We start from the raw sequence: 56,451 nt of genomic DNA, 5'->3' as shown, positions 1-56,451 counted from the left end.
ACACCCGTCATCGAAGGGGCCGAGTTCCTGCGGCCCATCGTCGTACCGCCCAACGGCAGCACCAGGATCCGTGTCGCCGCCACCGTCACCGGCCGCGACACCGTCGACGTCGCCGTGCACGCCGAGGACACCGGCTTCGTGGCCGAGCACTTCCGGGCACGGCTCGTCTTCGGCGGCGCCCAGGCCCCGGACGGACCGCCCGAGCAGGTGCCCGAGGGCACCGCTCCGGTCCCGCTCGACCCGGCCGCCGACCTGTACGGCGGGCTGCTGTTCCAGGGCGAGCGTTTCCAGCGGCTGCGCCGCTTCCACCGGGCCGCGGCCCGGCACGTCGATGCCGACGTCGACGTGCGGCGGCACCCCGAGGGCTGGTTCGCCGGGTTCCTGCCCGGGCAGTTGCTGCTGGCCGACCCGGGCATGCGCGACGCGCTCATGCACGGGAACCAGGTCTGCGTGCCCGACGCCACCCTGCTGCCCTCCAGCGTCGAGCGGATCCACCCGCTCGGCTCCGGCGACCACGTGCCGGAGCGGCTCAGGTACACGGCCGTCGAACGCAGCCGGGACGGCAACATCTACGTCTACGACATCGCCGTACGCGACGAGGACGGCACCGTCGTCGAGCGCTGGGAGGGACTGACCCTGCACGCCGTGCGCCGGACCGACGGGGCCGGCCCCTGGGTCGCACCCCTGCTCGGCCCGTACCTGGAGCGCACGCTCGAAGAGGTCCTGGACGCCCGGATCGCGGTCGCCGTCGAGCCGCACAGCGGACAGCCCGCCGGCTCGGTGACCCAGCGCCGGGGCTTCACCGCAGACGCGGCGGCCCGCGCCCTGGGCGCCCCGGTGACGGTCAGCCACCGGCCCGACGGGCGACCGGAACTCGAATCGGACCGGCACCTGTCGATGTCCGCGGCACACGGGCTCGGGGTGACTCTCAGCGCCGTCTCCGGCTCGGAGGTGGCCTGCGACATCGAAGCGGTCAGCATGCGCTCGGCGACCGAATGGCAAGGGCTGCTCGGCGAGCACGCCCCGGTGGCGCAACTGGTCGCCAAGGAGACGGGCGAGGCGCCCGACACCGCCGCAACACGCGTGTGGAGCGCCGTCGAGTGCCTCCAGAAGGCCGGGATCATGGCGGGAGCGCCGCTGACCGTGCTGCCCCGGCGCAGGGAGGCATGGGTGGAGTTCGCCGCCGGTGGCATCCGCATCGCCACCTTCGTCACCGCGCTGCGCGACGCCCTGGAACCCGCGGTCTTCGCCTTCCTCGTACACGACACGGACCGAATTGAAGGGCAGCCCTAGACCATGGTGGAAGACTACTTCGAGTACCGGCACACCGTCGGCTTCGAGGAGACCAACCTCGTCGGCAACGTCTACTACGTCAACTACCTGCGCTGGCAGGGGCGTTGCCGGGAGATGTTCCTCCGGGACAAGGCGCCAGAGGTCCTGGCGGACCTGCAGGACGACCTCAAGCTGTTCACGCTGAAGGTGGACTGCGAGTTCTTCGCCGAGATCACCGCCTTCGACGAGCTGTCCGTCCGGATGCGCCTGTCCGAACTGGGCCAGACGCAGCTGGAGTTCACCTTCGACTACGTCAAGGTCACCGAAGGCGCCGAGATCCTGGTGGCCCGTGGCCGCCAGCGCATCGCCTGCATGCGCGGTCCCAACACCAACACGGTGCCCTCGCTCATCCCGGAGCCCCTGGCCCGCGCGCTGCGGCCGTACGCGGCGCGGCCCACCTCCCTGACGGGGCGGACCGCATGAGCGCCCTGACCGCCGCACCGCCGTGGACCGCCGCCGGCGACGCCACGCGGCTGCGGCGGGCCTTCGGGGCGTTCGCCACGGGGGTGACCGTGGTGACGGCCGGCGGCACCTCCCCACGGGGCATGACCGCCAATTCGTTCACCTCCGTCTCCCTCGATCCGCCGCTCGTCCTGCTGTGCGTCGGCAGGGACGCCGGCATGTACCGCAGCCTCGCCGAGGCCGACACGTTCGCCGTGTCGGTCCTGGCCTCCGACCAGGAGGGCGTGGCCCGGTACTTCGCCAGCCGCTCGCGGCCCGCCGGTGCGCAGCAGTTCGACGCCGTCGGCTCGCTGCCGGGCCGCGAGAGCGCCGCCCCCCTGATCGCGGGGGCGGCGGCCCATTTCGAATGCGCGAAATGGCGAACGTACGACGGCGGCGACCACGCGATCTTCCTGGGACGGGTGCTCGCCCTGGACGAGACGCCGGAGCGCGAGCCGCTGGTGTTCCACGGCGGCCGCTTCCGGCAGCTCTCCGACCGCACACCGGAGGTGTGACATGGGCGTGCACCCCCCGAGCCCGCCGGTGTGGGCCCTGCCCGGGCTGCTGCGCAAGCTCGCCGTCGACCGGCTCGGCATGATGGGGGACGCCGCCCAGCTGTCCGACGCCGTGCGGGTCGCCATGGGACCGAAGAAGATGTACATCTTCAACCGGCCCGACTACGCCAAACACGTCCTGGCCGACAACGCCGCCAACTACCACAAGGGCATCGGCCTGGTGGAGTCCCGCAAGATCCTCGGGGAGGGGCTACTCACCAGCGAGGGCGAACTGTGGCGCGCCCAGCGCGCCAACGTCCAGCCCGCGTTCCGGCCCCGACGCATCACCGAGCAGGCGGGAGCGGTCGCCGAGGAGGCGGTCGCGCTGGTCGCCCTGCTGCGCACCCGGGCCCGGCAGGGGCCCGTCGACGTGCTCAAGGAAGTCACCGGGCTGACGCTCGGCGTGCTGGGCCGCACCCTCATGGACACGTCCCTGGACGGTCACGGCGGTATCGCCCACGCCTTCGAGGCGGTCCAGGACCAGGCGATGTTCGACATGGTGACGCAGGGATTGGTGCCGACCTGGGTGCCGCTGGGCACCCAGCGGCGGTTCCGCAGGGCCCGCAGGGACCTGGCCCGGACCGTCGACGAACTGGTCGCCGACCGCAGCGCCCGGCTGGACGAGAACGATCCCGGTGACGACGCGTTCGCCCGGATGATCCTGGCCGCGCGCCGCCACGACGACCCGGCCGTGGGGCGCCGGCGCCTGCGCGAGGAACTCGTCACCCTGCTCCTGGCCGGGCACGAGACGACGGCGAGCACCCTGGGGTGGACCCTGTTCCTGCTGGCGCGCCACCCGCACGTGCGCGACCTGCTGCGTGACGAGGCCCGCGCCGTCCTGGCCGACGCCCGCCCGCCGGACGCCGACGACCTACACAAACTGACGTACACCACCCAGGTCGTCCAGGAGGCCATGCGGCTGTACCCGCCGGTGTGGATCCTGCCGCGCATCGCGCAGCGGGCCGACGAGGTGGGCGGCTTCACGGTTCCGGCGGGGGCGGACGTCCTGGTCTGCCCCTACACCCTGCACCGCCACCCGGACCTGTGGGACGACCCCGAGCGGTTCGACCCGGGCCGCTTCGACGCGGCGCGGGCCGCCAACCGCCCCCGCTACGCCTATATCCCCTTTGGGGCGGGACCCCGGTTCTGTGTGGGCAGCGGCCTCGGGGTGATGGAGGCCGTCTTCGTCACCGCGCTGGTCACCCGGGACCTGGACCTGGACGTCGTACCGGGGCACCGGGGCGTGCCGGAACCGATGATGTCCCTGCGGATGCGCGGCGGACTGCCGATGACCGTCCGGGAGGCCGACTGACGCGTTCGGAATGGGCGCACCGGAAGGGGGGAGGGCCACGGTCGGTACCGTGGCCCTCCCCCCTTCCGGTGCGCTGCCGCCGGTCAGCCGACGGCCTGCTCGAGCGCGTTGTTGCGCAGGTCGAGCAGCGCCATCAGCACGGGCGGGTCCAGCGCCCCGACAGGGCGCAGCGCGATCTCGGCGGGCAGCAGCGCGGTCTCCGCGTGCGCGGTGACCGGCCCGTAGCGGCCGACGGAGACGGTGCCCTCGTCCCCCGTACCCGAGGGAAGGTGCTCGCTGCCGTACGGGACGGAGTGGACGAGCAGGTACCAGGTGCCCGCGGGAACGTCGCGCAGCTCGAAGGCGCCGGGGCCGTCCAGGACGGTGCAGCGCACCGGCTGTCCCTGGGGGACCGGTGTGGGGAAGAGGCCGACGAAACAGTGCCCGGGGGAGCGGCCCTCGGCCAGGGACACCTGCCCGCGCAGGGTGGTGCGCGGCCCGTCGCCCCCGTCGCCCTCGGGGTCGATGGCGGAGGTGAATCCGCCGAGCTCCCTGAACACGCTTGGAGAAACACCCACGCAGGCCTTGAACCGGGAGCTGAAGGTGCCCACGCTGCTGTATCCGACCTGACTGCTGATGTCGGCCACGCTGAATGTGGTGTCGAGCAGGAGGCGTTTCGCCTCCTGCAGCCGGAGTGCGGAGAGGAAACGTCCAGGGGAAGTGCCCGTCACATCCCGGAATACCCGGGTGAAGTGGAACTTGCTGAACATCGCGGTGCGCGCCATGTCGTCGATGGTGAGGTCTTGGCCGAGATTGGCCTGCATATCGTCTATCACCCTGTGGACTGCACGCTCGGTCGTGGTGGAGGTCACCGTTTCTCCCTGTGGTCGAGAATGGCGATGCCGCGCCTTTCAGTTCCGGGTCGTCGGCGTGGTCCGAACGGTGTCGGCGGGCCCCATGTCGGTCAGGCGGCGGCTGGCCAGGTCCTCGGCGAACCTGCGCCAGGTGTGGGAGCACTGCAGAGCCAGTTCGGCCACGATGGCCGTACAGTGCGGGGGTACGGCGCCCGCCTGCTGCCGCCATGCCTCGTCCACCACGAAGTGGGTGTGCAGCCAGCGCAGGAAGTGGCGTCCGGACTCGGACTGGCGCAGCGACGGGTCGGCGGCGAGATTGCGGAGCGTCTCCAGCGGGGTGCGGCTGCGTCCGCCGACGGCGGGCGGCCGCCCGCCCGCCGGCCGCCCGCCCGCCGGCCGCCCGGGTGCGGTTCCCGCCGGTTCCCGGTTCGCGAGGGTGGCCGGGGCGGAGCCGGCGTCCGGTGCCCGGCGCTCCGGCTCCTTGCCGCGCCGCCGGCTCGGCACCGGGGTCTCGCCGCGCTGGAGGCGCCTGCGTACGTCGTGGGCGGTGCCCAGGGACAGGCCGGACCACTCGGCGACGGCCCGCAGCGGCAGGTCCGGCTGGCTGGTCATGAGTTCCGCGGCACGCAGGCGCTCCAGGGTGCGGTCCAGCGGGTGGTCCTTGCCGTCGCTGCCCACCCGCGTGTTCGACTGCGGAGTCCCCACGGTTGAACTGCGCCGCACGGCCGCGACCGTCTTGGGGTCCAGCCCGGTGCAGGTGGCCACGGCCCGGTCGGAGAGGTCCGCGTGGGAGCGCAGGATGCGTTCGGCGGCGGCCTTGCGCTCCGCCGTCGACAGCGGCAGCCCGTGGGCTATGTTCGCGGACACCGAGCGCAGGAACGTGTCCTTCTCGGGCCCGTCGAAGTAGTGCACCTCGACGGCGTCCTGGCCCATCAGGGCGGCGGCGGCCACCCGGTGCGAACCGTCGATGATCCGCATCGTCGGCCGGTGGACCAGTATCGGCGGCAGTGAGGCGAGGATGTCGGCGAGGCGCTGCACATGCGCGTGGTCGACCCCGTTCAGCCGGGGGGAGTCGGCCGGAAGCAACGCGACGATACGGACCCGCTGGGTGTAGTTCGTCGGCAGCTCCAGAGCCTTGTCGCTTTCCAACCTGACACCCCCCTGAACCGGTACGAATTGTTCCGGCGTGCCTCTTCATTGCGCGGCACAGGCCCTGTTTCTGGCAGAAGAGGAATACGTGGCAGGAACGTTAGGCGATCGAACGGTCTTTTGGGTGGGGTGGCGGGGGCGATGCGTCGACTCCGCCTAGTTCATTCATGCAACTCGCTGTTCGGTGAACGCGCAGGGAGGTCAGTTGTTTGAAAAGACTCGGCAGTTCTACGTTCTCCCCACACCCCAGGTGAATCCACCAACGAGACCGGGAGGACGCGTTGCAGGCATCGGCAAGAATTCCCGAGCGCAGGGTCGAAATCGGAGACGAGGCGACCCTCACCCTCGAGGCCTATGCGGACACCATCGTTCCCGGCGAGAAGCGCCGGTCCGGCGACCGGGCGATAGCCGGCGCCGGCACGGGAGGAGGAGCGGTCGCCGCTGGCGCCCTGGACCTCCTGCGCTGGGACGCCACCGGCATCTCCGACGGGCTGGAGGACCTGGCCGGCCTCGTCAACGGCCACGCCAGGGCCTACGCGGCCGAGGCCGGACTGGAGCCGGACGACACGGTGCCGCCCTTCGTGGCCCTCGACTACGAGGACCGGGTGCGGCTGATCCAGCGGCTGACCACCCCGGGCCATCCGGAGAAGGACTTCTGGGTCCTGCTCTCCCTGTTCTGCAACATGGCCTTCGACTCCGCCGCCCACCTGCACACCGCGCAGGCCATCGAGGACGGCCATCCCGGTCTCGCGGCGATGGGCATCACCGCCCCCGACGCCGACGGCCTGTGGCGGTTCGCGGACTTCGGCTACGGCCGCAAACTGGCCGACCTCCACCCCGACACCACCCCGACCGGGAGCCCGGCATGAGCAACGCGATCGAGAAGACCGATGTCCTGGTCATCGGCAGCGGCTTCGGCGGGGCTATCACCGCCTACCACCTCGCCGCCGGCGGTGCGAAGGTCACCGTGCTGGAGCGCGGGCCCTGGCTGCGCAGCACCGACTTCGAGCACGACTACAAGCTGGGGTCCTCCTACACGCGGGCCTTCGACTTCGTCGTCGGCGACGGGATGAGCGTGCTGGGCGGCAACTGCGTCGGCGGCGGCAGCGTCGTCTACTTCGCGGCCATGCCGCGCGCCCCGCGCTTCGTCTTCGACCGCAAGGGCAGCATCGGCCGCCGTATGTGGCCCTCCGCCCTCAGCCGCGACACCCTCGACCCGTGGTACGACCGGATCGAGGAGTCCCTCTCGGTGAGCAAGCAGGAGTGGAGCGACGTCAGTTACGCCGGAGGCCTGTGGGCGGCGGCCTGCCACCACGCCGGCCGCACCGCCAACCCGCTCGCCGTCGCCATCGACAACTCCAAGTGCGCCAACTGCAACTTCATGATGGCCGGCTGCCGGTTCGAGGCGAAGCAGTCGCTCACCGTCAACTACCTGCCAGCCGCGATCGCCCACGGAGCCGAGATCCGGCCCCTGCACGAGGTGCAGCACCTGACCAGGACCGCGGAGGGGGACTACCGGGTCCACTACAACGTCGTCGATGACCAGGACTACCGGCTGCACAACGGCTCCGGCGTGATCCAGGCCAAGATCGTCGTCATGGCGGCCGGCGCCGCGGCCACACCGGTCATCCTCCAGCGCAGCGAGTCCCACCTCGGCGCGATGCCGCACGCGGTCGGCCGCTACTTCTCCGGCAACGGGGAGCGGCTCAACACCGCCGTCCTCGACGAGGACAAGGTCGCCGAACTCCTCGGCCTGTCCCGCGGCGAGGGAGCCCTGCCCTACGGTGCCAACGCGATCGGCAGGGGGCCGACCGTGGCCAGCTGGGACAAGCTGGACGGCTCGCTGCCCGAGTACTCCCGCTACTCGCTGGAGCAGCTGTACTTCCCGCCGGGCCTGGGAACCATCCTCGCCCAGGTGCCCGACGCCACCGGACCGACCTGGTTCGGCAGGGAGAAGAAGGAGATCCTCCGGAACTGGAAGTCCTGGCTGACGATCTTCTCGATGACCGAGGACGACAACGAGGGCGTCTTCGGCCCGCCGCCGACGACCGGCAACGCCCTGCGCATCTCCCAGCAGATGCTCGGCCGCGGCACCCTCTCCTACCGGCCGACGAAGAACACCTGGCACGGCTGGAACCAGGCCGACGCCGAGGTGAAGGAGATCCTGGAGAAGGACGGCCTCGCCAAGGTGATGCCGTGGACCAACGACCTGGTCGGCGCCTACACCGTGCACCCCCTCGCCTCCTGCCGGATGGGCGACGACCCCCGCACCTCGGCCCTGGACGACACCAACGAACTGCGCGGTCACTCCGGCGTCTTCGTCACCGACGCGTCCGCGATTCCCGGAGCGCTCACCGTCAACCCGGCGATGACCATCGCGGCCGTCGCCGAACGCGCGGTGCCGCACATCGTGGCGGCGGCCCGGCGCAGGGGAGTGGCGGTGAACTACGGGGCCCCGGCACCCACCGGACACAAGAGCGGCCGTGACGTGGTCCTGCCGTTGCTGCGCAGGGGGGCCAGGCAGCCGGCCGGAGTGTGACCGGTACCGACGGGCGCGCTTGCCGCCGGCCGGTCGGTTGCTTCACAGGACTTTCTCTTCCCCGGTGAGTTGCTTCACGCAACCGGCCCGCGATCCCAGGAGGCAGCGGTGCGACCGCTCGTGAGAACCATGGTGAAAGGCTCCCTCAAGCAGATCCGGCACGTCACCGCCGTCCCGCCGCACGAGGCGAAGGGCCTGGTGGCCGACGTCTACCGCCGGGCCCGCCGGGAGTTCGGGATCCTCGCGCCGCCGCTGGCGCTGCACTCCCCGGCGCCCGAGGCGCTCGCCGCCTGCTGGATCCTGCTGCGCGAGACCCTCCTCGTCGAGGGCCGGGCCGGCCGGGCCGCCAAGGAGGCCGTCGCCACCGGCGTGTCCCAGGCGAACGAGTGCGCGTACTGCGTCGACGTTCACCGCGCCAAGCTGCAGACCCTCTCCGGGCCGGACACCACGACTCTCGCGGCCGTCACCGACTGGGCCCGCGGCCTCACCACCGCCGACGGCCCGCCCGAGGCCGTGCCCTTCGCCGCCGGTCACCTGCCCGAGCTGCTGGCCACCGCCGTCACGTTCCACTACCTCAACCGCATGGTCCTGCTGTTCCTGCCCGACTCGCCCGTGCCCGGTGCGGCCCCCAGGGCCGGGCACGGACCGGCGCTGCGGATCGTCGCGCGGGCCATGCGCCCGGACACCGGCACCACGGTCACCGCCGGAGCCGCCCTCGGCCTGCTGCCCGCCGCGCCGCTGCCGGCCGCGCTCGCCTGGGCCCGGCCCGAACCGGTCGTCGCCGCGGCCCTGTCCCGCGCCGTCGCGGGCGTGGACGCGGCCGCCGAACGCCGGGTCCCCGAACCCGTGCGGGAGCTGCTGCACGCCGAACTCGCCGTGAGCGACGGCCCGGCGCCCGGCCCGAGCCGTGCCTGGCTCGAGCCCCTCGTCGCCCCGCTCGTCCCCGACCAGCGGCCCATCGCGCGGCTGGCCCTGCTCATCGCGCTCGCCCCGTACCAGATCACCGATGCGGACGTGACGGCGTTCCGGGCCGTGTGGCCCGGCGACCGCGAGCTCGTCGAGCTCGCCGCCTGGGCGTCCCTCACCGCCGCCGTCCGGGCCGCGAGCCGTTTCGCACAGCCCGTCCCCGACGTCCCCCGCACCGCACCCTCAGGCGGCCGCTCGTAGGCAGCCGCCGGACCGGCCACGACACGAGAAACCGACCTCGCACGACAGACCCCGAAGGAGCTTCTGTCATGAACAGCATCAACGACGTTCTGAAGGACCTGGCGACCGACATCGAGGAGACCGCCCGTCTCGTCGAGGGCCTCGACGAGACGGCGTGGAACGCGCCGACGCCCGCTCCCGGCTGGCGCATCGCCGACCAGATCGCCCACCTGACCTTCATCTTCCACCTGGCCGGCACCGCCGCCTCCGACCCGGAAGCCTTCGCCCGCATCGCCGCCGGTGCCTCCCACGACTTCGACGGAGCCGTCGACGCCGCCCTGCACCAGTTCAACCAGTTCCCGCCCGACCAGCTGCTGGCCCGCTTCCGCGCGTCGGGCCGGGCGTCCGTCGACGCCCTGGCCGCCGTCCCGGAGGGCGAGGTGGTGCCGTGGCTGGTCAACCCGCTGCCGCCCGCCGTGCTCGCGTCCGCGGGCATCATGGAGGTCTTCGGCCACGGACAGGACATCGCGGACGCGCTCGGCGTGCGCCGCGAGCCGACCGGGCGGCTGCGGCACCTGGTCTTCTTCGCCTTCCTCACCCGGGACTTCGGCTATCTGTCCCGCGGTCTCACCCCGCCCACCGAGCCGTTCCGCGTCGAGGTGACCTCGCCCACGGGCGAACTGTGGGCCTTCGGCCCCGAGGAGGCCACCGACCGGATCGCCGGTCCGGCCGAGGACTTCTGCCTCCTGGTCACCCGCCGCCGCCACCGTGCCGACCTGGCCCTGAAGGCGGAGGGCGCGGAGGCCGAGCGGTGGCTCGACATCGCCCAGGCCTACCGGGGGCCGGCCGGTGAGGGCCGGCGTCCGGGCCAGTTCACCGACCGGGGCGGTGAGCACTGAGCCGCGTGGGGGTCACCGCCCCCGCTCCCGCCACCGAGTCCCGTGCCCGCACCCCGCTGGCCGCCCGCCCGCCCGCATCCGCCCAGGAGCTGTCATGGCACCCGCCTTCCTGCGTACCGCCGTCGTCATCGGCTGCGGCGTCACGGGAACCTCGATCGCCCTGGCCCTCACCCGCGCCGGAGTCGACGTGGTCCTCGCCGACCAGGACGCGAGCGCGGTCGCCCGGGCACAGAGGCTGGGGGCGGGCACACCGTGGACCCCCAGCCGTCCGCCCGCGGACGTCGTCGTCGTCGCCACCCCGCCGTCCGCCGTCGTCGACGTCCTGCACGACGCCCAGGCCCGCGGCCTGGGCCACGTCTGCACCGACACCGCCGGGACCAAGGACATCGTCGCCGCCGAGGCCGAACTGCGCGGCTGCGATCTCAAGGGCTACGTCCCCGGGCATCCGCTGCCGGCCCGGGGTGCGACGGGCCCGTCCGCCTCCCGTTTCACCGGCCGGCCCTGGATCCTGTGCCCGTACGACACCACTCCCCGGTGGGCGCTGGCGGCGGTCGCCGAACTCGTCGTCCTGTGCGGAGCGACCCGCCGCGACATGACACCGCAGGACCACGACCGGGCCATGGCCGCCGTCAGCCATGTGCCGTACGTGGTGTCGGCCGTCGTGGCCGGCGGGCTCCTCGGCCTCGACCCCGGCCTGCTGCCGCTCGCCGGTGACGAGCTGGCCACCGTCGTCAGGGCCGTCACCGCCGTCCCGGGCGCCGGCAGCGACCTGCTGGCGCACAACGCCGGTCCGGTGGCCGACCGGCTCGACGAGGCGGCCGCCGGGCTGGCCGCCGCCGCCCGGATGCTCCACCGCGGTGAGGACACCGTGCCCGTCGAACTCGCCCTGCTGCTGGAGTGGGGAGAGCGGGGGCGGGCCGCGCTGGAGACGGCCGGCGAGCACCGCACGGCCGAGGATGCCCGCCGACGGGACCGGATGTGACGCTCACCCGGCCCCGACGCCGAACGAAGGACGACCACCCGTGACCCGACCCCTCTTCCTCCGCCCCGCCTACGAGGCCCTGTCCGCCTTCGGATGGCTGTTCATCGGCCCCGTCCCGCTCCCCGAGCGGCGGCCGTCCCCGACCGGACCCGCGCCCCCGCACCCCGGACAACTGTGCTCGGAGCGTCCCCTGACGGCCGTGGAGCACGTCCTGGACCGGCAGCTGACGGGCTGAGCGACCACCGGCCCCGCCACGGAGCCCGGCACCCCGGAGGGGGGCGCCGGGCTCCGTTGTGTCCCGCATGTCCCTCCCGCCACCGTTCGACTTGGCGAAGTCGGGTGAACACGCAGGTCACAGCAGTGCGTCGAGGACATGGCACGGGCGAAGATGCCGCTTCGAGGCGGCGAGGAAAACGATGGACGGGCCGTTGCGAGACGCCCTACGAGAACGGAGCCCCGCATGACACACGGCGTGCCGAACAAGCGCTTGCTGATGGTGATGCCCTACAGCCAGTTCGTCCGCAAGGCCGCGCAGGCGGGGTTCGAGGTGTGGGCGATCTGGGATCCGGCCCTGCGCGAACGGGCCTACCTCGGCTCGGTCGCCGAGCACGCCCGCGAGCTGCTGCTGACCGACTTCTCCGACGAAGGCGCGCTGCGCTCCCTGATCGCCTCCACCGTCCGGGCCCACGACATCGGCACCGTGCTGCACCTGGGAGCGGAGAGCAGCATGGGCCCGGCCGTGGCCGAGGCGGAGGCGCTCGGCCTGTCGCCCAACCCGGCCGCCGCCGTGCACCGCCTCAACGACAAGGCGGCGTTGCGCGCCCTGCTCGGCGAGCACGGGATCTCGCCCGTGCGCAGCGAAGCCGCCCCCACCGTCGAGGCGGTCGCCGCCGCCGTCGCACGTCTGCCGCTGCCCGTCGTGGTCAAACCCACCCGGCTGTCCGGAAGCCGCGGCATCGCCCTCATCCGGGACGCCGCCGACCTCGACGAGTGGACCGGGCGCGTCTCCGCCGCGGAACACACCGGCCCGTACCTGGTCGAGGAGTACCTGCGGGGGCCGGAGTTCAGCGTCGAGACCCTGTCCGTCGGTGGGACGCACCACGTCATCGGCATCACCGCCAAGCGCACCACCGGCGCACCGCTGTTCGTCGAGACCTCCCACATCCACCCGGCCTCCCTCGCCCCCGCCGACGACGCCACCGTCCGCACCCTGGTGACCCGGCTGCTCGACGCGGCCGGCCTGGTCTTCGGGCCGGCGCACACGGAGGTGATCCTCACCGAGCACGGTCCGCGCATCGTGGAGTCCCAGACACGGCTGGGCGGGGACCGCATCCCCCAGCTGATCGAGACCGCCACCGGGTACGACATCGAGGCGGAGATCTTCCGCACCCTCGCGGGGGCCGGCACCGAACCGCCCACGGCCCTGCACACCGCGGCCGTCGGCTTCTTCCTGCTGCCGCCGGGGCGCCTGGCGGAGGTCCGCGGCCTCGATGCCGTCCGGGCCCTGCCCTACGTGCACACCCTGCACTTCCCCTTCGCCCCCGGGGACGAGCTGCCGCCCACCACCGACTCCGCCACCCGCCACGGCTACGTCGTCGTCGACGCCCAGTCACCGGCCGAGGCGGAGGAGCGCATCGCCCGCGTGCGCTCCCTGCTCGCCGCCGACGTGCGCGAAGCCATCGCATCGAAGGGAAACCCGCGTTGAGCCCTGTCCCGACCGTGCTGCTGATCGGCGGCGTCGACGCCCATCTGGAGCGCTTCGACGCGCTCGGGGCGAAGATCGTCCTGATCCAGCACCCCGACAAGATCACGCCGTACCAGACCCGCACCGCCCACGCGCTGCTGATGCTGGACTACACCGACTGGGAGACCGTACGGCCCTTCGCCGAGGCCGCCCGCGCCGTCTACGGCGCCGACGCGGTGATCTCCCTCACCGAACCCGGTCTCGATCCCGCCGCCCGGCTGTCCGACTTGTTCGGGCTGAGCGACGGCAGGCGTTACGAGGCGAGCCGCCGGATGCGCGACAAGTACCTGATGCGCCGGCACCTCGCCGAAAGCGGTCTGCCCGTCCCCGAGCACGGCCTCGTCGACGGCCCCGGCTCCCTGGCGGCCTTCGGCGAGCGGGCCGGCTACCCCTTCATCGTCAAGCCCGTCTCCACGACCGCCGGATTCGGTCTGCTGCGGGTGGAGGGCCCGCAGGATCTCGACGCCGCCTGGGCGCGGATCAGGCAGCTGGAGGGAGGGCGCACCGACCGCGGTTCCACCATGTTCACCGTCGACGGCTTCCTCATGGAGTCCTACATCGACGGCCCCGAGTTCAGTGTCGAGTCGCTCAGTTTCGCCGGCCGCCACGTCGTCGTCGCCGTCACCGAGAAACTCACCGACGACTCCCACTTCGCCGAGCTCGGCCACGTCGTGCCCGCCCGGCTCTCCGGGACCGACCGGACCCGGCTCGTCACCGCGGTCGAGGACTTCCTGACCACGATGGACGTCACGGACGGGCCGAGCCACACCGAGATGCGGCTCTCCGCCCGCGGCCCCGTGGTCATCGAGTCCCACAACCGGCTCGGCGGCGGCCACATCCCGGAGCTGGTCCGCGCCGCCTACGGCATCGACCTGATCGCCTACGGGGCCGCCTGGCCGCTGGGCCTGATCGAGCCGCTGGCCGCCCCGCCCGAGCCCGTTGCCGCGGCCGTCACCCGTTTCGTGCTGCGCGGCCCCGGCACCGTCACCGCCGTCCACGGCGTCGAGGAGGTCGCCGCCCGGCCCGAGGTGCTGCTCGCCCAGGTGTCGGTCCGGCCCGGTGACACCGTGCGTGAGCTGCGTGACAACTGGGACCGGCTCGGCAGTGTCGCGGTGACGGCGGCCGACCCTGCCGGTGCGGTCCGGCTGTGCGAGCACTTGGTCCGCGAGGAGATCCGCATCGACGTCGCCCCGGCGGTCGAGGAAGTGCTGCGGGCGGCCTGAGCCGGCGTACCCCACCCGACCAGGAGGAGTTGACCATCATGTCCGAACGACGAGGACTGCTGACCACCCTGCGCGAGGACCTCGGCGTCGTCGTCGAACGGGACCCGTCCCTCGGCGGCCGCCGGGAGGCACTGGGGCACACCGGCCTGTCCGCCCTGTGGGCCCACCGCGTCGCGCACCGGCTCCACCGCGGGCGCACCCGCTGGGCCGCGCGCACGGTCGCCCGTGTCGCGCGCCGCCGCACCGGGGTCGAGATCCACCCCGGCGCGAGACTCGGCCGACGGGTCTTCATCGACCACGGCGCGTCCATAGTGATCGGGCAGACGGCCGTCGTCGGCGACGACGTGACGATCTACCAGCAGGTCACGCTGGGAGCCGTCGGCTGGTGGGCCGACAACGCGCGCCCTCCCGGCGCCCGGCGGCACCCGGTGATCGGAGACCGGGTCGTCCTCGGCGCCAACGCCACCGTGCTCGGTCCCGTCACGGTCGGCGACGACTGCCTGATCGGGGCCATGGCCACCGTCACGGACGACATCCCGCCCGGCACCCGCGTCTACGCGGCCCCCTCGGTCGTCCGCCTCGCACCGGGGCTGGCCCCCGCGGGCGCGCACCCGGCCGAACCCGCGCCACCCGCCCTCGACGCCGTCCGCCTGCTCGCCTCGGCGGGTTCCTGGTGAGCGGCCGCGGGCCGCACCGTCCCCCTCCGTCCACCCGGACACCCGAACCGCCCTGGAGACTGCCGTGACCACCGCCGTCCGTACCGAACGCAACGTCGCCGCCGGGCTCGAAGAGCTCATCGGCCGCACCCCCCTAGTCCGTCTCGCCGTCGCCGGGGCCGCACCCGGCGCGGAGGTGCTCGCCAAACTGGAAGCCGTCAATCCGTTCGCCAGCAGCAAGGACCGCGCCGCCCTGGCGATGCTGCGCGGTGCCGAGGAACGCGGCGACCTGGTCCCCGGCAGCACCGTGGTGGAGTCCACCTCGGGCAACACCGGCATCGCCCTGGCGGCCATGGCCGCCCGACGCGGCTACCGCTGCATCGTCGTCCTGCCCGACAGCGCCACCCCCGAGCGGATCGGCCTGCTGACCGCGCTGGGCGCCGAGGTCGTGCAGACGCCCAGCGAGCTGCGGTTCGCGGGAGCCATCGCCAAGGCGGAGGAGATCCAGGCCGCGACCCCCGGGTCCTGGTACGTGCGCCAGCACGAGAACCCCGACAACGTCCGCGCCCACTACGAGAGCACAGGCCCGGAAATCTGGGCCGACACCGGCGGCCGCGTCGACGTACTCGTCGTGGGCGTCGGCACCGGCGGCACCCTCACCGGTGCCGGACGCTACCTGCGGGAGCGCAACCCCGGCCTGAGGATCGTCGCCGTCGAACCGGAGAACTCCCCGGTGCTGTCCCGGGGTCATGCGGGCAACCACCGCATCCCCGGCCTCAACGGCGGCTTCGTGTCGCCCACCACCGACGTCGCGCTCATCGACGAGGTGATCACCTGCTCGGACGAGGAAGCCCTGGCCACCGCTCTCGCCCTGGTACGCGAACAGGGCCTGTTCGCGGGAATCTCCTCCGGCGCCGCCGCGTACGCGGCGGCTCTCCTCGCGCGGCGGCCCGAGTCCGCCGGCCAGTCCGTCGTCACGATCCTGCCCGACACCGGCGAGCGCTACGTCAGCATCTTCAGCGAAGGGGTCCCCTCATGACCGTCCTGGTCCTGCACCGAGGCTCCCTGCGGGCCAACCCCTACGAGCGGTGGCTCGCCGGCGGGGAGGAGAAGATCGTCCTGCTCGGTTCGGCCGAGCAGCTCGCCCTGTTCGGCGAGGACCTGCCCACCGCCGCGCCCTACCTGCACGCCGAGGTGCTGCCCGACTACGACACCAGCCCCCGCGTCGCCGAACGGGCCGCCGAGCTCATCGAGGAGTTCGGCGTCACGGACCTGGTGGCCTGCCAGGAGTTCGACATCGAGCGTGCCGCCGCGCTGCGCGAGCGCTACGACCTCCCGGGCCAGCGGCCGGACACCGCGCTGGTCTACCGGGACAAGTGGGAGATGAAGCAGGCCGCCGTACGGGCCGGCATCAAGGTCGCCGACCACGCCCTGCTGCGCACGGCCGCCGACCTCACCGGCTTCGCCGACCGCCACGGGCTGCCCGTGGTGGTCAAACCGCGCCGCGGCGCCCTGTCCGTCGGCGTGGCCGTCCTGCGCACCGGCGGGGAACTGGCCGCGTGGCTCGCCACCGCCGAACTCACCGGCCCGGACGGCGAGCCGCAGTGGCTGGCCGAGACGTTCGTCCAGGGCTCCATGTGCCACATCGACGGCACTGTCCTGGACGGACGGATCACCACCCTCTGGCCCTCCCGGTACCTGTACGCGCTGGCCGACTTCCGCGACCGCGCCGGCCGGGTCGACATCGCCCTCGACACCGCCGATCCGCTCACCCACAGGCTCACCGAGTTCGGTGAGGCGGTCCTGGACGCCTTCGGTGGACCCGAGCACTTCGCCTTCCACATCGAGGTGTTCCACACGGACGACGACGAACTCGTCCTGTGCGAGGCCGCCTCGCGCGCGGGCGGGGCCGGGGTCCGTGACGTCCAGCAGGCCCTGTTCGGCTTCGACCCCATGGAGTACCCGGTGCGCCGCCAACTGGGCCTGCCCGTGGACCTCGAAGGCCGGGCGGCTCCCGTGCGGATCGCCGGACAGCTGCTGTTCACCAAGCGCCCCGGTGTGCTGCGCGCCCTGCCCGACCCGGCCACACTGCCGCCGAGCGTGCTCAAGTACACGACGTACGCGCGGCCGGGGGAGGAGGTGCCCGAGGCCTCGCACTCCGGGGACTTCCTCGCCGCCTTCGTGATCGCGGGCGCGGACCGGGCCGAGTGCGAGGCCCGCATCAGGGCCGCCGAGGCTTGGTTCACCGCCGGTCTCGACATCGGCTGAGCCGCCGATCTGGCCAAGTACGCGCCAGGTGTGCGGCGGCGCGGGGCGCGGCAATCCAGGAGATGCCCCGCCCCGGGCCGCTGTGTGACCGTTCCGGCAGAGCCGGTGGCACGGCGACGTCCGCCGTCCGCCGCGAGGGCCGATCGGATAGGACAACGCCTTGGTCAGCACATCGATTCAGCAGCTGTTCGCCGAGCGGGTGAGCTCCACGCCGGACGCGGTGGCCGTCTCGGCGCCCCTGGACGGCACCGCCTTGACCTACCGCCGGCTCGACGAACGCGCCAACCGGCTCGCGCACCGGCTGATCGGTCTCGGCGTGTGCCCGGGCGATCCGGTCGCGGTCCTGATGGAACGCTCGCCCGAGGTCGTGATCGCCCTGCTGGCCGTGCTGAAGGCCGGCGCCGTCTGCCTGCCCCTGCACAGCTCCCAGCCGCTCGCGCGGCTCCAGCAGATCACCGACCGCGCCGGTGCGCCCGTACTGCTGACCGACGCCGTGCTGCGCGAGCGCGGACTTCCGCGGGCCGGCGAAGTCGTCGAGCCCGCCACCGACCCGGCGGTGGCTGTCTCCCCGGCCACCGACCCGGGTGTCGCGTGCGGTCCCGACGCCGTGGCCTGCGTCATCCACACCTCCGGATCCACCGGCGAACCCAAGGGCGTGGAGGTCACCCACCGCGGCGTCCTCGCGTTCGCCGCCGACACCTCCTGGGGCCCGGCGCACCGGCGGATCCTGTCCCTGGCCCCCTACGCCTTCGGCGTCTCTGCGTACGAGATCTGGGTGCCGCTGCTGAACGGCGGCCGTATCGTGCTGGCCCCGCCGGGTGCACCCGACGTGGCCACCGTCCGCCGGCTCCTCGCGGACGAGGGCATCACCGCCCTGCACGTGACGGCCGGGCTCTTCCGCGTCTTCGCCCAGGAGGCGCCCGAGATCTTCTCTCCCGTCAGGGAGGTCCTCACCGGCGGCGACGTCATCGCCCCGTCGGCCGTACGGCGCGTGCTGGACGCCTGCCCGGGCACCGTCGTACGGGCCATGTACGGTGCCACCGAGCTCACCGCCTTCGCGGCGCACGCCACGATGACCGCCTCCAGCCCGCCCCACGGCCCGGTCCCCGTGGGCCGGCCGATGGACGGCGTGGAACTCCGGCTGCTCGGATCCGGCCTCGTCCCCGTGCCCGACGGGGAGACCGGCGAGCTGTGCGTCGCCGGGGACCGGCTGGCCCGCGGCTACCACCGCAACGCCGCCCTGACCGACGAGCGTTTCGTCACCGGCCCCGGCGGCACGCGCATGTACCGCACCGGGGACCTCATGAGGCGTACCGCCGACGGGCTGCTGGAGTTCGCCGGACGCCTCGGCGACCAGGTGAAGATCCGCGGCCACCTGGTGGAGCCGGGCGAGGTGGAGCACGTGCTGGGCCGCCTGGACGGCGTGGCGGACGCCGCCGTCGTCGCCCGGGACGACGTCCTCGGCGAGGACAAGCGGCTCGTCGCCTACGTGGTGCCCGGACCCGCGGGCGTCTCCCCCGACGGCCTGCGCACCGCGGTCGCCGCCCTGCTGCCCGACTACATGGTGCCCGCCGCCTTCGTCGAGCTCGACGTCCTGCCCCTGACGCCCAACGGCAAGCTGGATCGCGCCGCGCTGCCCGTCCCCGAGCGGCCCGCTCCGGCGCCGGACCCCGGCGACCTCACGCCCGGTCGGCAGGCGCTGTGCGGCCTGTTCGCCCGCGCGCTCGGCCTCGACGCGGTCGGCCCCCACGACAGCTTCTTCGAGCTGGGCGGCGAATCCCTCCAGGCCATACGGCTCGCCGGCCGCATCGGCGCGGAACTGGGCGTCGAGGTGTCCGTCGCGGACATCCTCAGCCACCCGACCGTCGCCGAACTCGAAACCCGGCTGCGGGAGCTGACCCCTGCCCCCCTCTAGGCCCACCCGGGCACGACGCGGTCGCCCACGACCGGGAAAAGGATTGGTCACCTTGAGCATCACCGCCGCAGCGCCGCAGACGGACGGCCGCGCCCAGCGGATTCCGCTGTCGTACAACCAGCAGTTCCTGCGCGCCTTCGACAAGGGCGAGACGGACGGCGCCTTCGGCCACCGGCACACCCTCGTGTGCGGTTGGCGCGTCACCGGCGCCGTCGACACCGACGCCCTGCAGCGCGCCCTCGACGACGTGGTCGAACGGCACGAAGTGCTGCGCACCTCAGTGGTCGGCGACGACGAGGGCGGCCACCAGATCGTGCGCCCGCCCGCGCCGGCCGTCCTGGAGGTCACCGACCTGCCCGGCACGGACGTCTCGCGCGACCTGCGTGCCGAGGAGTTCCTGAACGACCTCGACGCCGCTCCCTACCTGGTGCGGGAACTGCCCCACCTGCGGGCCTTCCTGGGCCGCTTCGACGCCACCGACGCCGTCCTCGTGCTCGCCACCCACCACACGTCCACCGACGCCTGGTCCCTCCAGGTCCTGATGCGCGACCTGGTGGCCGCCTACCGCGCCCGTGCGGCCGGCGGCACGGCCGATCCGGGGGAGGTGCGCCAGTACCGGGAGTTCGCCCACTACCAGCAGGAGAACGCCGACAGCGGCCGCACGGACCAGGCCCGGGCCTACTGGCGCGAGCGCCTCGCCGGTGCCGCGATCACCGGCATCGCCTCCGACCGGCCGAGCCGGGCCGACCGGCCGAGCGCGTACGGCGTGCACCGCTTCGTCTTCGACGCCGCACTCTCCAGGAAGGTGGTGGCGTTCGCCCGGGCCGAGCGCTGCACCCCCTTCATGGTGCTGGCCGCCGCCTACAGCGTGCTGCTGCGCCGGCGCACCGGCACCACCGACGTCGTCTTCCCGACCTTCTCCTCGGGCCGTTACGAGGAGCGGTTCGCGGACACGGTCGGCCCGTTCTTCAACTTCGTGCCGATCCGCGTCGACACCGGCGACTGCACCACCCTCGCCGACGTGCTGGACCGCTCCCGCGCGGCCTGCGTGGGCGCCTACCGCAACGAGATCCCCTTCGCCCGGATCGCCGAAGACAGCCCGGCCCTGCTCGCGCCGTTCGCCGACGGCAACCTCGCCGTCGTCGCCTTCGAGGTGCTCCAGTCGGCGTTCCCGCTCGACGGCGAGGAGGCCGACGGCCCCCGTTTCACGGAGATCCGGCGCCGCACCCTGTCCCAGCAGGTCAGCTCGGCCATCCCGGACGGCGGCCTGTGGGCCATGGACGTCCTTCCCGGCGGCGAGCTCGCGGGCAGCCTGAAATTCGACCACAACCGCTTCGACGAGCGTACGGCCCGCGACCTGGTGGAGCAGTTCCGCCGCCTGCTCGCGGCCCTGAGTAGTGCCCCGCAGACGCCGCTGGCGCACCTGTGACCCCGACGCCCCGCAGGCCGCCCCTTCGACGCAAGAGGACCGATCCACGATGACTTCCACCCTGCCCGAGACGTTTGCGCCGCGCGCGGCCGTGCCGGAGCCGGACCTCACCCCGGACGAGATCGTCGCCCGCGCCGAGGAGCTGGCGGCGTCCCTGCCCGCCCGGCAGGCCGAGACGGAGCGGCGCGGATACTACGCCGAGGACACCCACGAGGCGTTCGCCCGCGCCGGCTTCTACCGCATCCTGGTGCCGCGCCGCTACGGCGGCTACGAGTTCGGTCCGTCGACGTTCATGCGGGTCGCCACCGCCCTGGCGCGCGGCTGCCCGTCGACCGGCTGGATGTACCTGTTCGGCGCGGCCCACGCCCTGGTCGCCGCGACCCTCTTCGACGAGCGCACCCAGGCCGAACTGTTCGCCGGCGGCGACTTCGTCTGCCCGGCCACGGTGGCCCCCGCCGGCAGCGCGACGCGCGCCGAGGACGGGTCGTGGCGGGTGGAGGGCACCTGGAACTACTGCTCGGGCGCCCCCTACGCCACCCACTTCATCGGCCACACCCTGGTCTTCGGCGACCCGGACCAGCCGCCCGCGCCGATGCTGTTCATCGCCGAACGGGCACAGTTCGAGCGCCTGGACGACTGGGGTGACCAGCTGGGCCTCAGGGGCAGCGGCTCGCACAGCATCCGCATCCAGGGCGCACACGTCTCCGCCCACCGCACCCTGCCCGGCCACCTCAGCCAGATCCCGGTCACCGACGAGCTGCCGGGACGCACCCTGCACGGCCCCGAGTACGGCGGCGGACCGCTCAGCTTCATGCTGCTCGAACTTGGCGCGCTGGCCGTCGGCATGGCCCGGGGCGCCCTGGACGCGTACGAGGAGCTGATGCGCAACCGCACCACCACGTTCTTCCCGATCGTCCCGCGCACCGAGGACCCGGACTTCCAGTTCCGCTTCGGCGAGGCCACCGGCATGATCGCCACCGCGGACGCGGCGATGACCGAGGCCGTGCGCCAGTGGGAGCAGCTCTGCCTGCGGGACGCCGCGGCCTTCACCCGCGAGGAGGAGCTGCGGCTGGCCACCATCAGCCGCGAGGTGGTCCGCCTGTGCTGGCGGGCCGTTGAGGGCCAGCTGTTCCCGACGGCGGGCTCCAGCTCCGTGCGTGCCGGGGAGCGCGTCGAACGGGTTTGGCGCGACCTGTCGATGCTGCACAGCCACGCCGGCAACGGCGTCTTCCTCGCCTCGCACGCCGGCCGGGAGCTGGCCCGCGCTCACTTCGGCACCGGCCAGTGACCGCCCCCGCCCCGACCCCACCCCACCTGCAGACAGGGACCGATCCAATGGAGCAAGGCTGCCCCTTCGCCCTCGACACCACAGGGCGGGACATCCACGGCGAAGCCGCCGTCCTGCGGGCCCAGGGACCCGCGGTCCCGGTGGAACTGCCCGGTGGCGTCCTCGCCTGGTCGCTGAACGGCCACGACGTCATCAAGAAGGTGCTCGGCGACCCGCGGGTCACCAAGAGCGCCCGCAACCACTGGCCCGCCTTCCGGAGAGGTGAGATACGGCCCGACTGGGAGCTGATCAGCTGGGTGGCCATGGACAACATGGTCACCGCCTACGGCAAGGACCACGTCCGGCTGCGCAAGCTGACCGGCAAGGCGTTCAGCCCGCGGCGCACCGAGGCGTTCCGCCCGCGCGTGGAGGAGCTCACCGACCAGCTCCTGGACGGGCTGGCCCAGGCCGTACCCGGCGAGGTGGTGGACCTGCGCGAGCGGTTCGCCTACCCGCTGCCGGCGCGCCTGGTCGCCGACCTGATCGGCATGCCGGAGGAGGCCCGCGCCAAGACCGCCAAGGTCATCGACGCCATGGTGGACACGACCATCACCCCCGAGCAGGCCCAGGCCGTGCTCGCCGGCTGGCGCGGCGCGATGGCGGACCTGATCGCCGACAAGCGGCGCGAGCCCGGCGAGGACATCACCAGCGACCTGGTGGCCGCCCGCGACGAGGACGGCTCACGGCTGTCCGAGGACGAACTGACCGACACGATCTTCGCGATCCTGGGCGCCGGCTCCGAAACCACCATCAACTTCTTCGACAACGCCATCACCGCGCTGCTGTCGGACCCGGCGCAGCTGGAGCTGGTCCGCTCCGGGCAGGCCACCTGGGACGACGTGATCGACGAGACGCTGCGCGTGGAGTCGCCGCTGGCCCACCTGCCGCTGCGCTACGCCGTCGAGGACATCGAACTCGACGGCGTCACCATCCCTAAGGGTGACCCGATCCTGGTCAACTACAGCGCCGTGGGCCGCGACCCGCGGCTGCACCCGGACGCCCCGGACGCCTTCGACCTCACCCGTGCCGACAAGGAGCACCTGTCCTTCGGGTTCGGCCCCCACTACTGCCTCGGGGTGGGCGTGGCCCGCCTGGTGGCCCGCACCGGACTGTCCCGCCTGTTCGAGCGCTTCCCGGACCTGTCCCTGGCCGTGCCCCGGGAAGACCTCCAGCCCCTGCCGACCTTCATCATGAACGGCCACCGCAGCCTCCCGGTCCGCCTGACGGTGCCGGCCCTGGCCACCACCGCCTCCTGAGCACGCCCCGCCCGGCCGTCCGGGGCCGTCCCGCCACCTGCGGGGCGGCCCCCGTCGTCGTCCCGTGGGGACCGGCGCGCCGCCCTTGCCGTGATCCAGTTATGCATGCAACTGCACAACTTCCCAGGTTCCAGAGGCCCGAGTTATGCACCCCAGGTGCATAAAACTCCAGCGTCGTCGCAGTTCAGAAGGCTGCCGCTATCTTTAAAGAGAGGGCGGGGGTCCGGAGAGCCCGTGCGGCGCCGTGGGGGGAGGCCCTGCGGTCCTCGCGCAAGCGCTCCGGTCCTCGGGGTGGTCGTACCGCGCGAGTCTGACCGGGCCGTGATCCGGGGCGCAGGACGATCAGCAATGGGAAGCGTGGCTGATGCCCCGCCGTGGTTGATCGAGGCACACGCGCGCCTGGCTGTTCGGCCGCCCGTATCGCCGTGGCTGACTGCCGGTGGTTGATGTTCCAACGGGCTCCCGGGTCTTCCCCGCGGCAGGATGGCCGGCATGGCTGGATCCCGGGCACGTGAAAAGCCGGCCGCCCGCCGGACATGACGAACCCGCCCCACGGGACATCCCGTGCGGCGGGCCGTTCGCGCCCGGCCGGTTCAGGCGGCCAGCGGCTGCGCCTGCTGGGAGCCGCGTTCGACGCGTTCCTGCATCTCGGGGCTCATCAGGGCGGCGGGTGAGTCGACGAGTCCGGCCACCCGCATGAACGTGGCCGTCACCTCGCCGTCCACCGCGGCGGCGGCGTGCAGCTTGGCCATGTACATCCCGGACTGCTCCCACTCGAGGGTCCGTACGCCCTCCACCTCCGGATAGCCGAGGTCCGCGCCGGCGGAGAACTGCCACGGCACCTCGATGACGCCGGCGATGTCCCGCAGGAAGGCGAGCGGGTCCACCGCACCCCGCGCCAGGTGGTCGCGCAGCACCATGGCCTCCAGCGCGGAGACCGTCATGCCCTGCCCGTAGACCGGGTTGAAGCTGCACGCGGCGTCGCCGAGCACCAGGTAGCGGCCCGGGAAGCGGGACAGCTTGTCGAAGCGGCGCCGCACACTGGCCGGGTAGCGGAAGACCGTGCCGTCGCCGACCGGTTCGGCGTCGTGGATCGCGTCGTGGATGTCCGTCACCGGCAGGGTCCGGGTCCACTCGAGGAAGCCGTCGAGATCGGCGGGCGCGCTGTCGCCCAGCACGCCGGTCAGGGAGACGACGACCATGCCGTCCTCGATGCGGGACAGGAACGCCCCGCGCCGGTGGCTCGGTGAGGTGACCGGGTTGATCGACAGGTCGCCCGCCAGGACCGAGTCGTCGCGCAGCCGGAACAGCCGGGTGGTGTAGCTCAGGTCGATCCGGATCCGCTCCTCCTCGGGACGCCCGTAGCCCAGTTCCTCCAGCCACACCGGGGTGCGGGAGGCGCGGCCCGTGGCGTCGACGACGAGGTCCGCCGTGATCGTGCGCTCCGCCGATCCCGCGTCGTGGCCATGCACCCGTACGCCGGTCACGTTCGCGTCGTCCTCGTCGGTGACGAGGCCGGCGATGTCGTGGCGCTCCAGGAAGGTGACGTTGCCGAGCCCGGCCACGCGCGAGCGCACCCGGCTCTCCAGCAGCGGACGGGTGGCCGAGACGCAGACCAGTCCGGTGGCGCGGGGGCTGAGCCGCCGGCCGCCGAAGAACCAGCGCAGTTCGCCGAGGTCGCCGGTCGGGATGCCCGCGGCGACGGCCTCGTCGGTGAAGCGCGGGAAGAGCTCGTCGAGGATCTGCTGTCCGCGGGCGAGCAGCCCGTGGACGTGCCGGCCCTGCGGCACGCCCTTGCGCGCCGTGGCCGTCCCGCCTGTGTCGTCGCGCTCGACGACCAGGACCTCGCCGTAGGAGTCGGCGAGCACCCGGGCGGCCAGGAGCCCCGCCATACCGCCGCCGAGCACCACCGCGCGGTCACCCCGCGCACCGGTCATCACAGTCACCTTCCTTCCGTCCTTCCGTCCTTCGGTGGAGTCGTCCGCCGTACTCACGCGGCGTGCCGGGGGCTGTTCTGGTAGGAGGCGAGGAACCACCGGCCGTCCCGCTTGACGACGACCCAGGACGCGTGGACGGCGCGCTCGGGTGCCGGCTCGGCCTCACCCGGCGCCAGGATGCCGCCGCGCGTGATCAGCACGCCGGCGCCCTCGTTGGCGAAGCGGATGTCGATCGGGGTGCCGGTGACGCGGGTGCCCTGGTAGGGGCCCGCGAAGGCGGCCGCGGCGAAGGCGCGGATGGCGTCGCGGCCCTTCTCGTACACGCCGGGCAGGATGAGGGTCCCGTCCGGGGTGAACACCTCGGCGAAGGCGTCGGCGTCGTAGGCGGCCCACGCCTCGACGATGCGCTGGGGCACGGAGGCGACGGCCGCCTTGTCCTCGTCGGAGATCTCGACGGCGGGGGAGGTGGTCTGCGTGGTCATGGGTGCTCTCTTTCGCGGGTTCGAGGGCTCGCGGGTTCGAGGGTGCGCGGGCCGGGGCGGGACGGGACGGGGCGGGACGGGGCGGGACGGGGCTCAGATGTAGAGGGTGTTCGGCTGCTGGCCGCACAGGACCCGGCCGTACAGCTCGGCGTTGGTGTTCGGGTTCATCAGGGCGTGCAGGCTGATGGCCTGGATGTCGCGGGTGATCCGCTGGATCGGCACGTCCCGGTAGACGGACGAACCGCCCGAGGCGGAGGCGAAGATGTCGACGGACTCCTTGGCCAGCCGGACCGCGGTGCCCAGGTCGGCGCGGGCGCGGGCGCGTTCCAGCACCGTCCACTCCTCGCCCGATACGGCCTTGGAGTCGACGAGATCGGCCAGACGGTGCGCGTGGAACTCCGCCTGGTCGGCCTTGAGCACCGCCTCGGACGCCTGAAGGTGCGTCAAGGCTGCCTCGGCCTGCTTGGCGTACCAGGTGTAGGTCAGGGTGCGGCCCGGGAGCCGCTCGAAGAAGGCGTCCTGGGCGGCCCGGGCCAGACCCACCGCGGTGCCGACCGACGAGGCGGCGGCGACCGGCAGCAGCGGGGCCCGGTAGACGGGGGAGCCGGCGTTGAGCTGCGAGGCGTACTGGCCCGTCAGGACGGCCGGCAGCGGCATCACACGCTCCTGCGGGACGAACACGTCCTTGGCGACGGTGGAGACGCTGCCGGTGCCGCGCAGCCCGGAGGTGTCCCAGTCGTCGATGATCTCCAGCTGGTCCATGGGCACGAGCGCCATCAGCGGCAGGTGCTGCCCGTGCGGCATCTCCTGGGCGGCGATGATCTCCTGCCAGTGGGCGTGCCGGGCGCCGCTGACGAAGCCCCACTTGCCGTTGACGACGATGCCGCCCTCCACGGGAGTGGCCTGCGCGGATGGGCTGAGCGTGCCGCAGACCCGGACGTCGGGGGTGGCGAAGACCTCGTCCTGAACGCTGTCGGGGAACAGGCACGTCATGAACGTGGGGATCCAGTACACCGACGCCGTCCAGGCGGCGGCACCGTCGCCGCGCGCCAGCTCGGCGGCCACGTCGACCAGCGTGCGGGTGTCGGCCTCGTAGCCGCCGTACCGCTGGGGCACCCGCAGCCGGAAGACGCCGGCCCCGGCCAGCGCCTCGATCGTCTCGTCCTGGAGCCGGCCGGCGTCCTCGGCCTTCGACGCGTTCTCGCGCAGCAGCGGCGCCACTTCGGCCGCGCGCCGAACCAGTTGCGCACGCGTGGGGATGTCGGCGGTGAGCATCGTGAGTCCTCCCGGGACGTGACAGGTCGTGCAACCAGGCGGTGCTGTCCCGACCCCACACCGCGGCGGGCGATCTCGGCACCTTCCGGATTGCGCAACCGGGACCCCGTCACGACTTCGGCACCTCGCCCGCGGACCGGCCGCAACCCCGCACGGGGGAAGAAGCCCCGGCGCGGCGCGGCTGCCACGATGAGGCGCATGACCGATCAGCACGATGCCGCCACTGACCCGGCGGACGGACACCGGATGCGGCCGCTGACGGGAGAGGAGTACCTCGAGACCCTGCGCGACGACCGCGAGGTCTTCCTCTACGGGGAGCGGGTCAAGGACGTCACCACGCACCCGGCGTTCGCCAACCCGGCGCGGATGACGGCCCGCCTCTACGACGCCCTTCACGACCCCGCCCACCAGGACGTGCTGACCACGCGCACGGACAGCGGGGGAGCGGGGTACACGCACCGCTTCTTCACCACCCCGCGCACCGCCGAGGACCTGGTCGCCGACCAGCGGGCCATCGCGGCCTGGTCCCGGATGAGCTACGGCTGGATGGGCCGCAGCCCGGACTACAAGGCGGCGTTCCTCGGCACCCTGGGCGCTAACGCCGACTTCTACGCGCCCTTCGACGACAACGCGCGCCGCTGGTACCGCGAGTCGCAGGAGAAGGTCCTGTACTGGAACCACGCGATCGTGCACCCTCCCGTGGACCGCAACCTGCCGCCCGACCGGTCCTCCGACGTGTTCGTGCACGTGGAGAAGGAGACCGACGCGGGTCTGGTGGTGAGCGGGGCCAAGGTGGTCGCCACCGGTTCGGCGCTGACCCATGCGAACTTCATCGCCCACCACGGGCTGCCGGTGAAGGAGAAGAGGTTCGCCCTCATCGCCACCGTGCCCACCGGCGCGCCGGGCGTGAAGCTGATCTGCCGGCCCTCCTACACCGCGATGTCCGCGGTGATGGGCTCCCCCTTCGACTACCCGCTGTCCTCCCGGCTCGACGAGAACGACACCATCCTCGTCCTGGACAAGGTCCTCGTCCCCTGGGAGAACGTGTTCGTCTACGGCGACACGGCCAAGGTCCAGATGTTCTCGAGCCAGTCCGGCTTCATGGAGCGCTTCACCTTCCACGGCTGCGTCCGCCTGGCGGTGAAACTGGAGTTCATCGCCGGGCTCCTCGCCAAGGCCCTGGAGATCACCGGCACCCAGGACTTCCGCGGCGTCCAGACCCGCCTGGGCGAAGTGCTCGCCTGGCGCAACCTGTTCTGGGGGCTGTCGGACGCGGCCGCCCGCAACCCGGTGAAGTGGCGGGACGGCGCGGTACTGCCCAACCCGCAGTACGGCATGGCCTACCGGTGGTTCATGCAGATCGGCTACCCGCGCGTCAAGGAGATCGTCCAGCAGGACGTGGCCAGCGGGCTGATCTACCTCAACTCCAGTGCCGAGGACTTCAAGAACCCGGAGATCCGGCCCTACCTCGACACCTACCTGCGCGGCTCCGGGGGCATCGGGGCCGAGGAGCGGGTCAAGGTGCTCAAGCTGCTGTGGGACGCGGTGGGCACCGAGTTCGGCGGGCGGCACGAGCTGTACGAGCGCAACTACGCCGGCAACCACGAGGCGACCCGGGCCGAGCTGCTGTTCGCCCAGACCGCCTCCGGCCAGGTCGACGACTACAAGGCGTTCGCCGAGCAGTGCCTGTCCGAGTACGACCTGGACGGCTGGACCGCTCCCGACCTCGTCTCCTTCGACCATCTGCGCGCATCTCTCCCCGGACTGCTCGGCGGCTGACATCCCCCGCGACGCCGAGCGGGCGGCCGGGGACCCGGAACAGGGTCCCCGGCCGCTCCTTGCCGTCAGCGGCCGAGCAGATCGGACAGGAACGGCGCCAGCACGTCCCCCGACACCTTGCAGTCGAGCAGCAGGGTGCCCTCGGCCCCCTGGGCGGTCCACTCCCGCACCACGCGCAGACCGTCCGGGTCGCGCACGGTGACGGCCCGCGCGCCGAGCGCCCGCGCCACCCCGGCGAAGTCGGTGTCGCCGAAGCGCAGGGTCGCCGCGTCGGCACCCCGGGGCACGTACATGTGCTCCTCGAAGCCGTAGGACGCGTCGTCGTAGACCACCACCAGCGCCGAACGGCCCGAGCGCACCAGGGTATCGAGCTCCGGCAGGCCCATCAGCGCCCCGCCGTCGCCGACGGCGGCCACCGTGGTGCGGTCCGGCCGGCCCACGGCCGCGCCGACCGCGCCCGCCAGGCCCAGCCCGATGCTCTGGAAGGCGGCACCGGTGAACACCAGCCCCGCCGGGTCCGGCACCGGCCAGTACATGGCCGGCCAGCCGATGAAGTGGCCCCCGTCCAGGACGACCGTGCGTTCGGCGGGCAGCAGCGGGGCCAGCGCCAGGCTCAGGGTGCGCGGGTCGATCCGGCCCCCGCCGGAGGCGTCCGGGTGCGGCAGGGCGGCCCAGCCGCTGGCGGCGCGATGAAGGGCACCGGAGGCGACGGCCCGCTCGCGCCACGGGGAACGGGCGGTGCCGAGCGACTCCACCGCGTCCAGCAACTGGGCCGCCACGGCCGCCGCGTCACCGCGTACCGCGAGATCCGCCCGGGGCGCGCGGGCCCCCTCCAGGGTGATCTGGACGACGCGGGCGGCCGGGTCGAGGATCCGCCCGCCGTGCAGTGTGAAGTCGTCCAGGCCCGTGCCGAACGCCAGCACCACGTCCGCCTCGCCCATCAGGGCGGCCGCGGCCGGGGAGGCGAACCCCCCGCACAGGCCGAGCGCGGCGGGGTGCCCGGCGAACATCCCGTTCGCCATGACCGTCGTGGCCAGCAGCGCCCCGAGCCGGTCGCCGAGATCGGTGAGGATCTTCACCGCGCCCGCACGCCAGGCTCCCAGCCCGCCCAGGATCAGCGGACGGCGGGCACCGGCCAGCAGCGCGAGGACCTCGTCGGCCTCCTCGGCGCGGGCACGCGACGGCGGCCGCGCCGACGGCGCCGGCGTCACGGGCACGGGTGGGGCGGGAACGTCGCGGTCCGTCAGGTCGCCGGGCAGGAACAGCGCCACGGGGCACTGTTCGGCGGTCGCGGTACGCACGGCCCGCACGGTGTGCTCCACCACTGTGTCCGGGTCCGTCAGGCGCACCACGGGCACGCCCAGCGAGGCGGCCAGGGCGCTCTGGTCGATGTCGTGGGCGCGCGGGCCCGCCACCGGGGCGTCACCGCACAGCAGGACGACGGAGCTGCGGTTCTTGGCGGCCTCGGCCAGAGCGGTCGCCGTGTTGGCCAGCCCCGGCCCGTGCGTGGTCGTGCACACGGCCACCCGTCCGGTGGCCCGGAAGTAGGCGTCGGCCATGGCCATCGCGCCGCCCTCGTGCCGGGCCGCCGTGTAGTGCACACCGGCCTGCGTCAGTGCGGCGGTGGCCAGGATGTTGCCGCCTCCGACCAGACCGAAGGCGTGCCCGATGCCGCAGTCCGCCAGGGCCCGGGCGACCGCCGTCGCGCATGTCGTCATCACGGGGAGCCCTCCGGGTCAGGCCAGTTCGAAGATGACCTCTCCGACGGTCATCTCGATACGGTTGGTGCGCATCAGCTTCCAGCCGCCCTCGGCGAAGACGGACTCCCAGTCGGTGACGGTGGGCAGGAACGTGCCCATCAGGTCGTGGCCGAGTTCGAAGCCGAGGGTGAAGACGGGCAGGCCGGTGTCGGGCAGGTCGGTGCGGGTGGCGTCGCCGATCAGCAGACGGCGGGCGGCCGGGAACGCCTCACGCAGCCGCCGCAAGGTGCCGATCGCGTTCTCGCGCCGGCCGTCCCGCCAGAAGTCGTGCCCCATCATGAAGCACGTCAGCAGTTCCACGTCGGCGTACTCGGGCCGGGGCTCGAGGCTCAGGACGTCGCCGTGCAGGAACGCGGTGCGGTCGTCCAGGCCCGCCGCGGCCGCCTCCACGCGCGCCACCTCGAGCGCGGGCCGGGCGATGTCGATGCCCACCCCGGTGGTGCCGGGGTGACGGTCGAGGATCTGCATCAGCCGGGCGCCGCTTCCGCAGCCGAGGTCGGCGACCCGGGTGAAGGGGAAGTCCACCCGCCCCATCGCCGCCCGGAACGCGGGGGCGTAGGTGACCTGGTCGATCTCGCGGCAGGCGAAGGCGATGGCGGCGGAGTCGCGCCGGTAGAAGGAGCCGGTGCGGTTCTCGTTGCGCAGCACGGACGGGATCTGCTGGAACAGTTCGGCGCTGCCCCGGGCCAGCCAGTGGAAGAAGGACTTGCTGCGGTACATCTCGTCGAAACCGTCCAGCGTGGTGACGACCGTGCCCTCGCGTCGCACCAGGCCGACCGCGGCGAGCGCGCGGAACAGGCCCGTGGTCGACGCGGAGTCCAGCCCCCGCCGGTCCGCGAAGTCGGCGGTGTCCAGGACCCGGGTGCGGTGCAGTTCGTCGAGCGCGCCGATCTCCCACGCCGCGGCAATGGCCCAGGCGGCCACAGCCGAGTTGAAGAGCGAGGCAATGCCGCGCGTGTTGCTCTGTGCGATGTCCACCGTCACTGCTCAGCACCTCATCCGGGAGAACGTCCGGGCGTCTTGCCCGCGGCGACCATGCTCGGCTTCCCGGCCGCGCGGCGGCATCTCCGAGGCTGCTGTGCCGGTGCGGAGGGTGTACGGGGGCGGTTGCCCGCGCTGCTCAGACGGCCTGTGCGGGTGCCTGGTCCCGCTCGGCCGCCCGGCGCTGCGCGCGCACCCGCAGCAGTGACCGGTACAGCAGGATCGCGGCCAGGCCGGCCGTCCCGTACAGCAGGCTCATGGCCAGGGCCGGGACGAAGGCGCCGAGGGTGACGCACAGGGAGGCCACGAGCAGGCCGACCCGGGCATTGAGGACGTAGGCGGCCATGTACTTGGTGCGGGCTGCGGGATCGACGAGGTCGGCCAGCAGCGCTTGGCGCACCGGGACCGCGGCGATCTCGCCCACGGTGAGCAGCACGGCCGCGGCGATGAGCACCCATCCGGTGTTGCTGACCGCCCAGACCATGTAGCCGACGGTGAAGACGGTGATGCCGGCGTACAGCCGCGCCCGGTCGCTCAGCCGGGTCAGCAGGCCCTTGGCGAACAGCACCAGCACCACCACCAGGGCGGCGTTGACCGCCCGCAGAATGCCGAGGATCGCCGTGCCGTCCACGGCGGGCGCCCACGAGCCGATCCGGGCGAGGACCTGGGTGGGGAACTCGTCGGCGAGACGGACGGCGATGTAGTAGCCGATCTGCATCTCGACGGCGGAGATCAGCGCGGCCGCGATCAGCACCCGCCGGAAGACCGTGTCCCGGGCGACGGCCAGGTAGCCGCGCGCCATGGCGCCGACACCACGGGCGGCGTCCTTGCCGGTCTGCGGCGCGGTCTCGCTGAGCCAGCGTCCGATCACGGCCGTGGTCAGCGCGCTCAGCACGGCCGCACCGGTCAGCAGCCGGGCGAAGTGGGCCTCGTAGAAGAAGCCGCCGATGAGCGCGCCCACGGTGAAGGCGAGGTTCACCGACCAGTAGTTGATCGTGTAGACGAGCGGCCGGTTCTCGGGCGTGGAGACGTCGACCATCATCGCCTCGGCGGCGGGCGTGGCCAGCTGCGCGCAGCAGGTGTTGAGCAGGAACAGCGCGAACGTGGCCCCTCCGGAGGACCACCAGGGCGAGTTGGCCAGGGCCAGCAGGGCGAAGGTCAGGGTCGCACCGAGTTCACCGGCCACCAGCACCGGGCGCCGCCCGTACACGTCGGCGAGATGGCCGCCGAGGAAGTTCGCGGCGATCCCCGCCCCGGCGACCGCCAGCGTCAGCGCACCGGCCGCGGCGGGCCCGTACAGCTCCGAGAGGCGGATCACCAGCAGCGGCATCAGCATGACGGCCAGCAGACGCTGGACGAATCCGACGCCGATGCGCAGCCGGATGTTGGGGTGCAGCTCGCCGAGTCTCATGGGGGCCCTTTCGCGCGGGTGGTCCGCCTGCTCCGGGGAATTCGGCAAAGGCGCAAGGTGAGTCGGGGCGCGATGAGCCCACCACGCCGGCCGCGCGGGCGGCAAGGGGGAAAGCCGGGGCGCCGACGACTTGAACAGATCGGGTCGGGGCCGCCGGGCGAGTTGGCCAAGTCGTCACACTTACGCGGGAACACGTGGCCGGATGCGAGTGGCCCGTGCTTTGCTCGGTGCCGTCCAGTCCGGCCGACCCTGCTTCGTGCTGCCGGTATCGCTCCCGTGGCCGGTTCGCGCCCCTTTTTCCCGGCGGCGGCGGACCGTTGAGATCCCTCCCGGGAGACGCGGACTTCTGACGAGTTCGGAAGGATAACTGGTGTCCCTTTTTGACATACGCAGAATCGGCGGCCGTATCGGCGCGGAGGTGACGGGAGTCGATCTCTCCGCGGAATTGCCGGACGCGGTCTTCGGCCAGATCCACGGGGCTTTCCTGGAACACAAGGTGCTCTTCTTCCGCGACCAGGAGATCACCGACGCGCAGCAGCTGGCCTTCGCTGGCCGGTTCGGGCCGCTGACGCAGAAGCACCCCATGATGCGGACCGTCGACGCCTCGGCCCAGGTGATCCCGGTGGACGGCGAGGACCAGCGCGCCGACCACTGGCACACCGACGTCAGCTTCACCACCACCCCGTCCCTGGGGACCACGCTGCGCAGCGTGGTGCTCCCGCCGTACGGGGGCGACACCCTCGTGGCCAACGCGGCCGCGGGATACAAGGACCTGCCCGCCGAGCTGCGGGAGATCGCCGACCGTTTGTGGGCCGTGCACACCAACCACGCCGAGCAGCCGCGCCTGGGGACCGAGCGCGGTGAGAAGGTCCGCGAGGCCTTCCTGGCACGCCGGTTCGAGACCGCCCACCCCGTGGTCCGGGTCCATCCCGAGTCCGGCGAGCCCGTCCTCTTCCTCGGCGGCTTCGCCCAGTGGCTGGTCGGCCTGTCACCGCGCGAGTCGCGCCCCCTCCTCGACGTGCTGCAGTCCTACGTACGGCGCCCGGAGAACACCGCGCGCTGGACCTGGCGTCCCGGGGATGTCCTTATCTTCGACAACCGCGCCACCCAGCACTACGCCGTCAACGACTACGACCGCCACCGGCGCGTGCTGCACCGGGTCTCCATCACCGGCGACGTGCCGGCCGGTCTGGACGGGAAGCGGAGCTACTCCATCGAGGAGGGCGAATGAGCCGTCCCCGCGCCCAGCAGCCGGCTTCCTTCGCCCGGCGCCTGCGCGACCGCGAACGGCTCGTCGGCTACTGGATCGCCCTGAGCGACCCGGCCGCCACCGAGCGCATCGCCGGCTTGGGCTACGACTACCTCGGCGTCGACGGCCAGCACGGCGTCATGCACCAGCCGGGCTGGCAGTCCGCGATGCTCGCCGTCGACGCTCGCGGCCGCAGCGCCGGGATCATCCGGGTACCCTCACCGGACCCGGTGGCCATCGGCGCCGCCCTCGACACCGGCGCCCGCGGCGTGGTCGTGCCCATGATCGAGACACCCGGGCAGGCGCTCACCGCCGTACGTGCCTGTCGCCACCACCCGGCAGGGACCCGCAGTCTGGCCGGGCCCGTACGGGCGGAGCTGCGCCTGGGCGGCGTGCCCGCCGAGATCGACGACCAGGTCGCCTGCATCGTCATGATCGAGACGGCCGCCGCACTGGAGAACCTGGACGCCATCTGCGCCACCGAGGGACTCGACGCCGTCTACGTCGGCCCCGCGGACCTCTCCGCGGCGCTCGGCGCCCGCTGGTTCGGCGACCCCGCCGCCGCCGGGGCGCTGGAGGACGCGCTGGTCCGCGTCACCGGTGCCGCCGCCCGGGCCGGTATCGCCTGCGGCATCCACGTCCTGGACGGCGAGAGCGCCGCCAAACGGCTCACCGAGGGCTTCACCTTCGCCACCGTCTCCAGCGACATCACCCACCTGCAGCAGGCCGCGGCCCACCACCTGGCGGCCGCCGGCGGGCCCTTCGCCGCCTGAACCGGCCGCCGTATCCCACCGCTTGGGGAACAGTGATGACAGACATGAACCTGCGGCCCAGCCGGGCCGCCCCCGTCGCCCGGTCCCTGGAGGACCTGGTGGGCGGCACACCGCTGCTGCGGGTCGGCCTGCCGGGCCTCGCCGACGGCGTGACCCTGCTCGCCAAACTGGAGATGCTCAACCCGCTCGCCAGCGTCAAGGACCGTGCCGCGCTCGCCATGATGCGCGCCGCCGAGGAGTCGGGCCTGCTGCCCGCCACCGGCGGCACCGTCGTCGAGTGCTCCTCCGGCAGCACCGGCATCTCACTGGCCGCCCTGTGCGCCCGGCGCGGACACCGCTGCGTCATCGTCATGCCCGACAACGCCACCGAGGAGCGCCGCCTGATCCTGCGCGAACTGGGCGCCGAGGTGGTCCTGGTCCCGCACGAGGACGGGCTGGCGGCCGCCTGGGCGCACGCCGAGGAGCTCCAGCGCTCCCTCCCCGGCTCGTGGCTGCCGCGCCAGGACCGCAACCCGGCCAACGTCCGCGCCCACTACGACACCACCGGCCCGGAGATCTGGGAGGCCACCGGCGGCCGAGTCGACGTCCTGGTGTGCGGGGTGGGCACCGGCGGCACTCTCACCGGAACCGCCCGCTACCTCAAGGAACACACCGGCGTGCACGTCGTCGCCGTCGAACCGGCCCGCTCCGCCGTGCTGTCGGGCGGCGAGGGCGGCCCGCACGGCATTCCCGGCATCGGCGCCGGCTACGTCTCCGACATCACCGACCTCACCCTCGTCGACGAGGTCGTCGCCGTACCTGACGAGGCCGCGGCCGCCACCGTGCGCGAGGTGGTGCGCGCCACCGGCCTGCCCGTCGGGGTGTCCTCCGGTGCCGCCGCGTGGGCCTCGCGGAGCGTCGCCGCGCACCCCCGCTGGGCGGGCGCCACGGTCGTCACCGTCTTCCCCGACAGCGGGGAGCGCTATCTGTCGACGAGGCTCCGCTGACCGTCGTCTCCGCACGGAAAGACAGGCAGACATGTGCCGGATCCACGGCTACTTCAACGCGGTGGCCACACCGCACGAGATGTGCACCGTCGCCGCCCTCCAGCGTCACGGCGGCCCGGACGCCACCGGCATGACCCGGGCCCCCGGATGGGGCCTGGGCTACGACCGGCTCGCCGTCGTCGACCTGGACGGCGGACGGCAGCCGTACGGGCTCGGGGGCCCCGTCCAGGCCGTGTTCAACGGGGAGATCTACAACCACGACGAACTGCGCCGCCGGCTGCGGGCGCGCGGCCACGTCTTCGCCGACCGCTGCGACGGCGGTGTCGTCCCGGCCCTGTACCTGGAGTACGGGGAGGACTTCACCGAACACCTCGACGGCATGTACGCCATCGCACTGGTCGACCGGCGCGGCGAGGTGCCCCGGCTGCTGCTGGCCACCGACGGCATCGGGATGAAGCCGCTCTACTACCGGTGGGACGAGGCGGCCCGCTCCCTGCACTTCGCCTCCGAGATTCCCGCCCTGCTGGGCTTCGGCGCGGTCGGCGCCCGGATGCGGGACACCGCTCTGGACGCCTACCTGGCCACCCGTACGCCCTTCGGCGAGCAGACCATGTTCGAGGACATCGAGGTAATGCCGCCGGGCACCACGCTCGTGTGCGACCTGGGCGGCACCCCTCGCCGCCGGTGCCGCGTGGCGGCCGCCGCCGAACTGCCCGAGCCGGACAGGGCCGCCGAACTGGTGCGCGACCTGCTGCGCGAGGAGGTCGGCCGGCTGCTCGTCGCCGACGTGCCCGTCGCCCTGATCACCTCGGGAGGACTGGACTCCAGCCTGGTCACCGCGCTGGCCGCCGAGCACGGCCCCGTGCACTCCTTCAACATCGCCTACCGGGGTGACTGGCCGTTCGACGAGCGGCACTTCGCCCGTGCCGTTGCCGAGCACGTCGGCACCGACCACCACCAGGTCGAGATCGACCCGGCCGGCTTCCCCGCCCTGCTCGAGGAGACCGTCCGCCACCTCGGCCAGCCCAACGCCGACCCGATCGCCCTGAGCACGTACGCCCTGTTCCAGGCCGTACGGCAGGCCGGGTTCACCGTCGCGCTGACCGGGGACGCGGCCGACGAGGTGTTCGGCGGCTACGCGCGGATGCACGCCGCGGCCCGGACGGCCGCGGCCGGCGGAGACTGGGCCACCGCCTACCTCGACGCGCTCTCCGCGGCCCCGGCCGCCACGCGCGCCGGGCTCTACACCGACGCCTACCGCGACCACCTGCGGCACGTCTCCCCGATGCCCGAGACAGCCCATCAGGATCTGCTCCATGGGCCCGGCAGCGTCCTGGAGCGCATCACCCGCTTCGAACTGGGCCACCGCCTGCCCGCCTACCACCTGCGCCGCGTCGACCACCTGAGCATGGCCGGTTCCGTCGAGGCGCGGCTTCCGTTCTGCCAGCGGTCCCTGGTGGCTCTGGGCCGGGCGCTGCCCGATGCCCTGCGCATCGACGGCGGGCAGGTCAAGCGCACCCTGTACGCAGCCGCCCGGGGGCTGCTGCCCGACAGTGTGCTCACCCGGCCCAAGCAGCCTTTCACCCTGCCGGTCAGCACGATGCTCACCCCCGGCACGCCCCTGTGGGAGTTCGCGCGGGACCTGCTGCGGCCCGCGCGCCTGGCCGCCGACGGGCGGCTCGAGGGCGGCGCCGTCGACGCCCTGTTCGACGCGCAGGCATACCGTCCGGGCGACACCACGGCGTTGACGCTGTGGGCAGTGCTCGTGCACGAGGTGTGGCGGGAGCAGTTCCAGGGCGCGGGCAGTCTCGCCGCCCCGCCCGCCCCCGTGGCGGTGGCGGCATGATCGGCCACCTCGCCCACGCCGGCGGCAGCCCCTGCCCGACGTTCGTGCTGGACGCCGCCCGGCTGCCGCGCGAGGACACGGCACTGCTGGGCCATCTGACCGAGGCCCGCCGCTACCTGACCTCCGCGGGCGGCGCCCACGTACTGAAGATCGCCCTGGTGGAACCGTCCGCGCACCCGATGTTCGACCTCGACTACCGGTTCGTCCAGGCCCTGCCCGGCGGACCCGACCGGTTCGACGTGCGCGGCTCCTGCGGCCACTCGGCACTCGCGGCGGTGGTCGCCGCCGCCCGCTCGGGCATGCTGCCGAGGCTCGTGCCCGGGACCCGGGTACGGGTACGGGTACACAACACCGGCGACAGCGTGGTCTGTGAGGTCGACCGGGTCGAACGCGACGAGGTCGGTTTCACCGTCACCTTCGTCCAGCCGCGCCCGGTGCCCTTCGCCGAACTGCTGCCCACCGGGCGGACCTCGACGGTGCTGGAGGCCGACGGGCAGCGCGTGGAGGTCTCGATGGCGGCGAGCGCGAACACCTACGCCTTCGTCGACGCGCGCTCGCTCCAGGTGGCCGACGAGGCCGCCCTGTTCGCCGCTGGCGGTGATCTGCTCCGGCGCCTGGAGTCGCTGCGTGCCGCCGCGGCCGGGTGGCTCGACTGGCCGCCCGGCGGCGCCTTCCCCAAGATCGCGGCCGTGCTGCCGGGAGAGGATGGCGGCATCGCGGTGCGTGCCCTGACCGTGCCCGGCTGGCATCCCACCCTCGCCCTGACCGGGGCGGTGTGCCTGAGCACGGCCGCGCGCATCCCCGGCACCGTGCCCTGGCGGATCACACGCGAGACGGACGCCGGCGACGGGCGCCTGGACATCACCACCCCGGGCGGCCGGATGGCTGTCACCTCGGTGGTCTCCCTGCCCGACGGCACTGACGGCACCGACGGCGGCGGAGCCCTGCTGTGGTCCTCCGTCGCCCGCAAGCACGTCACCTTCCAGGGCTCCTTCGCCCTGGCGCCCCTCAGTCACCTTCAATTCGAGGAGGTCGCCCAATGCCTGGCGTTGTCGGGAGCCGTATGAGACCGCGGCTGACGCCCGCGTTGCGCGCGCTGCTGCGCGAGGGCGCCGATCAGGCCGACACGGCCGGCGAGGTGGACCGTGAGGCGCTGGCGGCCCTGCGCGCCAGCGGCCTGCTCGCCACCGCCGTCCCCACCGCGCACGGCGGTGCGGGCCGGGACGCCGCCGCGGTGAACGCGCTGGTCGAACAGATCGCCGCCGTCAACCCGTCGATGGCGATCATCGCGTTCCAGCACTTCGCCGTCAGCGCCCGGATCGCCGACTGGGGCACCGCGCGGCAAAAGGCCCGCTGGCTGCCGTCACTGGCCGACGGGACCTGGCTGGCCGCCTCCGCGTGGAGCGAGAGCGGGGCGGGCGCGGCCAAGCAGAACCTGTCCACGGCGGCGGAGCGCCGCGCGGACGGCACCTGGGTGCTCAACGGCACCAAGGCCTTCACCACCGGCGCCGGCGTCGCCGACCTCTATCTGGTCCTGGTCCGCACCGCCCGGCCCTCCGGCGCACCGGCGGGCGGTTACGGGGCAGCGGGGCAGACCTTCTTCCTCGTCGGTGCCGACAATCCCGGGCTGGTCCCCGACCTCGGCCTGGACCTGGCCGGCATGCGGGGCTCCGCGACCGGTCTGATCACCCTCGACGGGGCCGTCGTCGCGGACACCGACCGGCTCGGCCCGCAGGGGCAGGCCGCCACCGTCATCGCCTCGGTCCGCGAGAGCGGGGCCAGCCTTGGAGCGGTGGCCGTCGGCACCGCGCAGGCCGCCTTCGACCTGGCCGTCGCGCACGCCCGCGACCGCGGGCTCATGGACCTGCCCGCCGTACGGCATCGGCTGGTGGGCCTGGCCACCCGCCTGGAGGCGGCCCGCGCCGTGGTGGAGCGGGCCGGGGCGCGCACCTCCGCCGACCCGGGCCTGACCACCCTGCACAGCAAGCTGTACGCGACCGAGGCGGCGGAGGAGATCTGCCTCGACGTCGCCCGCATGCTCGGCTCGGCCGGATACCGGGACGGGGCGCGGATCGGCCGTCTGCTCGCGGACGCGCGCGGCGTCTCCCTCATGGGACCGACCAACGACCTGTGCCGGGAGCTGGTGGCGGTGTCGTGGACCGGCTGACCCGCGCCCCCGAACTCGTCGTCAGCGGCCGCAGGCTGGTCACCCCGCAGGGCGTGCGGCCCGGCCACGTGTCCATCTCCGGCGGACGGATCACCGCCGTCACGGACACCGATCCCGGGCCCGCCGCGGTCACCCGCCTCGACGCGGGCGAGCACTACGTCCTGCCCGGACTCATCGACTCCCACGTCCACTTCCGTACCCCCGGCCTCATCCACAAGGAGGACTGGGAACACGGCAGCAGGGCTGCCGTCCGCGGCGGTGTCACGACCGTGATGGACATGCCGAACACGGTGCCGCCCACCCTGCTCCCCGAGGCGGTGCTCGCCAAGGCGGCCCTCGTCGACGGCCACTCCCTGGTCGACTACCGGTTCCACCTCGGGCTCGACCCGGCCCACCCTGAACTGCCGGCCGAGCTGGAGCCGCAGATCGCCACCAGCGTGAAGATCTTCATGACCGGGCACCACACGGCGCCCACCGTGGTGCGCGACGCCGGCCAACTGGAGAAGGCGTTCGCCGCGGCCGCCGAGGGCGGCGTCCAGCTGGTCCTGCACGCCGAGGACGACGGGCTGTTCTCGCTGCTGGACGCCTGGTGGGGCGAGCCCGGCAGCTATCTGGAGTACGAGGCGCGCCGCCCGCGCAGCGGCGGCATCGTCGCCGTCGCCAAGGTCCTCGAACTGGTGCGCCGTCACGGCACGCGTGCTCACGTCCTGCACCTGTCCAGCGCCGAGGAGGCCGACCTGGTGTGCGCGGCGCGGGCGGCGGGGCTTCCCGTCACCTTCGAGGTCACCGGGCACCACCTTTCGTTCACCGACAGGGACACCCGCCGTCTGGGCGCCCGTACCCGGCTGTCGCCGTCCATCCGCGGCACGCGTGACCAGGACCGGCTGTGGCGGGCGCTGCGCGAGGGCCAGGCGGAGACGCTGGGCAGCGACCACGCCCCGCACACGGTCGCGGAGAAGACCCGGGGCGTCGCCCAGTCGCCGCCCGGGCTGCCCGGCGTCCAGGAACTGGCGGTCGCCGTGTGGACGGGCATGCGCAGGCGCTGGCCCGGAGAGGACCCGGACGTGGCCGCCGCACGCCTGGCCCGGCACCTGTCCGCCCGCCCGGCGGAGCTGTTCCGGCTGCCCGGCAAGGGACGCCTGGAGGCGGGCGCCGACGCCGACCTGGTGTTCTTCGCACCCGACGTGCCCTGGATGCTGTCCGCGTCCGAGGTGGAGAGCAAGTGCGGCTGGTCGGCGTACGAGGGATGGACCTTCACCGGCCGCGTCGAGCGGACCCTGCGCGCCGGCCGCACCGTGTGGGACGCGGCCACGGGTTCCTTCGGTGACTACGACGGCCGCCTGCTGGGCGCGTCGCCCGCCCGCCCCGCCGCCCCCTCGGCCCGCGCGGCCGGATCGGAGACTCCAACGCCATGAGACGACGCCAGACCGTATTCATCGCGGGGGGCGGTATCGGCGGCCTCGCCGCCGCCGCGGGCCTCGCCGCACGCGGCTTCGACGTCACGGTGATCGAGCAGGCCGCCGGTGTCCGGGAGGGCGGCTCCGGGCTGATGCTCCAGCCCAACGGCCTGCGCGCCGCCGACGCGCTCGGCACCGGCCTCGGTGCCCGCGTCCGCGCCACCGGGCACGTCACCGCCCCCGACGAGGTGCGCGTCCTGATGGACTCCCGGGGGACGGTGCTCGCCGAGGAGCCCGTCGGGGCCGCCGTCCGGTCGGCGGGCGCCCCGCAGATCCCCGTCCTGCGGTCGGCGCTGCACCGGGCCCTGCTCGACGAGGCCGTCACCGCGGGCGCCGCCCTGCGGATGGCCACCGCCGTCGAGGACTACACCGGCCACGACGACCACGTCACCGTCCGCCTCTCCGACGGCAACGCCGCCGCCTGCCAGGTACTGATCGGTGCCGACGGCATCCACTCCGCGGTGCGGCGCCGCATGCTCGGCGACGGGCCCCCCGTCTACCGCGGCTACACCTCGGTGCGCGGACGCACCCGCGGCTCCGTGCTGGGGCAGCGCGGCCACGTCGTCAACGGCCGCGGCATCCAGTTGTTCATCGCCCCCGTCGGCGACGACACCCTGTACTGGACCGCCAAGATCACCGCACCCGAGGGGGAGTGGCCCGCCAAGGGGCCCGAGGAGGCCCGGCGCGCCCTGCTCGCCGCGATGGAGGGCTGGTACCCACCCGTGGTCGACCTGGTGCGCGCCGCCGACCCCGGTGACGTCGTCGTCACCGACATCCACGACCGCGATCCGGCCTCGTGCTGGACCGACCACCGGGTCGCCCTGCTCGGCGACGCCGCCCACCCCATGGTCCCGGCCCTCGGCCAGGGCGCCAACATGGCGCTCGAGGACGCCGCCGTGCTCGCCGACCGCCTCGGCGCCTGCGCCCACGTGCCCACCGCGCTCGCCGCCTACGCCCGCGAACGCATGGACCGCACCGCCGCCGTCGTCCTGTCCTCGCGCCGTCAGGGCGCCCTCGACCAGGGCGCCGACCAGGACGGCGAGCGCCGGCGCAACACCCGTATGCGGGAGGCCGGCCGGAAGGACCAGGACGCGCTCGACATCGCTGCGTGGAGGCCGGCCCCCGTGTCCGCCGACCCGGCGCCCTCCCTCACTCCACCGAAGGGTCCCGATACCGTGCGCACACCCCACATCGTGCTGCTCAGCGGCTCCCTGCGGGCCGGCTCGACCTCGGACCAGGTGGCCCAATGGTGCGCCCGGCGCGTCACGGCCGCGGGCGCCACCGCCCGGGTCTTCACCGGAGCGGAACTGGACTTCCCCGCCTACCGGCCCGGTCTGGCGGGCTGCCACGCGGGCGTCGCCGGGTTCCTCGCCGAACTGCGCCGCGCCGACGGCGTGGTGCTCGTCTCCCCGACCTACCACGCCAGCGTCTCCGGGCTGCTGAAGAACGCCCTCGACGTGGTCAACGAGATCGACGGGCCGCAGCCCTACCTCGACGGGCGCGCCATCGGCACCGTCGCCGTCGGCGCGGGAGCCCAGGGCGCCGCCACCACCCTCACCACCCTGCGCACGATCGCCCACGCGCTGCGCGGCTGGCCCGCCCCGCTGGGCGTGGCCGTCACCCGGGCGCCCGCACCGCCAGCGGCCGCACACCGGCAGCAGGCGCCGGACGAGGCGCGCCTGGACGAGATGGTCCGCCAGGTGCTGTGGCTGGCCGGCATCCGCGCGGCGGCGGCCGACGGCACGAGGAGCGTCCCGGCGGCGGCCTGACACCGGTCCGCTTCCGCTTGCCGGGGTCCGGCGGTGGCCCGGCACCGTTTCGGCCGCGGTCCGCCCCCGGCCTGTTCCACTCGTCAGCGTCCGCGCGGCGGTCGGCGGCACCGGCACGGCTCCGGCCGCCGCCTGCCACCGTCCCGCCCTCCCACTCACCGGGGCCCTACGGCCTCGGGACGGCCCGCCTCCGCTCCTCGGAGCCCCACGGCCCGCCACCACCCACCCCGCCCACCCCACCGAAAGGCACGTCCATGACCGCCACCTCCTACCGCCCGGCCCCCAGCACCCCCGGCCCGATCTGGCGCGACGCCAACGTCCGCAGCGGGCCCTCGCTGGACAGCCCGGTCGTCGACCTGCTGCTGCCCGACGGCACCACCGCCCACACCGCCGAGGGCTGGGCCCTCGGCGACGAGGTCGTCGAGGGGGAGAACCCGGTCGGCGAGATCGTCAGCTCCGTCTGGTTCAAGTTCACCGACGGCCGCTGGTGCAGCGCGGTCAACTTCGACCCCGCCCACCTGAGGTCCGTGCTCGGCGACGCCGCCCCGCTGGTACGGCCGCACTCGCCGGAGGCTCTCCCCGGCCACCGGGAGGCGGTGTGAGGTACTACCACCCGGCCGGCTCGTCGGAGGGCGGACGTCCTTCGGCAGGACGAACGAGAGACGCCCCTGCCCGACCCCCGCGAGGTCCTGGTGCGGATGCGGGGGGCGGGGTCGTTGAACCACCGGGATCTGCTCGTCGCCCGCGGCAGACACGGGCGCGGAATGAAGCCGGACGTGGTGCCGCCCTCCGGCGTCGTCCGGCGCGGCCGAGTGCCGCGGGCGTCTCGCCCTCAGGCGGTCTGCGCCAGGTGTCCGACCAACTGGTCGAAGCTGCTGTGCAGGCCGGCCACCGCCTCGGGGGTGCGGAACATCGCGGGAACGTTGGTCTGGTGGACGGTCAGCTCCGTCTTGCCGTCGACGTCGGTGAAGGTCAGCGTCGAGGTCAGGCCCGTCGCGCCCACTGTGAAACTGAGCTTCTCCGGCTCGACCACCTCGAGGTAGGTGGCACTCATCGGGTACTCGGTGCCGTCCTCGTCGGCCACCATGACCGTCTCGAAGGCCCCGCCGGGACGGGCATCGACCGTGATCTTCTCGACGGGCAGGGACGTGCCGGCGGGGCTCCAGAAGCGGGAGAGCTGGCCGGGCTCGACGAACGCCCTGAAGACCCGCTCCCGGGGCGCGTCGAACACACGGGTGAGGGTGACCTCGCCGAGATCGGAGTCGGTCGTGCTCGGAACGCTCATGTCTGTGCCTCTCTTTGCTGTCGTTGGATTTCCTGCAGGTGCTGGTCAAGACGGTCGAACCTCGACTGCCAGACCTGCGTCTGACGCTCGATCCACTCCGCCGCGTCGCCCAGCGGTGACACCTCGAGTCGACAGGGCCTCCACTGGGCGTCGCGGCCCCGGGAGATCAAACCGGCTCGCTCGAGCACCTTCAGGTGCCTGGAGACCGCCTGAAGGCTGATGGAGAAGGGCTCGGCCAGCTCATTCACGGTCGCCTCCCCGACGGCCAGGCGCGCGAGGATGGCTCGCCGGGTCGGATCGGCCAACGCTGAGAAGGTGGTGCTGAGTTCGTCGCTTGACATCCGTATTCTACCTAGTGCTTGATTAACCAGATGGTTTAGTGTGTCTCCAGGATCGGGCGCCCGTCAAGGGTGTCCCCCGCAGGGAAACGCCGCTTCATCAGCGATATCGCGCGCAGAGCCCCCGGCCTGACGCTTCCAGTAACGGCTCCGGACAACCGAGACAGCCGAGACCGAGAGGACGAGTTGATGCATTCGACGAACGTGAAGAACCTGGAAGTACCAGGCGCGAAGCTGCATTACGAGGTCACCGGCCAGGGCCCCGTGCTGCTGCTCATCTGCGGCGGGCCGACCGACGCCGCGATCTACGCGGGGCTGACCGGTACGCTCGCCGAGAACTACACCGTCGTGTCCTACGACCCGCGGGGCAACTCACGCAGCAGCCTTGACGGGACGCCGCAGGAGCAGCGGATCGAGGCGCACAGCGACGACGCCCACCGGCTGCTGGCGGCAGTGACGGACGAGCCCGCCTACGTCTTCGGCAGCAGCGGAGGCGCCCTGGTCGGTCTCGACCTCGTCGCCCGCCACCCCGAGCAGGTGAAGGCCCTGGTGGTGCACGAACCGCCGGTGATGGAGCTGCTGCCGGACAGCGACCGCTGGCGCGAGCACTTCCAGGACGTCTACGACACCTACCGGGCCGACGGTGTCGGTCCGGCGATGCAGAAGTTCATCGCCGGTGTGGAGGGGGAGGACGCCCCGCCGCCGGCCCCGCCGGAGATGGGTGCGCCGAGCCCGGAGATGATGGAGATGATGGGCCGGATGGCGGCGAACGCCGAGTTCTTCGTCGGCAATGTCATGCTGCCGTTCAGCCGCTTCACTCCGGACGCCGCGGCGCTGAAGTCTGCCTCGACCCGTATCGTCTGCGCGGCAGGCGAGGCGTCCAAGGGACAGCCCGTCCAGCAGGCGAGTCTCGCCCTCGCCGAGAGCGTCGGAGCGGAGGTCGTGGACTTCCCCGGAGACCACCAGGGATTCCTGACGCACAGTGCCCCGTTCGCCGAGGAGCTGCGCAAGGCGTTCGCCGCCGGTCAGTGACCTGGACCCGGGTGGCCCCCGGTGGCCCCCGGCCCGTCCGCGGAAGTTCCGCGGACGGGCCGGGGGCCGCGTCTTGTGGTCCCACCCACCCCGGTGCAACAGGCACTTCTGCCTGGGCGCGCCACTCGCCCGTCCGGAGGCCGGGATCGCGTTGCCCATGCTGCCGCGCCGCTTCCCCGCCACGTCTCCGCCGGTGCCGCGGCCTACCGCGACCGGCTGGTCGTTCCGGGGCCCGGCCGCCACCGGTTCCCGGTGGCGGCCGGGCCAGGAGCCGGGCGTGGGCCGCGCTCCGCAGGAGGTCCGCAAGCGTCGTGGCGGCCTCGTTCGGACAGGCGAAAAGCCCCTGGTCCGGAACACGGATCGAGACGAACCAGTGTTCCGGACCAGGGGCTGACCGGGCTGCGGGCCACCCGGCCCGCGGCCGGGTCAGACCGACGCCGACTGCTTCTCGGGCAGCGGTGTCCCGGCCGTACGGCCCGCGGGCGCGACGGCCTGCTTCCTGCGGCTGATCCAGCGCTCGCCCAGACGCATCAGGGGACGCTCGAAGAAGTAGTAGCTCAAGGTCGCGATGGCGATCGTGCCGACCACGACCACGCCCAGCAACTCCCAGAAGCCGGCCTTGTCGATCAGGGCGTTGGCGATCTGCGGGGGAGCGCCGAAGATGCTGCCACTCTGCCAGTACAGGTACATCACCACGAAGTGCCAGAGGTAGATGCCGTAGGAGATGCGTCCGAGGAATCGTGTCGGGCGGTTGCTCAGCACGGTGTCCATCAGCGGGGAGCTGGCCTTCGGCGCGACCAGCGGGACCATGAGCAGGAACGCGAAGGCGACGAAGGCGACGTGCTGGATCATGGCGAACTGCGGGGTTCCGTAATCCCAGGTGCCCGGGTTACCCAGAGGCGCCGCGCAAACCACGAGGTAGGCGGCCAGAGCGCCGACCCAGAACAGGTGGGGCCGCTTCGTGGCCGCACGGTAGAGCGCGGGCACCGCGTTCGGCTCGCTCTCGGCGCGCACCGACAGGATCGCCATCCCCATGCCGACGGCGAACAGGCCGAGACGGCTGAACGGCCACCAGTACTCGGGCGGCCAGGGTCCCAGGTGCTCCATGTGCATGTACCCGGCGAAGGCCCAGCCGGCCACCACCATGACGCCGAGCGGGATCATCATCCGGCGTACCTTGCGCCGCGGATCGGTGACCCGGCCGGCCAGCCGGTGCATCAACAGCGCGAGCAGCGGCAGAACGAGGTAGAGCTGGGCCTCGGTCGGGATGGTCCACGACGGATCCATACCCGCGTACCACATGTAGTCGTAGTTCTGCATGAGCACGATCGGGCGCAGCACGTACCAGACCGAGTCGATGCTGCTGAAGTTGAGGAAGAGCAGACAGAAGGCCGTCAACAGCCAGTAGCTCGGCATGAGGCGCAGTCCGCGCCGCAGGAAGAACTTCCCCAGAGTCGGCCGCGGGGTGCCGAGGAGGGTCATGCGGGCGAAAGGTTTGTAGAGCAGCAGGCCGGAGAGGATGAAGAAGGGTCCCAGGCCCACCTCCAGACCCACCGCCAGTACGGACCAGATCCCCTTCTGCGGCGGTCCGGATTCGGAGCCGAGGACCACTCCGGTGCTGAATGCGACGTGGGTGATGACAACCACCATCGCGCAGAGCCCGCGGACCCCGTCGAGGTTGGCGATGCGTTTCTTGTCGCGGGTCGCTGGAGCGGGCCCGGTTCCGAGTGCCGTCATAGCGGCTACCTCCTGTTCGTTCGGCCGCCCCAGCTTCGGTGCGGTGGCCGCTATGACGCATCTCCTCGTGTGCGGTTTCCGACGGGGTGTCACCTGCCGGTGAGCGCTGTCCTACAGCCGTGGGACGGCCCGGCTCACCCGGTGGAACAGCGAGGCCAGGGTTCTTCCGTCACCGAGATCGCTGAGGACCACGCTCACGTCGACTCCCGAGACGTGATCCGCGTAGCTGAGCGTCTCCGGCTCCTCCACGGCAAGGAAGGTGCACAGCACGGGATGGGTGACTCCCGTGTCCGTCACCGTGTTGTACTTCAGCCGCCCTCCGGCCCAGGGCTCGATGGTCACGCTGGACAGGGGAATCGCCGAGCCGGCGGGGGCCCAGAACCTGACGAACTGCTCGGGCTCGATGAATGCCCTGAACACCAGCTCCCGCGGGGCGGTAAAGACGCGCGTGAGCATGGGTTCGCCGAAGCCCGGTAAGCACGGGCCCTCGGCGAGGGCGGCCGCAAACGTGTCGGTGGTCGCGGACTGCGCCACTGAGTCTCCCTGATTTTCTGTGGGGGTGGGCGTCCGGCCCAGCCTTCCAAGGCGCGACCGCGTACGCATCTTCCATCGTGCGCAGTTCGGCCGACCGCCACCCTGCACCGGGTGACGCCCCGAACGCCTTCGGCATCACCTTCGACGGCCGGCTCTCCGCAGCCCGTCAGTAACCCCAACCGCCTTGGCACACGGCTCGTTCGACAGACCCGGCCCTCCGGCCGGGCCGCAGCCGAGGTTCGAGGACCGCGACGACACGGTGCCGGAGGTTCGGGTTCCGGGCGATCGTGTCCCACTCGCCCCCGTGCCCGGCCGGCTTGTGCAGCAGGACGACGGGTGTCCCCCTGCGCCCCCGGTCGCGGCAGGAGACGCGTCGCCGTCGCGCACGACGGTGCGCTCGGACCAGGTCATATGGCTCCCTCGAGGGTGCTTCGGGTGCGGTGTGTCCGCGGTGGTCGACGGTAGGCGGCGAGGAAGGTACGGACGCCGGCGACGGCGTAGTGGTCGAGCTCGGCCTCGGTGTGCTGGGGGCTGCCGTGGAACATGGCCTTGTTCACGGGGGTCCACAGCAGCAGGCCGGAGAAGTGGTTGGCGGCCAGGGCCGGTTCGTCGCACCGGAGCAGTCCGTGGTCGGCAAGGCGCTGGAAGGTGGCCGCCAGGGTGGCCAGGACCCGTTCGAAGCCCTGCTCGTACCAGTTGGCGCCCAGTGCGGGGAAGGCGTCCGCGTTCGCGATGACCAGGCGCCGCAGCTGGAGGACCTGGGGCTGTGTGAGTGCGGCCAGGAACTGGCGGGCGAGATGGATCAGGTTGTCTTCCAGGGTGTCGGCGTCGGCCGGGATGTGGGCCACCAGGTCGACCATGCCGTCGATCCGGTCGGTGGTGGCCAGGACGATCTCGGCGAACAGCTTCTCCTTGTCGGAGAAGTGCTTGTAGACGGTCTGTTTGGACACCGCGGCCAGCTTCGCGATGTCGTCCATGCTGGTACCGGAGTAGCCCTTGCTCATGAACGCGCTGGTCGCGGCCTCCATGATCGCCTGACGCTTGAGTGCTGACCGGCCGAGCTCGTTCGCTTCCATGCCACCTCCTGATTCAAGTACTGGACAGTCCAGTTCCCACTTCGGTACTGTACCGTCCAGTCCAAGCGGTACCACACCGTCTAGTTCCGGAATTGACCCTCTCCGTCGAGGAAGACATCACATGACCCAGGCGATCAGTGCTCCCACCACCGTGCCCGCCCCGGCCCGGTCGACAACGCGGACCCTGCTGGCCGTCGCCACCGTGGCGGGCCCGCTGTTCCTGGGCGCGGGCCTGATACAGGGCCTCACCCGGGACGGCTTCGAATTCACCCGTAATGCCCTCAGCCAGCTCAGCCTCGGCGACCTCGGATGGATCCAGGTCACCGCCTTCATGCTCACGGGCGTCCTGGTCATCGCCGGCGGGGTCGGGATGCGCCAGGCGCTGCGCGATACACCCGGCGGCACCTGGGCACCGCGATTGATCGGCGTGTTCGGTGCCTCGTTCCTGCTCGCCGGCGCCTTCACCGCCGACCCGGCTGCCGGGTTCCCCGCCGGCACCCCCGAGGACCACGTCGCCTCCGTGAGCGCGCACGGCACCGTCCACATGCTCAGCGGCATGGTGGGCTACCTGGCACTGTGCGCCGCGTTCCTCGTACTGGCCCGCCACTTCGCCGCCCAGAACCGACGCGGGTGGGCGGTGGCCTCCCGCATCGTGCCGGTGGGAGTCCTCGTGGGGTTCGCCGCCTCGGCCGCCAACGTCCTGGCGTTCACCGCCGGAGCCGGGCTCGGACTTCTCTGGCTCACCGTGGTTGTCGCCCGGCTGATGACCATGGCGCCCCCGGCGCAGCGGTAGCCGCTCCATCCACAATCCAAGATCACCAAATACGAACGGACGGGATTCAGCATCATGGCCAGAACAATGAAGGACCCCGCCAGCTACTTCCCCGCGATCGAGGAGAAGTACGGCCGCCCGGTCGCCGAGTGGAAGGACCTGATCCGCTCCTCACCGCTGACCAAGCACATGGAGCTGGTCTCCTGGCTCAAGACCGAGTACGGCCTGGGGCACGGCCACGCCTACGCGCTCGTCGCACACACCCTCTCCGAGGACAGCGAAGGGTGAACCGCGCCTGACCTCGAACAGGGGGAAACCATGGTCTCTCGCGTGATCAACCGCGGGAGGCCACGCTGCTTGTCCGGTCCCCGGCCGACCGGGACGCACGCGGTGCCCTGAGGAGCGGACGGCGCCGGAGACCGTCACGGTCGATGCGCCGGTACGCGGCGACCGAGGTGAACTCGTCGGTGAAGCCGGTGTCGAAGCCGGCGTCCTCGAACACGTCCAGGAGGCCGAGGACGCCCCAGCGGCGTACGACCTCGTCCTTGAGTGCCTGCGGACCGGTCGGCTCGTCCGGCTTCTCCGGATCGGGCACGGTGATCCACGGCTCGCCCTTGCGCCGGCTGTCGGATCGCCCCGTGGCGCACGACGCGGGTGGCCTCGAAGTCGCCGGGCAGGTCGCCTTCCGGGACACGCCGGCGCAGCCCGCCCCCGATGCGGATCTCGCGGCGGCGGATCGCGTCCCGCAGCGCGACCAGGACACACCACCCGTATGGGATGCGCTCGACCTTGTCCTTGTCGTCGACGACGGCCTCGCGCCGGTCCTTGCGCACGACGTCCTTCATCGGCGCCTCGTCGGCGGGGTCGTGGAAGCGGATCCTGCCGGCGACATCGGCGTACTTCGCCGGCGGCTTCATCGCGTCCATCACCGGTCGGTAGGCGGTGTTGTCGCACGTGAAGCCCAGCGTGTCCGGCTGACGAACGGCCTCACGGGTGAGGCCGCGAAAAGGCCGCGCGAGCGTATTGCCGAGGACTCCGCGCGTGAGACCGGCATGCGTCCCCAGGTCGGAATCGCCCCGGCGGGCAGTCCGCCCCGAACGAAGCGGAAGGCGGCGCGGCTCCCTGGCGAAGGACAGCTCGCGGCTCACGCCTGACCAGGAACGCCGACTGCGAGAGCCGGCACGCCCTGCCGGCACCGGCCCAGGAGTGCCCGGTGCCCGCGGTGCCGTCCGCTCCGTGTAGTGCCCTCGCGGAACCGCGCGTCGCCCTGGACGACCAGACGATCGACATCGACCCCTACGCGCGCGTCGGCCCTGGCACAGCCGCGTCCCGAGCCGCTGGACGCACTCGCCGCGTCGGGCGATCAGCGCATGCGCAAACACGCACAGCGGCGGAGCCCCGGCCTCTTGGCATTCCGGGGTTCCGCCGCTGGTGGTGTGTGGGGGGAACCTGCGATCAGTTGAAGGTGATTGCCTGACCACCGCCCTCACCGGTGTCGCTGAGCACGACCACCTGGGTCTGCGTGGTCCTGGCGTCCACGGTGCCCCAGACCGGACCGTCGGCGCTCACGACTGCCTCGAAGGAACTGCGGACAGTCAGGGAGGTGTTGATCTGGCCCTGGGCGTTCGTGGTGACGTCCACAGAGGTGGACTTGTTGCACCCGAACTTCTGCGGCTCCACCTGCGCGCACTGGCCGATGTGGAAGACCGTGTTCGGGGTGAGGCCGCTGGCCGAGACGGCGACCGTCTGGCCGTCGGAGAGGCCGGAGGCCGGCGAGACCGAGACCGTGGGCGCAGCCATGGCCGAAGGCTGGACGGCGAGAGCCAGGCCGGTGGCGATGGCGGCAGTGGCGCCGAGACGGGTGATGAGGCTGAGCTTCTTCATGGCAGTCACAGTTCAACTCCGTTTAAAACCGTGGGGGTTGTTGAGGGCTTCGTGTAGCGCCCACATATGAAGTTAGTGACCTTGGAAAGCGGCGGCATCTTCCAAGTTGCTCCGTGCAACTCACCTGGTGACGGAGGTGGTGGGCAGCCGCGCAGCGCGTTCTCCGGCCGCGCGTCCGTGCGGGCCGCGAAGGACACGGCCCGCTCCCGGAAGCGGCTCTCCCTCGACCAGACGGTGGAGCAACTGCTGCCCGGGGCCGTGTCAGGAGCCGGAAACGACGGACGGGCCATCACCGTCCGCGACCTGCTGCAGCACACCAGCGGCCTTCCCGACTACGTCCCCGACGTCTTCCCGAGTCCCGTGCACAGACCTGCTTCGCCAAACGGTGGCGTGCCTGCACACCCGAAGAGCTGGTCGGCCTGGCCATGCGCCATGAGCCCGCCTTTCCGGCAGGCACCCGCCGGGAGTACTCCGACACGAACTACGTACTCGCCGGAATGATCATCGAAAAGATCACGGGCCGTACCTGGGAACGGCAGGTCCACAGCCGCATCCCGCCCCGCTCGGCCTGGAACGGACCGACACCCCCGGCACCCGGCCGTTCCTGCCGCGTCCGCACACGTCCAACCACCAGCAGTTCACCGCGGACGGACCGTTGGTCGACACCACCCTCCCCTGCCGCCCCTTCGACAGCGGGGCCGACGGCTCGACGACCGGCACGGCCCGTGACCTCAACCGCTTCTTCACCGCCCTGGTCGGCGGACGGCTGCTGAAGCCCGCCGGGCTCGCCGCCATGCGGACCACGGTCCCGGTGCCGCAGGACGGCGGCCACCCCGCGGGCACCGAGGACGGCCCGGGCCTGTTCTTCACCCCCCTGTCCTGCGGTGGCGGTTACCTGGGACACGGAGGAAGCGGCTTCGGATATGCCGTCCATGCGGCGACCACCACGGACGGCCGACGCGCCATCACCGTCTCTGTGCACAGCCGCCCGGCGGACCCGCGGACCGCGGACCGTCGGGAAGACGCACTGCGCCACCTCATCGACCACGCTCTGTGCTCCGCTGCCTGAGCGCGCGTCAGCTCGTTCTCCACGCTGGTCAGCCGGAAGTCCTTCGAGGGGCCGCCCCGAAGTCGACGACACCTTCACCGAGCGGCTCCGACCGCACATGACCGCCACCGGTCAGGAGATGGCCGAGACGCACATACCCCCGTACGACCCGGCGTCCCAGGAGCGCAATCCAGGAGATGGGCCGGGCCCACCGCTCCGCGAGGATGGCACCGCGGGCCCCGCTGTGCCCGCGGTGAAGGAGGACATCGTTGTGTTGGGTGACGAGGACGGCAGTGCCGCCGCGCTGTGGCGGATGGCGAACCTGGGCACGCCGATGGCCGTGCGCGTGGCCGCGACCCTGCGGATCGCCGACCACATGGCCGCCGGCACCCGGACGGCACCGGCCCTGGCCGAGGCCGTCGGTGCCCACCCCGGCGCCCTGGAGCGGCTGTTGCGCTACCTGGCCGTGCGGGGGGTGTTCGAGCGTGACGAGGACGGCCGGTACGCCCTCACCGCCCTGGGGCGGCCCCTGTGCGAGGACCACCCGGCCGGTCTGCGCGCCTGGTTCGACATCCACACCGGCGGGCGCGGCGAGCTCTCCTTCGTGGAGCTGCTGCACAGCGTCACCACGGGCGAGGCCGCCTTCCCGGTGCGCTACGGACGCTCCTACTGGGACGACCTGACCGCCGACCCCGAGCGGGCCACCGCCTTCAACTCCCTGCTGGGCGCCGACGTGGCCGTCCGCGCCCCGGACATCGTCACCGGCTACGACTGGGGCCGCCTCGGCCACGTCGTCGACGTGGGCGGCGGCGACGGCTCCCTGCTGACCGCCCTGCTCGAAGCCCACCCCGGTCTGCGCGGCACGGTCGTGGACCTGAAGGAGGCCGCGCTCGACGCCGAACGGTCCTTCGCCGCCTCGGGCCTGGACGACCGCGCCGACGCCGTCACCGGCAGCTTCTTCGACCCGCTGCCCGCCGGAGCGGACGGCTACGTGCTCTCGCTGATCCTGCACGACTGGGACGACACCGCGGCGACCGCGATCCTGCGCCGCTGCGCCGAGGCCGCCGGCCGCACCGGCTCCGTCTTCGTCATCGAGTCGGTCGGCCATCGAGGGGACGCCCCGCACACCGGCATGGACCTGCGGATGCTGTGCGTCTACGGGGCCCGGGAGCGCGGCGTGCCCGAGTTCACCGCGCTCGCCGCCGACGCCGGTCTGAAGGTGGCCGCGGTCCACCCCGCCGGCCCCTCGGCGATCATCGAACTGACCGCCGTCGACCGCACCACGTGACCGCCGCCGACCGTGCCACGGGCCGACCCGCCCGCGCCGCGTGACCGACCCGCCCGCACCACGTGACCGGCCTGCCCGGCCGCACCGAGCGGCCCGCCGCAGAGGAGACCCCGGATGGCCGAGCCCGCCCCCCTGTTGTCCCTGACGGAGGCGTTCGCCGCCCTGGGCACCGTGCGGGGGCGGCAGGACCCCTACCCGCTGTACGAGGCGATCCGCGCCCACGGCGACCTCGCCCGGCGCGGCCCCGGCCGGCTGGTCGTCACCGGGTACGACGAGTGCGCCCGCGCCCTGCGCGACAACAACCTGCACGTCCAGGACCGTACGGCCTACGACGCCGCCGGTCCGGCCTGGCGCTCCCACTCCTCCCTGCGCGCCTTCACCAGCTCGATGCTCTACAGCAACGGGCCCGACCACACCCGTCTGAGGTCCCTGGCCGCCTTCGCCTTCACCCCGCCCCGGGTGCGTGAACTCGCCTCCGTCGTCGAGGACATGGCCGATCGCCTGCTGGACCGCATGGCCCGCCTCGGCGCCGGCGGCAGCCCTGTCGACGTCATCGCCGAGTTCGCCTCCCGGCTGCCCATCGCCGTCATCGGCGCCCTGCTCGGCTTCCCCGAGGAGGACCAGGTCTGGTTCCGCGAGATGGCCTCCACCATCGCCGTGTCCACCGACGGCCTCTCCGACCCCACGGCCCTGAACCGGGCCGACGCCGCGATGGACGCCCTCGCCGGCTACTTCGGCCGGCTCGTCGAGGAGCGCCGCCACAGGCCCGCCGACGACCTCCTCACCCTGCTCGCCTCGACCCACGACGACGACCCCGAGCGGCTCAGTCACGAAGAGCTGATGGGCAACCTCATGGTGCTGCTCACCGCCGGCTTCGAGACCACCAGCTTCCTCATCGGCCACGGCCTGATGATCGCCCTGGAGCACGCCCCGTACGCGCATCGGCTGCGCGACGATGCGGACTTCGCCGACGCCTACGTCGAGGAGATCCTGCGCTACGAGCCGCCCGTCCACGTCACCAGCCGCTGGGCCGCGAAGGACACCGAGTTGCTCGGCACCGCCGTCCCGCGCGGCACCCGGCTCACCCTGATCCTGGCCGCCGCCAACCGCGACCCGCGCCGCTTCACCGCGCCGGACCGCTTCGACCCCGCACGCGGCGGCGTCCCGGGGCCCCTGAGCTTCGGCGCGGGCCCCCACTACTGCCTCGGCGCCCCCCTCGCCCGCCTGGAGGCCCGGATCGCCCTGCCCCGGCTGCTGCGCCGCTTCCCGCGCCTGACGGCCGCCGCCTCTCCCGTCTACCGCGACCGGTGGGTCGTCCGCGGACTCGACACGTATCCCCTCGTGCTCGGCGCCTGATCTGCGCCGCCGCCCCTCCCGCGCGCCCGCGGGGCCGGGATTTTCGCACAGCATTTAGAGAGATGCGCCCTCACGCCCACGGACGTGACGATTCAGGTAAGTCGGCAGGCCCCTAAGACGACTTGGCGAAGCCGAGCCCTCCGCCATCCGCGCCCTGCTCTCCGACGGCCCACCGCCGACTGCGCCGGAACCGCCGAATCCTCGCATGCGAAGGAGTCATCTCGTGACAGCACCACTCAGGATCCTGGCGATCAACGGATCGGAGCGTGACGGCAACACCGCCGACGTCCTGCGGTACGCCGCCGGGGTCGCGGCGCGGCGAGGGGTCGAGTTCGAGACGGTCGATCTGCGCTCCGTCCGCATGGACCGCTGCGGCCCGTGCGGCGACTGCAACACCCGTACGGTCCCCTGCGCGGTGGAGGACGACGTCGCCGACGTGGTGGCCAGGATGATCGAGGCGGACGGCATCGTCTTCGCCGCGCCGGTCCACGGCTTCGGCACCGCCAGCCTCATGCAGACCTTCATCGAGCGGGCCGGGGTCGGCCATCTGCGCTTCGACCGGCCGCTGACCAACAAGGTCGCCGGAGTCGTCTCCGTCGCCCGCCGCTACAGCGGCGGCGAGGTGTGGGCGCAGCTCACCGTCAACGCCCTGCTCAACCGGATGATCGTGGTGGGCAGCGGATTCCCGGCCACCGTGCACGCCCTGCACCGCGGTGACGCGCTGAAGGACGACGAGGGACTGACCAACGTCTCCCGGCTCGTGGACCGGATGATCGACATGATGGAACTGCTGGCCGAGCACCGCAGGCTCACCGGGCAGGACGGACCGATCCACACCGGCGAGGCCAACGAACGCGTGGGACTCGCCCTGAACGCCGCCGAGTTCGAGGACGCCCCCGAGCCGGCCCCCGAGCCCGCCCTCTCCGCGCAGGCCCGGCCATGACCGCCGACGGCACCGACGCCTTCCTCGCCGCCCACCGCCGGATCAGCGACTCCTTCCACGACGGCACCCTCACCGAGCGGGCGCTGGCCGACTGGCACGCCGAGCGGCTGACCGCCGTACTGCGGCACGTCACCGCACGCTCCCCGTTCTACCGCCGCCACCTGGCCGGCTTGGACATCGAGGCCGTCACCCCCGCCACGCTCGGGGCGCTGCCCTTCACCACCAAGGACGATCTGCGCCGCGAGATGTACGACGTCCTGTCCGGGCCGCTCTCCGACGCG

The 56,451-nt window shown here is 72.7% G+C and carries 54 protein-coding genes and 1 pseudogene (2 of these 55 running past the window's edge); 40 read left to right on the top strand and 15 right to left on the bottom strand.

Annotated features, from left to right (window positions below):
• The 4 genes in view from AC6F7H_RS33755 to AC6F7H_RS33740 are tightly spaced (at most 3 nt apart) and all read left to right on the top strand, a layout consistent with a single transcriptional unit that may run on beyond the window.
• Positions 1–1,293, top strand: partial view of a type I polyketide synthase gene (locus tag AC6F7H_RS33755; RefSeq protein ID WP_500762489.1) — the final stretch only. 4,611 nt of this gene lie to the left of the window's left edge; the window shows 1,293 of its 5,904 coding nt (coding positions 4,612–5,904); the start codon falls outside the window, past its left edge; its stop codon occupies positions 1,291–1,293.
• A gap of 3 nt (positions 1,294–1,296) precedes the next feature.
• Positions 1,297–1,755, top strand: a complete 459-nt coding sequence (locus AC6F7H_RS33750; RefSeq protein ID WP_500762487.1) for an acyl-CoA thioesterase — start codon at positions 1,297–1,299, stop codon at positions 1,753–1,755.
• The gene (locus AC6F7H_RS33745) at positions 1,752–2,288 is read left to right on the top strand and encodes a flavin reductase family protein (protein WP_500762485.1); all 537 of its coding nucleotides are present in this window, start codon (positions 1,752–1,754) and stop codon (positions 2,286–2,288) included. Before AC6F7H_RS33750 ends, AC6F7H_RS33745 begins: the two co-directional genes overlap by 4 nt.
• A gap of 1 nt (position 2,289) precedes the next feature.
• A complete protein-coding gene (locus AC6F7H_RS33740; RefSeq protein ID WP_500762483.1) occupies positions 2,290–3,639 on the top strand; it encodes a cytochrome P450 in 1,350 nt (449 codons plus the stop codon).
• Between the two features lie 83 nt (positions 3,640–3,722).
• On the opposite strand, the gene AC6F7H_RS33735 is transcribed toward AC6F7H_RS33740, so the two are convergent.
• Both AC6F7H_RS33735 and AC6F7H_RS33730 read right to left on the bottom strand, forming a co-directional pair.
• Complete coding sequence (locus AC6F7H_RS33735; protein WP_500762481.1) at positions 3,723–4,490, bottom strand: helix-turn-helix domain-containing protein; 768 nt, start codon at positions 4,488–4,490, stop codon at positions 3,723–3,725.
• 39 nt (positions 4,491–4,529) lie between these two features.
• Entirely contained in the window at positions 4,530–5,621 is a 1,092-nt protein-coding gene (locus AC6F7H_RS33730; RefSeq protein ID WP_500762479.1) for a ParB/RepB/Spo0J family partition protein, read from the bottom strand.
• A gap of 281 nt (positions 5,622–5,902) precedes the next feature.
• On the opposite strand from AC6F7H_RS33730, the gene AC6F7H_RS33725 reads away from it, so the two are divergent.
• The 15 genes from AC6F7H_RS33725 to AC6F7H_RS33655 all read left to right on the top strand — a co-directional run bounded on the left by AC6F7H_RS33725 (position 5,903) and on the right by AC6F7H_RS33655 (position 23,005).
• The gene (locus tag AC6F7H_RS33725) at positions 5,903–6,490 is read left to right on the top strand and encodes a DUF5987 family protein (protein ID WP_500762477.1); all 588 of its coding nucleotides are present in this window, start codon (positions 5,903–5,905) and stop codon (positions 6,488–6,490) included.
• Entirely contained in the window at positions 6,487–8,160 is a 1,674-nt protein-coding gene (locus tag AC6F7H_RS33720; RefSeq protein WP_500762475.1) for an FAD-dependent oxidoreductase, read from the top strand. The genes AC6F7H_RS33725 and AC6F7H_RS33720 overlap by 4 nt, the downstream gene beginning before the upstream one ends.
• 108 nt (positions 8,161–8,268) lie before the next feature.
• Entirely contained in the window at positions 8,269–9,327 is a 1,059-nt protein-coding gene (locus AC6F7H_RS33715; protein WP_500762473.1) for a carboxymuconolactone decarboxylase family protein, read from the top strand.
• A gap of 68 nt (positions 9,328–9,395) precedes the next feature.
• Entirely contained in the window at positions 9,396–10,205 is an 810-nt protein-coding gene (locus AC6F7H_RS33710) for a TIGR03084 family metal-binding protein (RefSeq protein ID WP_500762471.1), read from the top strand.
• Between the two features lie 94 nt (positions 10,206–10,299).
• Positions 10,300–11,187, top strand: coding sequence for a prephenate dehydrogenase/arogenate dehydrogenase family protein (locus AC6F7H_RS33705; RefSeq protein WP_500762469.1), 888 nt, complete (start codon positions 10,300–10,302; stop codon positions 11,185–11,187).
• A gap of 40 nt (positions 11,188–11,227) precedes the next feature.
• A complete protein-coding gene (locus AC6F7H_RS33700) occupies positions 11,228–11,422 on the top strand; it encodes a DUF6059 family protein (RefSeq protein WP_500762467.1) in 195 nt (64 codons plus the stop codon).
• Between the two features lie 225 nt (positions 11,423–11,647).
• Positions 11,648–12,892, top strand: coding sequence for an ATP-grasp domain-containing protein (locus AC6F7H_RS33695; RefSeq protein ID WP_500762465.1), 1,245 nt, complete (start codon positions 11,648–11,650; stop codon positions 12,890–12,892).
• On the top strand, positions 12,889–14,154 hold the full coding sequence (locus tag AC6F7H_RS33690; RefSeq protein WP_500762463.1) for an ATP-grasp domain-containing protein: 1,266 nt from the start codon (positions 12,889–12,891) through the stop codon (positions 14,152–14,154). The genes AC6F7H_RS33695 and AC6F7H_RS33690 overlap by 4 nt, the downstream gene beginning before the upstream one ends.
• A gap of 38 nt (positions 14,155–14,192) precedes the next feature.
• Positions 14,193–14,831 (top strand): serine O-acetyltransferase EpsC, encoded by a 639-nt coding sequence (gene epsC / locus AC6F7H_RS33685; RefSeq protein ID WP_500762461.1) that lies wholly within the window; start codon positions 14,193–14,195, stop codon positions 14,829–14,831.
• A 64-nt stretch (positions 14,832–14,895) separates the two neighbouring features.
• Positions 14,896–15,849, top strand: coding sequence for a cysteine synthase A (cysK, locus tag AC6F7H_RS33680; RefSeq protein ID WP_500762459.1), 954 nt, complete (start codon positions 14,896–14,898; stop codon positions 15,847–15,849).
• Positions 15,846–17,078: a NikS protein gene (locus AC6F7H_RS33675; protein ID WP_500762457.1), complete on the top strand. Its 1,233-nt coding sequence runs from the start codon at positions 15,846–15,848 to the stop codon at positions 17,076–17,078. Before cysK ends, AC6F7H_RS33675 begins: the two co-directional genes overlap by 4 nt.
• A gap of 160 nt (positions 17,079–17,238) precedes the next feature.
• On the top strand, positions 17,239–18,993 hold the full coding sequence (locus AC6F7H_RS33670) for a non-ribosomal peptide synthetase (protein WP_500762455.1): 1,755 nt from the start codon (positions 17,239–17,241) through the stop codon (positions 18,991–18,993).
• 52 nt (positions 18,994–19,045) lie between these two features.
• A complete protein-coding gene (locus AC6F7H_RS33665; protein WP_500762453.1) occupies positions 19,046–20,422 on the top strand; it encodes a condensation domain-containing protein in 1,377 nt (458 codons plus the stop codon).
• Between the two features lie 49 nt (positions 20,423–20,471).
• Positions 20,472–21,710 (top strand): acyl-CoA dehydrogenase family protein, encoded by a 1,239-nt coding sequence (locus AC6F7H_RS33660; RefSeq protein WP_500762451.1) that lies wholly within the window; start codon positions 20,472–20,474, stop codon positions 21,708–21,710.
• A gap of 47 nt (positions 21,711–21,757) precedes the next feature.
• On the top strand, positions 21,758–23,005 hold the full coding sequence (locus AC6F7H_RS33655; RefSeq protein ID WP_500762449.1) for a cytochrome P450 family protein: 1,248 nt from the start codon (positions 21,758–21,760) through the stop codon (positions 23,003–23,005).
• Between the two features lie 593 nt (positions 23,006–23,598).
• Here the strand turns inward: AC6F7H_RS33655 and AC6F7H_RS33650 are convergent.
• The 3 genes from AC6F7H_RS33650 to AC6F7H_RS33640 form a co-directional block, all read right to left on the bottom strand.
• Positions 23,599–24,942: an FAD-dependent oxidoreductase gene (locus AC6F7H_RS33650; RefSeq protein ID WP_500762448.1), complete on the bottom strand. Its 1,344-nt coding sequence runs from the start codon at positions 24,940–24,942 to the stop codon at positions 23,599–23,601.
• A gap of 53 nt (positions 24,943–24,995) precedes the next feature.
• Entirely contained in the window at positions 24,996–25,424 is a 429-nt protein-coding gene (locus AC6F7H_RS33645) for an SgcJ/EcaC family oxidoreductase (protein ID WP_500762446.1), read from the bottom strand.
• 93 nt (positions 25,425–25,517) lie between these two features.
• Positions 25,518–26,699, bottom strand: coding sequence for an acyl-CoA dehydrogenase family protein (locus AC6F7H_RS33640; protein ID WP_500762444.1), 1,182 nt, complete (start codon positions 26,697–26,699; stop codon positions 25,518–25,520).
• A 198-nt stretch (positions 26,700–26,897) separates the two neighbouring features.
• Here AC6F7H_RS33640 and AC6F7H_RS33635 point away from each other — a divergent pair, with 198 nt between their 5' ends.
• Positions 26,898–28,478, top strand: a complete 1,581-nt coding sequence (locus AC6F7H_RS33635) for a 4-hydroxyphenylacetate 3-hydroxylase family protein (protein WP_500762442.1) — start codon at positions 26,898–26,900, stop codon at positions 28,476–28,478.
• 65 nt (positions 28,479–28,543) lie between these two features.
• On the opposite strand, the gene AC6F7H_RS33630 is transcribed toward AC6F7H_RS33635, so the two are convergent.
• The 3 genes from AC6F7H_RS33630 to AC6F7H_RS33620 all read right to left on the bottom strand — a co-directional run bounded on the left by AC6F7H_RS33630 (position 28,544) and on the right by AC6F7H_RS33620 (position 32,630).
• Entirely contained in the window at positions 28,544–30,196 is a 1,653-nt protein-coding gene (locus AC6F7H_RS33630) for a thiamine pyrophosphate-binding protein (protein WP_500762440.1), read from the bottom strand.
• A gap of 18 nt (positions 30,197–30,214) precedes the next feature.
• Positions 30,215–31,222 carry a methyltransferase domain-containing protein gene (locus AC6F7H_RS33625; RefSeq protein ID WP_500762438.1) on the bottom strand — a complete coding sequence of 336 codons (1,008 nt, stop codon included), beginning with the start codon at positions 31,220–31,222 and terminating at the stop codon, positions 30,215–30,217.
• 136 nt (positions 31,223–31,358) lie between these two features.
• The gene (locus AC6F7H_RS33620) at positions 31,359–32,630 is read right to left on the bottom strand and encodes an MFS transporter (RefSeq protein WP_500762436.1); all 1,272 of its coding nucleotides are present in this window, start codon (positions 32,628–32,630) and stop codon (positions 31,359–31,361) included.
• Between the two features lie 370 nt (positions 32,631–33,000).
• Between AC6F7H_RS33620 and AC6F7H_RS33615 the strand changes: the two genes are divergently transcribed.
• From AC6F7H_RS33615 to AC6F7H_RS33575, 9 genes are all read left to right on the top strand, one after another.
• Positions 33,001–33,861, top strand: a complete 861-nt coding sequence (locus AC6F7H_RS33615; protein ID WP_500762434.1) for a TauD/TfdA dioxygenase family protein — start codon at positions 33,001–33,003, stop codon at positions 33,859–33,861.
• The gene (locus AC6F7H_RS33610; protein ID WP_500762432.1) at positions 33,858–34,652 is read left to right on the top strand and encodes an HpcH/HpaI aldolase family protein; all 795 of its coding nucleotides are present in this window, start codon (positions 33,858–33,860) and stop codon (positions 34,650–34,652) included. The genes AC6F7H_RS33615 and AC6F7H_RS33610 overlap by 4 nt, the downstream gene beginning before the upstream one ends.
• Positions 34,653–34,687: 35 nt before the next feature.
• Entirely contained in the window at positions 34,688–35,638 is a 951-nt protein-coding gene (locus tag AC6F7H_RS33605) for a PLP-dependent cysteine synthase family protein (protein WP_500762430.1), read from the top strand.
• Positions 35,639–35,669: 31 nt separating this feature from the next.
• Positions 35,670–37,484: an asparagine synthase (glutamine-hydrolyzing) gene (asnB, locus tag AC6F7H_RS33600; RefSeq protein WP_500762428.1), complete on the top strand. Its 1,815-nt coding sequence runs from the start codon at positions 35,670–35,672 to the stop codon at positions 37,482–37,484.
• Positions 37,481–38,551, top strand: a complete 1,071-nt coding sequence (locus tag AC6F7H_RS33595) for a PrpF domain-containing protein (RefSeq protein WP_500762426.1) — start codon at positions 37,481–37,483, stop codon at positions 38,549–38,551. The genes asnB and AC6F7H_RS33595 overlap by 4 nt, the downstream gene beginning before the upstream one ends.
• Positions 38,548–39,651: an acyl-CoA dehydrogenase family protein gene (locus tag AC6F7H_RS33590; protein ID WP_500762424.1), complete on the top strand. Its 1,104-nt coding sequence runs from the start codon at positions 38,548–38,550 to the stop codon at positions 39,649–39,651. The genes AC6F7H_RS33595 and AC6F7H_RS33590 overlap by 4 nt, the downstream gene beginning before the upstream one ends.
• Positions 39,639–41,066 carry a dihydroorotase gene (locus tag AC6F7H_RS33585; RefSeq protein ID WP_500762422.1) on the top strand — a complete coding sequence of 476 codons (1,428 nt, stop codon included), beginning with the start codon at positions 39,639–39,641 and terminating at the stop codon, positions 41,064–41,066. The genes AC6F7H_RS33590 and AC6F7H_RS33585 overlap by 13 nt, the downstream gene beginning before the upstream one ends.
• A complete protein-coding gene (locus AC6F7H_RS33580; RefSeq protein WP_500762420.1) occupies positions 41,063–42,877 on the top strand; it encodes an NAD(P)H-dependent oxidoreductase in 1,815 nt (604 codons plus the stop codon). The genes AC6F7H_RS33585 and AC6F7H_RS33580 overlap by 4 nt, the downstream gene beginning before the upstream one ends.
• A gap of 254 nt (positions 42,878–43,131) precedes the next feature.
• Positions 43,132–43,479 carry a hypothetical protein gene (locus AC6F7H_RS33575; RefSeq protein ID WP_500762418.1) on the top strand — a complete coding sequence of 116 codons (348 nt, stop codon included), beginning with the start codon at positions 43,132–43,134 and terminating at the stop codon, positions 43,477–43,479.
• A 230-nt stretch (positions 43,480–43,709) separates the two neighbouring features.
• Here the strand turns inward: AC6F7H_RS33575 and AC6F7H_RS33570 are convergent, their stop codons facing one another.
• Complete coding sequence (locus AC6F7H_RS33570; RefSeq protein ID WP_500762416.1) at positions 43,710–44,162, bottom strand: SRPBCC family protein; 453 nt, start codon at positions 44,160–44,162, stop codon at positions 43,710–43,712.
• Positions 44,159–44,503, bottom strand: a complete 345-nt coding sequence (locus tag AC6F7H_RS33565; RefSeq protein ID WP_470097117.1) for an ArsR/SmtB family transcription factor — start codon at positions 44,501–44,503, stop codon at positions 44,159–44,161. The genes AC6F7H_RS33570 and AC6F7H_RS33565 overlap by 4 nt, the downstream gene beginning before the upstream one ends.
• A 186-nt stretch (positions 44,504–44,689) precedes the next feature.
• Here AC6F7H_RS33565 and AC6F7H_RS33560 point away from each other — a divergent pair, with 186 nt between their 5' ends.
• Positions 44,690–45,532, top strand: coding sequence for an alpha/beta fold hydrolase (locus tag AC6F7H_RS33560; RefSeq protein ID WP_500762414.1), 843 nt, complete (start codon positions 44,690–44,692; stop codon positions 45,530–45,532).
• 426 nt (positions 45,533–45,958) lie between these two features.
• On the opposite strand, the gene AC6F7H_RS33555 is transcribed toward AC6F7H_RS33560, so the two are convergent.
• From AC6F7H_RS33555 to AC6F7H_RS33545, 3 genes are all read right to left on the bottom strand, one after another.
• Positions 45,959–47,269, bottom strand: coding sequence for an acyltransferase family protein (locus AC6F7H_RS33555; protein ID WP_500762412.1), 1,311 nt, complete (start codon positions 47,267–47,269; stop codon positions 45,959–45,961).
• 111 nt (positions 47,270–47,380) lie between these two features.
• Positions 47,381–47,803 carry an SRPBCC family protein gene (locus AC6F7H_RS33550; protein ID WP_500762410.1) on the bottom strand — a complete coding sequence of 141 codons (423 nt, stop codon included), beginning with the start codon at positions 47,801–47,803 and terminating at the stop codon, positions 47,381–47,383.
• A gap of 407 nt (positions 47,804–48,210) precedes the next feature.
• Positions 48,211–48,879 carry a TetR/AcrR family transcriptional regulator gene (locus tag AC6F7H_RS33545; RefSeq protein ID WP_500762408.1) on the bottom strand — a complete coding sequence of 223 codons (669 nt, stop codon included), beginning with the start codon at positions 48,877–48,879 and terminating at the stop codon, positions 48,211–48,213.
• Between the two features lie 121 nt (positions 48,880–49,000).
• Between AC6F7H_RS33545 and AC6F7H_RS33540 the strand changes: the two genes are divergently transcribed.
• Both AC6F7H_RS33540 and AC6F7H_RS33535 read left to right on the top strand, forming a co-directional pair.
• A complete protein-coding gene (locus AC6F7H_RS33540) occupies positions 49,001–49,672 on the top strand; it encodes a DUF998 domain-containing protein (protein WP_500762406.1) in 672 nt (223 codons plus the stop codon).
• A gap of 54 nt (positions 49,673–49,726) precedes the next feature.
• Positions 49,727–49,939 carry a DUF4287 domain-containing protein gene (locus tag AC6F7H_RS33535; protein ID WP_500762404.1) on the top strand — a complete coding sequence of 71 codons (213 nt, stop codon included), beginning with the start codon at positions 49,727–49,729 and terminating at the stop codon, positions 49,937–49,939.
• 46 nt (positions 49,940–49,985) lie between these two features.
• Here the strand turns inward: AC6F7H_RS33535 and AC6F7H_RS33530 are convergent, their stop codons facing one another.
• Positions 49,986–50,246, bottom strand: a complete 261-nt coding sequence (locus tag AC6F7H_RS33530) for a hypothetical protein (RefSeq protein ID WP_500762402.1) — start codon at positions 50,244–50,246, stop codon at positions 49,986–49,988.
• A gap of 43 nt (positions 50,247–50,289) precedes the next feature.
• On the opposite strand from AC6F7H_RS33530, the gene AC6F7H_RS33525 reads away from it, so the two are divergent.
• A complete protein-coding gene (locus tag AC6F7H_RS33525) occupies positions 50,290–50,805 on the top strand; it encodes a hypothetical protein (protein ID WP_500762400.1) in 516 nt (171 codons plus the stop codon).
• A complete protein-coding gene (locus tag AC6F7H_RS33520) occupies positions 50,802–51,128 on the top strand; it encodes a DUF6052 family protein (protein WP_500762562.1) in 327 nt (108 codons plus the stop codon). The genes AC6F7H_RS33525 and AC6F7H_RS33520 overlap by 4 nt, the downstream gene beginning before the upstream one ends.
• Here the strand turns inward: AC6F7H_RS33520 and AC6F7H_RS33515 are convergent.
• Entirely contained in the window at positions 51,107–51,535 is a 429-nt protein-coding gene (locus tag AC6F7H_RS33515) for an enediyne antibiotic chromoprotein (RefSeq protein ID WP_500762398.1), read from the bottom strand. The two genes, AC6F7H_RS33520 and AC6F7H_RS33515, sit on opposite strands and share 22 nt — an antisense overlap.
• Positions 51,536–51,601: 66 nt before the next feature.
• Between AC6F7H_RS33515 and AC6F7H_RS33510 the strand changes: the two genes are divergently transcribed.
• The 6 genes and pseudogenes from AC6F7H_RS33510 to AC6F7H_RS33485 all read left to right on the top strand — a co-directional run.
• On the top strand, positions 51,602–52,036 hold the full coding sequence (locus tag AC6F7H_RS33510) for a serine hydrolase (protein ID WP_500762396.1): 435 nt from the start codon (positions 51,602–51,604) through the stop codon (positions 52,034–52,036).
• Positions 51,961–52,604: pseudogene (locus tag AC6F7H_RS33505) on the top strand (serine hydrolase). The gene AC6F7H_RS33510 and the pseudogene AC6F7H_RS33505 overlap by 76 nt, the downstream one beginning before the upstream one ends.
• A gap of 253 nt (positions 52,605–52,857) precedes the next feature.
• Positions 52,858–53,871: a methyltransferase gene (locus AC6F7H_RS33500; protein WP_500762560.1), complete on the top strand. Its 1,014-nt coding sequence runs from the start codon at positions 52,858–52,860 to the stop codon at positions 53,869–53,871.
• 114 nt (positions 53,872–53,985) lie between these two features.
• On the top strand, positions 53,986–55,227 hold the full coding sequence (locus AC6F7H_RS33495) for a cytochrome P450 (RefSeq protein ID WP_500762394.1): 1,242 nt from the start codon (positions 53,986–53,988) through the stop codon (positions 55,225–55,227).
• Positions 55,228–55,450: 223 nt separating this feature from the next.
• Positions 55,451–56,170: a flavodoxin family protein gene (locus tag AC6F7H_RS33490; RefSeq protein WP_500762392.1), complete on the top strand. Its 720-nt coding sequence runs from the start codon at positions 55,451–55,453 to the stop codon at positions 56,168–56,170.
• Positions 56,167–56,451, top strand: the 5' end (the start) of a protein-coding gene (locus AC6F7H_RS33485) for a phenylacetate--CoA ligase family protein (RefSeq protein WP_500762390.1). Its footprint extends 1,125 nt past the window's final position; the window shows 285 of its 1,410 coding nt (coding positions 1–285); its start codon is at positions 56,167–56,169; its stop codon lies beyond the right edge, outside the window. The genes AC6F7H_RS33490 and AC6F7H_RS33485 overlap by 4 nt, the downstream gene beginning before the upstream one ends.

It is taken from the genome of Streptomyces sp. MMS24-W38 (assembly GCF_059889265.1).
The sequence above is the reverse complement of the archived record's forward strand: the minus strand, read 5'-3'. Positions and strand labels throughout refer to the sequence as shown.

Bases quoted from the DNA above. Each gene is read 5' to 3' on its own strand.
- AC6F7H_RS33570 (WP_500762416.1), bottom strand. From the start codon at position 44,162: ATGAGCGTTCCGAGCACGACCGACTCCGATCTCGGCGAGGTCACCCTC.
- AC6F7H_RS33635 (WP_500762442.1), top strand. From the start codon at position 26,898: ATGACCGATCAGCACGATGCCGCCACTGACCCGGCGGACGGACACCGG.
- AC6F7H_RS33740 (WP_500762483.1), top strand. From the start codon at position 2,290: ATGGGCGTGCACCCCCCGAGCCCGCCGGTGTGGGCCCTGCCCGGGCTG.
- asnB (WP_500762428.1), top strand. From the start codon at position 35,670: ATGTGCCGGATCCACGGCTACTTCAACGCGGTGGCCACACCGCACGAG.
- AC6F7H_RS33605 (WP_500762430.1), top strand. From the start codon at position 34,688: ATGACAGACATGAACCTGCGGCCCAGCCGGGCCGCCCCCGTCGCCCGG.
- AC6F7H_RS33495 (WP_500762394.1), top strand. From the start codon at position 53,986: ATGGCCGAGCCCGCCCCCCTGTTGTCCCTGACGGAGGCGTTCGCCGCC.
- AC6F7H_RS33510 (WP_500762396.1), top strand. From the start codon at position 51,602: ATGAAGTTAGTGACCTTGGAAAGCGGCGGCATCTTCCAAGTTGCTCCG.
- AC6F7H_RS33535 (WP_500762404.1), top strand. From the start codon at position 49,727: ATGGCCAGAACAATGAAGGACCCCGCCAGCTACTTCCCCGCGATCGAG.
- AC6F7H_RS33590 (WP_500762424.1), top strand. From the start codon at position 38,548: ATGAGACCGCGGCTGACGCCCGCGTTGCGCGCGCTGCTGCGCGAGGGC.
- AC6F7H_RS33705 (WP_500762469.1), top strand. From the start codon at position 10,300: ATGGCACCCGCCTTCCTGCGTACCGCCGTCGTCATCGGCTGCGGCGTC.
- AC6F7H_RS33580 (WP_500762420.1), top strand. From the start codon at position 41,063: ATGAGACGACGCCAGACCGTATTCATCGCGGGGGGCGGTATCGGCGGC.
- AC6F7H_RS33710 (WP_500762471.1), top strand. From the start codon at position 9,396: ATGAACAGCATCAACGACGTTCTGAAGGACCTGGCGACCGACATCGAG.
- AC6F7H_RS33555 (WP_500762412.1), bottom strand. From the start codon at position 47,269: ATGACGGCACTCGGAACCGGGCCCGCTCCAGCGACCCGCGACAAGAAA.
- epsC (WP_500762461.1), top strand. From the start codon at position 14,193: ATGTCCGAACGACGAGGACTGCTGACCACCCTGCGCGAGGACCTCGGC.
- AC6F7H_RS33695 (WP_500762465.1), top strand. From the start codon at position 11,648: ATGACACACGGCGTGCCGAACAAGCGCTTGCTGATGGTGATGCCCTAC.
- AC6F7H_RS33650 (WP_500762448.1), bottom strand. From the start codon at position 24,942: ATGACCGGTGCGCGGGGTGACCGCGCGGTGGTGCTCGGCGGCGGTATG.
- AC6F7H_RS33750 (WP_500762487.1), top strand. From the start codon at position 1,297: ATGGTGGAAGACTACTTCGAGTACCGGCACACCGTCGGCTTCGAGGAG.
- AC6F7H_RS33610 (WP_500762432.1), top strand. From the start codon at position 33,858: ATGAGCCGTCCCCGCGCCCAGCAGCCGGCTTCCTTCGCCCGGCGCCTG.
- AC6F7H_RS33675 (WP_500762457.1), top strand. From the start codon at position 15,846: ATGACCGTCCTGGTCCTGCACCGAGGCTCCCTGCGGGCCAACCCCTAC.
- AC6F7H_RS33595 (WP_500762426.1), top strand. From the start codon at position 37,481: ATGATCGGCCACCTCGCCCACGCCGGCGGCAGCCCCTGCCCGACGTTC.
- AC6F7H_RS33655 (WP_500762449.1), top strand. From the start codon at position 21,758: ATGGAGCAAGGCTGCCCCTTCGCCCTCGACACCACAGGGCGGGACATC.
- AC6F7H_RS33565 (WP_470097117.1), bottom strand. From the start codon at position 44,503: ATGTCAAGCGACGAACTCAGCACCACCTTCTCAGCGTTGGCCGATCCG.
- AC6F7H_RS33640 (WP_500762444.1), bottom strand. From the start codon at position 26,699: ATGCTCACCGCCGACATCCCCACGCGTGCGCAACTGGTTCGGCGCGCG.
- AC6F7H_RS33575 (WP_500762418.1), top strand. From the start codon at position 43,132: ATGACCGCCACCTCCTACCGCCCGGCCCCCAGCACCCCCGGCCCGATC.
- AC6F7H_RS33745 (WP_500762485.1), top strand. From the start codon at position 1,752: ATGAGCGCCCTGACCGCCGCACCGCCGTGGACCGCCGCCGGCGACGCC.
- AC6F7H_RS33515 (WP_500762398.1), bottom strand. From the start codon at position 51,535: ATGAAGAAGCTCAGCCTCATCACCCGTCTCGGCGCCACTGCCGCCATC.
- AC6F7H_RS33540 (WP_500762406.1), top strand. From the start codon at position 49,001: ATGACCCAGGCGATCAGTGCTCCCACCACCGTGCCCGCCCCGGCCCGG.
- AC6F7H_RS33620 (WP_500762436.1), bottom strand. From the start codon at position 32,630: ATGAGACTCGGCGAGCTGCACCCCAACATCCGGCTGCGCATCGGCGTC.
- AC6F7H_RS33645 (WP_500762446.1), bottom strand. From the start codon at position 25,424: ATGACCACGCAGACCACCTCCCCCGCCGTCGAGATCTCCGACGAGGAC.
- AC6F7H_RS33560 (WP_500762414.1), top strand. From the start codon at position 44,690: ATGCATTCGACGAACGTGAAGAACCTGGAAGTACCAGGCGCGAAGCTG.
- AC6F7H_RS33660 (WP_500762451.1), top strand. From the start codon at position 20,472: ATGACTTCCACCCTGCCCGAGACGTTTGCGCCGCGCGCGGCCGTGCCG.
- AC6F7H_RS33630 (WP_500762440.1), bottom strand. From the start codon at position 30,196: ATGACGACATGCGCGACGGCGGTCGCCCGGGCCCTGGCGGACTGCGGC.
- AC6F7H_RS33720 (WP_500762475.1), top strand. From the start codon at position 6,487: ATGAGCAACGCGATCGAGAAGACCGATGTCCTGGTCATCGGCAGCGGC.
- AC6F7H_RS33545 (WP_500762408.1), bottom strand. From the start codon at position 48,879: ATGGAAGCGAACGAGCTCGGCCGGTCAGCACTCAAGCGTCAGGCGATC.